Below are 56,624 nucleotides of genomic sequence, written 5' to 3'. Positions count from 1 at the left end.
GCCGCGAACGAGCACGCCCCCGGCCTGCTGGTCGCGGACCTGAAGATCGCGCGCGGCCTGGACTACTACACCGGCACCGTCTACGAGACCCAGCTGATCGGCCACGAGTCCTACGGCTCGATCTGCTCGGGCGGCCGCTACGACTCGCTCGCCAGCGACGGCAGGACGACGTACCCGGGCGTCGGGATCTCGATCGGCGTGTCCCGGTTGATCACCCGGCTGTTCAGTCAGGGCCTGGTGAAGGGCTCCCGCAGTACGCCGACCGCCGTGTTGGTTGCCTTGAACAACGAAGATGAGCGGACCGGGGCGATGCGCACCGCCGCCGCGTTGCGGGCGCGCGGCATCCCGGTCGAGGTGGCGCCGGCGGCGGCGAAGTTCGGCAAGCAGATCAAGGACGCCGACAAGCGCGGCATCCCGTTCGTCTGGTTCAGCACCGAGAACGGCGCCGAAGTGAAGGACATCCGGAGCGGCGAGCAGGTGTCGGCAGACCCGGCGACCTGGGCGCCGCCCGCGCACGACGTACGACCCAGCATCGAAACACCGCAGCTCGAAACCCCTCAGGAGAACTCGTGATCCGTACCCATTCCGCCGGCTCGCTGCGAGCCGAGAACACCGGACAGACCGTCACGTTGGCGGGCTGGGTGGCGCGGCGGCGCGATCACGGCGGCGTGGCGTTCATCGACCTGCGCGACTCCAGCGGCACCGTCCAGGTGGTCATCCGGGACGAGGCCGCGGCCAGCGGACTGCGGTCGGAGTACTGCCTGAAGATCGTCGGCACCGTCGCGGCGCGCCCCGAGGGCAACGCGAACCCGGACCTGCCAACCGGTGAGATCGAGATCATCACCGAGGAAATCGAGGTCCTCAACGAGGCCGCCCCGCTGCCGTTCCCGGTCGAGGAGCACCACGCGACGCCGGTGAACGAGGAGGTCCGGCTGAAGTACCGGTACCTCGACCTGCGTCGCCAGGGTCCGGGGTCGGCGCTTCGCCTGCGCAGCAAGGTGAACAAGGCCGCTCGCGCGGTGCTCGACAAGCACGACTTCATCGAGATCGAGACGCCGACGCTGACCAAGTCGACGCCGGAAGGCGCCCGCGACTTCCTGGTCCCGGCGCGGCTGCAGCCGGGCTCGTGGTACGCGCTGCCGCAGTCGCCGCAGCTGTTCAAGCAGCTGCTGATGGTCGCCGGGATGGAGCGCTACTTCCAGATCGCGCGCTGCTACCGCGACGAGGACTTCCGCGCCGACCGGCAGCCGGAGTTCACCCAGCTCGACATCGAGATGAGCTTCGTCGACCAGGACGACATCATCACGCTGTCCGAGGAGATCCTGGTCGAGCTGTGGAAGCTGGCCGGGCACGAGGTGCAGACGCCGATCCAGCGGATGACGTACGCCGAGGCGATGGCGCGGTTCGGCAGCGACAAGCCGGACCTGCGGATGGGCCTCGAGCTGGTCGAGTGCACGGAGTACTTCAAGAGCACGCCGTTCCGGGTGTTCCAGGCGCAGTACGTCGGCGCGGTCGTGATGCCGGGCGGCGCCGACCAGCCGCGCAAGCAGCTGGACGCGTGGCAGGAGTGGGCCAAGCAGCGCGGTGCGCGGGGTCTGGCGTACGTGCTGGTCGGTCAGGACGGCGAGCTGGGTGGCCCGGTCGCCAAGAACCTGTCCGAGGAGGAACGCGCCGGGCTGGCCGACCACGTCGGCGCGAAGCCGGGCGACTGCATCTTCTTCGCGGCTGGCGCGGTCAAGTCGTCGCGCGCGCTGCTGGGTGCGGCCCGGCTGGAGATCGGCCGCCGCGGTGGCCTGATCGACGAGTCGACCTGGTCGTTCGTGTGGGTCGTCGACGCGCCGCTGTTCGAGCCGGCCGACGACGCGACCGCCGCTGGTGACGTCGCCGTCGGTTCGGGTGCGTGGACCGCGGTGCACCACGCGTTCACCTCGCCCAAGCCGGACTCGTTGGAGAGCTTCGACACCGACCCGGGCAGCGCGCTGGCGTACGCGTACGACATCGTCTGCAACGGCAACGAGATCGGTGGCGGGTCGATCCGTATCCACCGCGAGGACGTGCAGAAGCGGGTCTTCAAGGTGATGGGCCTGACCGACGAGGAGGCGACCGAGAAGTTCGGCTTCCTGCTCGACGCGTTCAAGTTCGGCGCCCCGCCGCACGGCGGCATCGCGTTCGGCTGGGACCGGATCACGGCGCTGCTGGCCGGCACCGAGTCGATCCGCGACGTGATCGCGTTCCCGAAGTCGGGCGGCGGCTTCGACCCGCTGACTGCGGCGCCGGCCCCGATCACCCCGGCCCAGCGCAAGGAGGCCGGCGTCGACGCCAAGCCCGAGGTCAAGGGCGACGCCAAGGCTGAGGTCAAGGCCGACGCCAAGCAGTAGTTCAGTCAGCGCGTGATCGTAGGGCCGTGGCAGATTGCTGTCACGGCCCTACGATCTGTGTGCAAAAGCTTGAGCAATGCGGCGGTTGGGTGGAAAGTGACACTGTCGTGATGGCTTCCGTCAATTTGTCACGGCATCCGCCCATGCTGCCCCGCCCCGGGAGTCCGTCATGCTCAAGCGAAGAATCCGCCGTCTCGTCACCGCAGCCCTGGCTCTTGCCGGGCTGACCGCCGGTGGCCTCGTCACCGCAGTACCGGCGCACGCCGCCGTCTTCCAGACCTACGGGACCGGGGTGAACGTCCGCGCCGACGCCTACCTGTCCTCGGCGGTCGTCCGCACGCTGCCCGGCCCGACCTCGATCGACGTGGACTGCCAGAAGTACGGCGACCTCGTCACCGTCTCCGGCGGCTCCAGTCGTTGGTGGGCGCACGTCCCGGCTCTTGGCGGCTATGTCACCGTCGCGTACGTCTCGATCCCGGAGGACAAGCTGCCCGGCGTCGCCGAGTGCGGCGGCAACCCGAACCCGCCGACCGGCGACATCACCCTGGCCCAGGTGCAGGCGATGTTCGGCAGCCGGATCGCCAACCCGTCCCTGGTCCAGCAAGGACTCCCGTCGCTGAACCAGGCGATGCGTGACGCCGGCATCAACACGGCGTACCGGAAGGCCGCCTTCCTCGCGACGCTGGTGCACGAGTCGCGGCTGGAGTACAACATCCGCGAGATCGGCGACACCCGCCTGTACGGCGGCCGCGGCTACATCCAGCTGACCGGCGACTTCAACTACCGCCCGGCCGGTCAGTACCTCGGGATCGACCTGATCGGCAACCCGGAGCTGGCCCGCTCACTGCAGTGGAGCGCGCCGATCGCTCGCTGGTACTGGACCCAGGCCCGCAACATCAACCCGTTCGCGGACCAGCTGAACATGGCCAAGGTCAATGCCGCGATCGGCTACCCGAGAGGCGACGGCAGTGAGGACCAGCGCCGCTGCACCTCGTTCCAGAACGCGATCCGGGTGCTGACCGGCTCGGTCCCGGGCGGCATCACCTGCGTCCGGTCCGCCAAGCTCAGCGGCGACACCAGCAAGCTGACCCGGACCCAGTTCGAGGCGCTCACCAAGGAAGGCAGCGGTCTCGGCTGACCCCTCCTCAGCCGGGAAGAAAGCCGGCCGGGTCCCCAGGGTCCGGCCGGCTTTCGGCTCATCCGTACTCGATGTCGCTGTAGATCTGCCGGTCGTTGCGATCGAAGGCCCGATAGTCGACCTCACGCTCCCGGTAGTTGTTGACCGCGCCCGGTTGGACGGCCTGCACGTACCCCTCACCGCCATCGACGAGCACGCCGTACCAGGGGGACGCGCCACCGCTCCAGCGGATCCGCAGCTCCAGTCGCGCGACGGCGGGCGTGGTGGAGAAGCTGAACGCCACCAGGAGTGCGGACGAGCGGCCCTCGCCGACCGGAGCGAACATCCACCGCCCGTTGACCGGCTCGGCCGCGTTCAGAGCCAGGCTCTTGGTCCAGGGAACCCCGGCGATGGCCGGATCGAAGGAGCTCAGCAGTTCCGCATCGATGCACTGCGCCCGTACTCCGGCCTTGGTGGTGAAGCTCTGCACCAATCGCCGCTTCGGTTCGACGAACCCGGTGTCCGCCGGGGACAAGGCCTGCTGCCACCGGGCCGAGTGCCAGGTGGCCGTGGCGAGATCGGCCGGTACGGCGCTGTTCGGTTCGCCGATGGTGGACCGCTTCGCGACCAGGCATCGCTTGGCGGCTGCCAGCGAGTCGGTGCGCGAGGCCGGGCCGAGGTCCAGGGAGATCCGCGGGGACTGTCCGGGCGGGACGTCTGGGAGCTTCACGGGAGTCGGTGAAGTCGCAGATGGCCGGGTGGCTGGGCCAGGAGTGTCGTCGCCTGACCGGGTGCTCGCTACGACGCCACCCGCGATGACGGCGACGCCGCAGGCCGCCGCGAGGACTGGCACCCAGGCCGAACGCTGTCGGCGAGTGGCGCGGGCGTTCCTGACCAGCTCTTCGCGGAGGTCTTCGGCGTACTGCGGATCGAGGTCCTCCACCGGTGGTGGGGTGGTGAGGTTCATCGGGCCTCCTCCGGTCCGGATTGGTCCAGCAGCGCGGGCAGGCGGCGGCGGGCTCGGGAGAGCCGCGCCTTGACGGTGCCTTCGGCAACACCCAGTACTGCGGCGGCTTCGGCGAGGGGTAGTTCGGCCCAGTAGACGAGCTCGACCGTTTCGCGTTCGTGCGCGGGGAGTCGGGCGAGCGCGGCCCGGACGGTCTGGATCTGACGCTCGGAGTCAACTCGCGCGGCGACACTCTCCGCGTGGTCGGGCGAGTGCAGGGGAGCGGGCTGCCGGTTGATGAACTGGGTGAGCCGCCGCCTGGCGCGAGTCGTGTTGCGCAGCTCGTTGCGTGCGATCGCCAGCAACCAGGCGCGCGCCGTGTCGCGGGTCAACGGTCCCGGATCACCCTTGCTGAAGTGCCGCCACGCGGTCACGAAGGTCGCCTGGACGGCATCGTCGGCGAGCGAGTACGAGCCGGTATGACGCACCGCGTAGGCGTGGACGGCACCGGCGTACCGGCTGAAGAGGGTACCGATCGCCTCCGGCTCGCAGCGGCGGAGCGCGTCCCACACCTCTTGATCACTCGGCTCCGGCACCGCAGGCGGAGGGCGGTCCGACCTGCTCGACGTCATGGTCATACCTAACAGGGTCCGCAGCCCGCCGGAGGGTTGCCGGCCGCTTGACCAGGCTTATTTGTATCAATACAATTGGCACAAAGCTACCGGGGAGCTGGTTCGAGTGGAGTTCTCGCTGACTGTGCTGGCCTTCATGCTGGCGCTTGGACTCATGGTGTTCGTGCGGCGCAGGTCGACCGCGAGGAACGAGGTGTGGCGGCTGGTCCATTCCGGTGGCCTGCCCCAGGACGAGCGGCTGATGGCGGCGGCCGAGGAGAGGCTGGTCCAGCGACAGGTCGCCACCGCCGCCGGATCGGTCGCGGCCGGCCTGGTCGGCGTGCTGGTCCTGTGGGCGGTGGGATCGGACGTCTCCTCGCCGATCCTCGGCTGGACGCTGGTGCTGTCGGTCGCCGGTGCGGGTCTGGGCATCAGCATCGTGCATTCCCGTGCGGTTCGAGCGGTACGTCCGGCCGGATCGCGGACGGCGACCTTGCGGCAACGGCAGTTGGCGGACTATCTCACCCGCTTCGAGATCGTCGGGCAGTACGCGATGCTCGTCTTCCCGCTACTCGCCCTGGTGCTCGGCGTGCTGATCCTGGTGACCGCTGACGATCATCAGGCCCGCGGGTTGGTGCTGGCGATCCCGGCGCTTGCGATGATTCCGTTCGCGGTACTCGGTGTGCACCTGCAGCGCCAGATCCTGCACCTGAACCAGCCGGCCTCCGGTGAGCCGGACCTGCGCTGGCAGGAAGCTCTGCGGGCCAAGGCGTTGCGGGACATGGGCAACATTCTGGGCGGTGCCGGCTGGCTGTTCGGCTCCGCCTCCGTACTCTCGTTCGACTGGCCCGCCGGCCTCCCGGCCTTCATCGAGCCGCTGGGGTGGGTAATGTTCGTCGCCGGTACCGGCCTGTGGGCCCTGATCCTCTTCACCGGCGAGAGCAAGTGGGGCCTGAGGCGTTCGCAGGAGGCGATCGGATGATCATTTCGGTGGATCCGGCGGCGCCGTCGCCGCCGTACGAGCAGGTGAAGCAGCAGGTTGAGCAGTTGATTCGGCGGGGGGAGCTGGCGCAGGGGACGCGGTTGCCGACGGTGCGGCAACTGGCGGGGGATCTGGGGCTCGCGGTGAACACGGTGGCTCGGGCGTACAAGGAGCTCGAGGCCGATCGGCTGGTGGAGACGCGGGGGCGGAACGGGACTTTTGTGCTGGCCGCGCGGAGTCAGGTTGACGACGAGGAGACGCGGGCGGCGGCGACGGTGTTCGCGCGGGCGGCGCGCAGGGCGAATCTGTCGGTGTCCGAGGCGACCCGGATCCTGCACGAAGCCTGGTAGGCAAACGGAAACGATTCCAAGCAATTTGCCGACAACGTTGTCCGAGCTCTCGACACGCGGCGTAATGGTGACTAATCTCCCCGTCATTTGACAGCGATGTCAGCGACAGGGGAGTGGTCACGATGGTCTCGAGACGGACGTTCCTGGCAGGTAGCGGTGCGGTCACCGCGGGAGGGTTCGGGCTGCTTCCCGGGCTTCCCGCGACCGCGGCGACGGACCCGGCGGGTGCAGCAAGCACGAACCCAGGCGCAAGCCCGACCGGCGGAGGCAGGCTGCTGCCGGCCTTCGCCCGACCCAAACATCTGCACTACGGCGATGTCAGCAAGATCAACGGCGCCGACCAGACGCTGCTGACCACCCTGCAGGGCGTGGTCAACCGCAGCAGGCCCGAGCTCTACTTCAGCTTCGACACCGGCACGATGAGTACGCCGGACGCCAAGTGGCTGGCCGACATGCGGCTGCCGACCACGACGTACCGCAACCCCCTGGACCTGGTGGCGAAGTACCGGCATCGGGTCCGCGGCGCGATCATCCACGACCCCGCCGTACCGGACTCGCTGAACGTCGCGACCACCCTGGCCGGGCTGGAGAACGCCGTGGTCGCCAATGCCGAGCAGGCCAAGGCGCACGGGTTGCGGATCGTCAAGGATCTGCGCGGGATGTTCGACGACGACCGGGTGAAGACCTACCGGTGGCAGCTCGACAACCTGTTCCCGCGGGTCACCCACAAGCTGCTGGCCGGCCTGCCGCCGACCCGGGTGGTGGCGGTCGAGAACGTGCAGTGGAAGGAGATCGCTCGCGAGACCCGGCAGATCCGCGACTCGTCGAACCGGGGCAGCTACGAGCTCGACGTCTCCGCCAAGCTCGGCAAGGAGGCCGTCTACGTCAGGTTCCAGGACTCGTTCACCGACGACGGCTGGGGCGGCTCGGTCGCCGAGATCACCGTCAAGGCGAACGGCGTCCAGATCGCCCACTTCCTGCCCGGTACGCCGGAGGAGGAGCCGTTCCTGTTCGACGGCGTCAACTCGTCGATCGGCGGCGACGCCAACCGCTTCAGCGACGGCGGCGGCTACTTCATCTACAAGTTCGAGCCACCAGCCGGTACGACGTCCCTCGTGGTCACCGCGACCATGTGGAACCAGTACCTCGTCACCGCGACCGACACGTCGCCCACCCGGATCGAGCCGTTCGCCTACTTCCGCGACTACGTGGTGGCCACCAAAGCCCTGGTGAGCTGGCTACCGCCGGGCGGCGAGACCGGCGACCTGCTGGTCGAGCACTTCGCGAAGTACCCGACGCTCGCGCCGTACATGGGCTGGTTCGCCAACGACGTCTCCGGTGAGTGGGACGGCGTCGACCTGGCCTCGCAGGGTGGTTCGCCGGTGATCGCGGCCGACTTCTACATGAACGGGACCGTGCATGCCGGGTTCACGGCGCCGATCTCTAGCCGGGTCCGGCCGGTCCGGCGGATCAACAAGCCGAAGAACAAGGTCTATCTGACGCTCACCTTCGGCGAGGGCGACAACATCCAGTACTGCCAGCGGCACATGCGCGATCTGTGGGACGACCCGAAGCGTGGTGACGCGCCGGCCAACTGGACCATCAGCCCGCTGCTGCTGGAGACCGGTCCGGGGCTGTTCAGCCACTTCCAGCGGACCGCGACGGCCAACGACCTGCTGGTCTGCGGTCCGTCCGGCGCGGGCTACACCTACCCGGGGTCCTGGAAGCCCGCCGAGTTCACCCAGTTCCTGAAGCTGACCGGCTCGCAGCTGCGCCGGACCGGGATGGACGTGGTGTATTCCTACAGCCATCGCGAGGACGAGAAGTGGGTCCTGCTGTCGGAGCAGATCGCCAGTGGGTTCAAGAAGCACACACCGCTCAAGGGGATCATGCAGACCTGGGACGGTGACCTGCTCACGGTCCGCCAGGGCGGTCTGCCGATCGTGGGTCAGTGGGGTGCGCCCGGCAAGGCAGCGGAGTACAAGGCCGCGCTGGATGTCCAGGTGGCGAAGTGGGACGGCAAGAAGCCGCTCTTCATCTCCGGCGGCATCAACGCCTGGAACTGGACCCCGTCGGACATCTCGGAGCTGGCCGGCCTGCTCGGCGACCCGTACGAGCTGGTGCTGGCGAACACCTTCTTCGACCTGCTGAACCGGGTGATCTAGGCGTCCTTGGGCAGTACGACGGAGACGGCGACCAGGCAGGCGGACAACGCCAGCGGCAGGATCATCGCCTGCTGGACGCCGAAGTGCTCGACGAGCTGGCCGATGATCGCCGGCCCGACGAGGAAGGCGGCGTAGCCGAACGTCACGACGATCGCGAGCATCCGGCCGCCGCCGACGTGGCCGGCCACGGCGTAGACCTGGGGAGCGACCAGGCCTACGCCGAGGCCGACCAGCGCCCAGCCGATCAGCAGCAGCGGAAGCGGGTCGGTGAGGACGGTGAACAGGTAGCCGCCGATCGCCGTGACGGCGCCGATCCGGACCACCGCGCGGCGGCCGATGCGGGCCACGGCCCGGTCGCCGAGCAGCCGGATGATCACCATGAAGCCGCTGACCGCGACCAGGCCGAGCGCGCCGGTGGACGGGTCGATCTTGGCGACGTCGGTGACGTGCACCGAGGACCAGTCGATCGCGGTGCCTTCGGCGAGGCCGAAGCAGAAGGCCATCAGGCCGAGCGCCCAGGCCAGCCGCGGAATCGCGGTACGGACGCCGTCGGTGGTGTGCTCGATCTGCCGGCCGACCGGGACGATCTTGACGCAGACGGCGATGGAGATCAGGCCGACCACGCAAAGGGTGCCGAGCGCCGGGCCGACATTGGCCGCGCCGGTCTTCCCGAACAGCCGGGCGACCAGCACGATGGTGCCGGCCGCGGTCAGGTTGCCGACACTCCAGAACGCATGGAAGCGGCTCATGATCGGCCGTGGCCGGGCCTGCTCGACCTCGACGCCGAGCGAGTTCATCGCCACGTCCATCGCGCCGTTGCCGAGGCCGGCCAGCACCATCGCGACGATTGCCCCAGGCAACGATGAGGTGACCGCCAGGGTGCCGACGCCGAGCGCGAGCAGGGTCAGGGTGAACAGCGCGACCGGCCGGGCGCCGATCCGGTCGGCCAGCCGGCCGCCGACCTGCATCGACACCACGGCGGAGAACGCCAGGCAGAACAGCAACAGCGACAACCCGGACGCGCTGATCTCCAGCCGCTCCCGCAGCGCCGGCAGGCTGCCGCCGATCCCGCCGATCAGCATCCCGTTGGTGACGAAGAGCAAGAACACGGCGCCCGCCGCTGTCCGGGTGGACATCGGGTTGGGGGCGGTGGTGGTCATGGGGCGCTGAACCGGTTCACTCCTTCATTCGAACATGCTGGTTCAGCGCCCCGCAACTCACCAGTGGTGCGCCACGTCGATGACGAGCCGGGTGGTGTTGCCCGGACCGGTCAGCACGTGGGTCCGGAACGGCAGCCGAGCCCGGACGCCGAGCGCCAGAGTCGTCTGGCCTTCGAAGCTGCCGCCCCAGGCCACTTGGCGGAACGTGTCGTAGCCGGTGACGGCCGACAGTTCACGCCGGTTCTTCATCGTGTACGTCGGCCGCCCGGCCGCGTCGTACGCCTGCGCGTTGACGACGATCTGCAGCACCGCGCCACCCCGGGTGCGGATCGGCGCGCCCGAGCCGTCGGCGGTGGCGACCTTCACGTACTCGACCCGGTAGCCGGTCGCCCGCTTGCCGCCCAGGTCGACCACCAGCCGGTCGAAGCAGCCGTGCCGGCCGGTCCGGACGTTCTTCACCGCCGGCCCGGTCCACGCCTTGCTTGCCTTAAGCAATGATCCCCAGGCGGTCGCGCAGGCGTTCGATCGCTCGGCGTCGAGCGGAGCGGCCTGAGCCGGTACGGCGACCGCGGCGCCGGTGGCGAGGGCGGCGATCGCCGTGACGGCGAGCGCGCCGCGGACGGGGTGGCGAACGGAACCGAGTTTCGACATGACGTTCATCCCTTCCGTGACTATGACCAGGGGCTCTACTGGTATGACGCCGAAAAGGACGTGACGGTTGACCTGACCGGGGGAGAAGATGACGGCGATGACACCTGATGAGCTGCTGGAGGTCTTCCACCGCCGGATCCGGTTGCCGGACGCCGACACGATCCCGGGCTGGAAGCAGGAACTGGACGGGCTGGTCCATCGCTCGTACTTCGAGGGCGAGGGTGGCGGCGGGTTCGTCGAGACGCCGCGTGGGCTCGGCGACGACCCGGATGCGGTGATCGCGGCGCAGATCGCGTTCTTCCGCGAGCGCGGGCTGGAGTTCGAGTGGAAGACGTATGCCTACGACGAGCCGGCTGACCTGGGGGAGCGGTTGCTGGCGGCCGGGTTCGTCCGGGCGGACTCCGAGACGCTGATCCTCGGCGAGGTGGACGCGATCCTGGCCCGGCCTGGCGCGCTGCCGTCGAAGGTGCGGCTGCGCGACGTCGAGGAGCCGGCCGACTTCCACCGGATCGCGGTCCTGATGGACTCGCTGTGGCACAACGGGCTGGAGCGGATCGAGGACCGGCTCGCGGCGGAGTACAGGATGTTCCCGGATCGGCTGGAGGTCACGCTGATCGAGGAGGCGCTGAAGGGCCCGGACGGACCGGCGCTGACGGCGGCCTGGATCCGGTTCCACCCGGAGACCGGTTTCGCCAGCCTGTGGGGTGGCGGGACGCTGCCCGAGTGGCGGCGGCAGGGGCTGTACAGCGCGATCCTGGTACACCGGGCGAAGAAGGCGAAGGCGCGCGGGTACGAGTTCCTCCGGGTCGACGCGTCGGAGGACTCCCGCCCGATCCTGCAGAAACTCGGCCTGCACGCGGTCACCACCACCACGCCGTACGAATGGAAGCCCTGACCCGGCCACGGGACACGCCCAGCCCGGTGAGCGGAACGACCTGCGGAGGTTGTACGTTTCGGAGATCATGGGCATGAAACTCACTTCGCGCTTTCGCCGGCTGTTGCAGCGCCCCGGCTCGATCGACCTCGGCCCGTACGAGAAGCTGACCTCCGCGGTCGGCGAGGCCGAGGACTCGCTGCAGGACCTGACGGACGAGGAGCTCACCGAAGTCGTCACCGAGATGCGGACGACCGGGGGGCTCGACGAGGGCGACCAGATCGAGTTCCTCGCGCTGGCCCGGGAGGCCGGCAAGCGGGCGATCGGTGAGCGGGCCTTCGACGGGCAGATCGTCGGCGCCCTCGCGCTGCTGCAGGGCCGGATCGTCGAGATGGCCACCGGTGAGGGCAAGACGCTCGCCGGTGCGTTCGCCGCCGCCGGGTATGCGATCGGCGGCCGCCGCGTCCAGGTGATGGCAGTCAACGACTACCTCGCCCAGCGCGACTCCGAGTGGATGGGCCCGGTCTACAAGCTGCTCGGCGTGACCGTCAGCCACATCGGCCAGGCCTCGACGCCGGAAGAGCGCCGCGAGGCGTACCAGGCCGACGTCTGCTACGCCCCGGTCAGCGAGCTCGGCTTCGACGTACTGCGTGACCGGCTGGTCGACGATGTCGCCGACCGGGTCACCGTCACGCCCGACGTGGCGCTGGTCGACGAGGCCGACTCGGTGCTCATCGACGAGGCCCGGGTGCCGCTGGTGCTGGCCGGCGCGACCCGGACCGAGGAGCTGGACGACGACGTCGTCGCCCTGGTCCGCACGCTGCGCGCCGGGATCGACTACGAGGTCGACGGTGACGGCCGGACCGTCGCGCTGACCGACAAGGGCACCGACAAGGTCGAGGAGCATCTCGACGGCATCAACCTGTACGAGGAGGAGAACCTCGACCGGTTGACCCAGATCAACGTGGCGCTGCACGCCGAAGTACTGCTGCGTCGCGACGTCGACTACCTGGTGCGCGACGGCAAGGTCAGCCTGATCAACAACAACCGCGGCCGGATCGCCAAGCTGCAGCGCTGGCCCGACGGTCTGCAGGCAGCGGTCGAGGCCAAGGAAGCCGTCCCGGTCAGCGACTCCGGTGAGGTGCTCGACTCGATCACCGTGCAGGCGCTGGTCAGCAGCTACCCGACCCTGTGCGGCATGACCGGTACGGCGGTTGTCGTCGGCGAGCAGTTGCAGGAGTTCTACAAGGTCGAGGTCGCGGTCGTCCCGCCGAACACGCCGAACGTGCGCGTCGACGAGCCGGACCGGCTGTACCTGACCGTCGCGCAGAAGAACAAGGCGCTGGTCGAGCACATCGGCGAGGTGCACGAGACCGGCCGGCCGATCCTGATCGGGACGCACAGCGTCGAGGAGTCCGAGCAGCTGAGCGACCTGCTCGAGGCGGCCGAGATTCCGCACGTCGTGCTGAACGCCAAGAACGACGCCGAGGAAGCCGCCATCGTCGCCGAGGCAGGGGTGCCGGAGACGGTGACCGTGTCCACGCAGATGGCCGGCCGCGGTACCGACATCCGGCTCGGCGGCCGGGACGAGTCGCACGACAAGGACCGCGCGATCGAGCTCGGCGGGCTCTATGTCATCGGCACCGGCCTGCACGCCTCCAGCCGGCTCGACGACCAGCTGCGTGGCCGGGCCGGTCGCCAGGGCGACCCGGGCGGCTCGCTGTTCTTCGCCAGCCTCGCGGACGAACTCGTCACCCGGTACTCCGTCACCTCCGGCCTGCGTCCGTCGCCGGACGAGGACGGCCGCCTGACCGACCGCAAGGCGATCGGGACGCTCGACCACGCGCAGCGGGTCGCCGACGGCGCCAACGCCGAGCTGCACCGTACGACGTGGTCGTACCACCGGCTCACCGGGCAGCAGCGGGCGATCCTGCTCGACACCCGGGAGAAGGTGCTGACCGAGGACCTGGCCGCCGAGGAGCTGGCGGAGCGGTCCAAGGAGCGGTACGACGAACTGGTCGAGGAGTTCGACGAGGAGACGGTCAAGGTGGCCGCGCGGAAGATCGCGCTGCACCACCTGGACCGCAAGTGGACCGACCACCTGGCCTACCTGGCCGATCTGCGCGAGGGCATCCACCTGCGCTCGCTGGCCGGCGGCATCGTGCACATGAAGCCGATCGACGAGTTCAACAAGTCGGCGATCGCCTCCTTCGACACCTTGGTCGCCGACGCCTGGACCGACGCGGCCGAGACCTTCAAGGAAGCCGAGATCACCGCCGACGGCCTGGACGAGGCAGCCTCCGGCGTACCGCGTCCGACGGCGACCTGGACCTACCTCGTCAACGACAACCCGTTCGGCACCGAAGCGGACCGGATCCTCGGCCGGCTCCGGAACGCGATCAAGCCGGAGTCCGCCGCCGCCGAGTCCGAGGAGATCCCGGCCGAGATCTTCGACCAGGACGAGCTCCCCGAGGAGCTTCGCGACCTGGACGACGAGGACCTCCCCGAGGAGCTCCGTGAGGCCGACGACGACGACAAGAAGACCGACACCAAGGACTGATCAGTTCTGACAGCGGCCGGTGCTCCAGACCCAGTGTCTGGAGCCACCGGCCGCTTGCTGTCCCTGTCGGTGCAGGCGGCTAGGCTCGCTGGGTGAGTGACGGTCTGTTCGATCTGCCAGGCGCACCTGCTTCCAGCCGTGGGGGTGGGAGTTTGGCCGATGCCGATCACAGCTCGGCGCCACTGGCGGTGCGGATGCGGCCGCGGAGTCTGGACGAGCTGGTCGGTCAGCAGCATCTGCTGGCTCCCGGGTCGCCGCTGCGGCGGCTGGTCGAGGGCGACCAGCCGATGTCGTTGCTGCTGTGGGGCCCGCCAGGGACCGGCAAGACCACCATCGCGGCGGTGGTGTCGCATGCGACCAACCGGAAGTTCGTCGAGCTGTCGGCGGTCACGGCCGGGGTGAAGGACGTCCGGCAGGTGATCGACGGGGCTCGACGGGATCTGTCCCGGATCGGGAACACCGTCGAGACCGTGTTGTTCATCGACGAGGTGCACCGCTTCACCAAGGCCCAGCAGGACGCGCTGCTGCCAGGGGTGGAGAACAGGTGGGTCACGCTGGTCGCCGCGACCACCGAGAACCCGTTCTTCTCCGTCATCTCACCGCTGCTGTCCCGTTCGCTGCTGCTCACCCTCGAGTCGCTCACCGACGACGACATCGCCGTCCTGCTCGAGCGGGCGCTCACCGACGAACGCGGGCTGAACAACGAGTACCGGCTCGATGACGATGCGAAGGACCACCTGCTGCGGATGGCCGGCGGCGACGCCCGGCGCGCGCTGACCTATCTCGAGGCGGCCGCCGGGGGAGCGCGGGCCAAGGATCCGGCCGCCGAACTGGCCGTGATCGACCTGAAGACGCTCGAGACCGCGGTCGACCGGGCCGCCGTCCGCTACGACCGGGCCGGTGACCAGCACTACGACGTCGCCTCCGCGCTGATCAAGTCGATCCGTGGCTCGGACGTCGACGCCGCGATGCACTACCTGGCCCGGATGGTCGAGGCCGGTGAGGATCCACGGTTCATCGCCCGCCGGCTGGTGATCTCGGCCAGTGAGGACATCGGGATGGGCGACCCGACCGCACTGGGAGTAGCCGTCGCGGCGGCCGAAGCGGTGCAACTGATCGGTATGCCCGAAGCCCGGATCAATCTGGCCCAGGCGGTGGTCGCGCTCGCGCTGGCCCCGAAATCCAATGCCGTCATCCTGGCCATCGACGCGGCCATCGCCGACGTCAAAGCGGGCAAGGTCGGGCCGGTGCCGTCGCACCTGCGCGACGCGCACTACGCGGGGGCCAAGAAAATCGGCCACGGAGCGTCATATCAGTACTCTCACAACGATCCGCGCGGTGTGGTCGGCCAGCAGTACGCGCCCGACGTGGTCGACAAGGTGGACTACTACCAGCCGACCCGGCGCGGTGGCGAGGCGGCGTACGCCGAGGCGCTCAGCAAGATCCGGGAGATTCTCCGCAAACGCTGAATTCACTCGGTAATTCACCGGGGAAATGTCTTCGGTATTTCCGGGTGAATGACCTGGTGAAACGCAATGGCCGGCACAATTGCCAGGGCCCGATCGGCTGCGAGACCCTTCGGTGTCGAATAGTTCGTGGTCGACACACCTCGGAAACCCTTGCCGGCGGGCTGATCGAAAAGCCGCGGCAGGTAAAGGAGTTCCCGCCGAAGTCCGGGTGAACAGTGAGAATTTGACCTGTGCCGCCGACGGACTGGCCCTTGCGGGTGTGCCCCGGACTGTGATTCTCTGTACCCGTCCGATTACCCAGCGAGTTCGCGAATTGCGAGCGGACGTAGGCCTGTACGTGATCTGAAAGACGGCCTATTGTTTCGTTGTCGGTTCAATCGACATTTGCTGACCGGGGGGTCGGTCAGGGGGTCAGCGGGGGCTGAGAGGCACCGCTGGTTGGCAGGGTCAGGGGTGGTCTCACTATGGGGGTTTTCCGGCAATGACAAAAGCTACTGGTCTGCGCGTCGGCGTAGTTGGCTGCGGTTACTGGGGATCGAAACACATCCGGGTCCTTCACTCGCTGGAGTCGGTCTCGACGATCGCGGTGATCGATCCGAACCCGGACCGGGCGGTGCAGCTGTCCCGCAACTATCCGGCGCTGGAGGCGTACAGGGATCTGGACGAGGCGCTGCCGCACCTCGACGCGGTGATCATCGCGACACCGCCGAGCACGCACAAACCGCTGGCGCTGAAGGCGATCGCGGCCGGCGTGCACGTGATGGTGGAGAAGCCGCTGGCGACCACCGCCGCGGACGCCCGGGACATGATCGAGGCCGCCAAGGCCCAGGACGTCGTGCTGATGGTCGGCCACACCTTCGAGTTCCACTCGGCGGTCTGGCAGCTGCGCGAGATGGTGCAGAAGAAGGAGCTCGGTGACCTCTACTACCTGGACACCGCGCGCCTCAACCTGGGCCTCTACCAGCACGACTGCAACGTGCTGTTCGACCTGGCGCCGCACGACGTCTCGATCCTGAACTACGTGCTCGGCGCGACGCCGGTCAGCGTGCAGTGCTGGTCGTCGCACCACGCCAACTCCAAGCTGGAGGACGTCGGCTACCTGCGGCTGCACTACAAGAACCCGGACGTGACGGCGAACGTGCACGTCAGCTGGCTGGACCCGTGCAAGGTCCGCCGGGTCACCATGGTCGGCAGCCAGAAGATGGTCATCTTCAACGACCTGGCGTCGGAGGAGCGGATCAAGGTCCACGACAAGGGCGTCTCGCAGTCGCCGCAGCTCGGCGAGGACCTGACCCAGCCGCCGATGTCCTACCGGTACGGCGACGTGGTGTCACCACACCTGGTGATGAACGAGCCGCTGATGGTCGAGGACGAGCACTTCGTCGACTGCATCCTGCTCGGGATGACGCCGCTGACCGGCGGCGCGAACGGGCTGGCCGTGGTCGAGGTACTCGAGGCCGCGCAGTTGTCGGCCGCCGAGGGGCGTGAGGTGCTGATCGACGAGATCCGGGCCGCCGGCCGGGCGAAGGTCGTGCTCGACGACGTCACGGTGCGCCAGAACGGTTCGGCCCCGGTGGGTGAACTGCGGTGACCGCGGACGTCTCGACCGACCGGCAGCAGCCGGCTCGGTCCTCCGAACCTGTGCCCTTCCTGGACATCTCCGGAGCCACCGCGGACGTCGTCGACGAGGTCCGCCTCGGCTGGGACGAACTGCTGACCAACGGCCAGTACGTCGGTGGCGCGGCGGTCGCCCGCTTCGAGAAGGAGTGGGCCGAGTACTGCGGTACCGCCCACGCCGTCGGCGTTGCCAACGGCACCGACGCGCTGCACCTCGCGATGCGTGCCCTGGGCATCGGTCCTGGCGACGAGGTGATCGTGCCCGCGAACACCTTCGTGGCAACGGCCGAGGCGGTCATCCTGGCCGGCGCCGCGCCGCGGTTCGCCGACGTCGACGACGGCACGCTGCTGATCACGTCGGAGGCCATCAAGGCCGCGGTCACGCCGGCCACCAAGGCCGTCGCGGTGGTCCATCTGTACGGTCAGCTGCCGGACATGACAGCGATTTCACAGACCTGCGCGGAGCTCGGGCTGCTGCTGATCGAGGACGCCGCGCAGGCCCAGGGAGCGACCTGGGCCGGCCGCCGGGCCGGTTCCTTCGGCGATGTCGGCTGCTTCAGCTTCTATCCGGGCAAGAATCTCGGCGCCTTCGGTGATGCCGGCGCCGTGGTCACCTCGGACCCGAAGCTGACCGAACTGATGCTGTCCATCCGCGACCACGGCCGGATGCAGTCCGCCGACGGTCACCACTCGCACGGAGTACTGGGGATGAACAGCCGGCTGGACGGGGTCCAGGCAGTGGTGTTGTCGGCGAAGCTGCGGCACCTGGACGGCTGGAACGCCAAGCGGCGCGAGCTGATGGCGATCTACCGCGAGCTGATCGACCCGCAGCGGGCCAAGCTGGTCGAGCAGTTGGCCGACGGCGAAGGCGTGCACCACCTGGCTGTTGTCCAGGTCGACCAGCGCGACCGGGTCCGCGAGCTGCTGGCCGAGCGGGGGATCGGGACCGGTATCCACTATCCCGTTCCCTGCCACGTGATAGGTCCCTACGCGCAGTACGCCGACGGACCGCTGCCGGTGGTCGAGGCGGCCGCCGCGAGGCAGTTGTCACTGCCGATGTACCCGCACCTGTCCCAGGACGACGCACGCCGGGTGGCCGAGGAGCTGAACGAAGTACTGAGGGAGCTGGAGCGATGAGCGGCCACCCGGCGGTGAACGCCGATCCGGGTGTCCAGCTCGGCTACCCCGCGGCGCGGGTGGCCGACCAGGAGCTCGCGCTCGGCGACGGCGCCCGGCTGCGCAGCGGCACGATCCTGTACGCCGGTTCGCGGATCGGCGAGCGGTTCGAGACCGGGCACAACGTGGTGGTCCGCGAGCAGTGCGAGATCGCCGACGACGTGTCGGTGTGGAGCAACACGGTGATCGACTACGGCTGCCGGATCGGGGCCGGGGTGAAGATCCACACCAACTGCTACGTCGCGCAGTACACCGAGATCGGGCCGGGCGCGTTCCTCGCGCCCGGCGTGACGATCGCCAACGATCTGTATCCGGGCAGCGCGGAGTCGGCGGAGGTGATGTCCGGCCCGCAGATCGGGGCCGGCGCGCAGCTCGGCGTCAACGTCACCGTGCTGCCGTTCGTCCGGATCGGCGAGAACTGCCTGGTCGGCGCGGGGTCCGTGGTGACCCGCGACCTGCCGGCCGGGACCGTCGCGTTCGGCAACCCGGCCCGGGTCCGCGGTCTGGTCGGCGAGCTGGAGGACATCGGCTCGCGGATCCAGCCCGACGACGGCTCGGCCGCGCGCTTCCGCTTCTCCAGCGACACCGGCAGTGATCACGACGGTGGCACCACCACCGACACCGATCCCGCGCTTGCCGCGGGTGTCAAACTGGAGGTAGCAGGATGAGTCTCCTCCGCGGTAGCCGGGCAACCCCCGTAGTCCGGCCTATTCCCGTCCGCGGAGTGAGCCGCATCATTCCGGTGGGGCTCGCGAAAAGGTCGCTCGACCTGATCCTTGCTCTCACCGGGATGGTGCTGGCTTCCCCAGTACTGCTGGGGATCTATCTGTGGATCAAGCTGACCAGCCCGGGTCCCGGGCTGTTCCGGCAGGTCCGGCTCGGTGCCGGCGAGCACGAGTTCGTGATGTACAAGTTCCGCACCATGCGCTCCGACGCGGACCCGCGGGTGCACCAGGAGTACGTGCAGCGACTGGCGGCGGGGGATGTCGAGAAGGTCGACGGCCTCTACAAGCTGCACCAGGACCCGCGGATCACCAAGGCCGGCAAGTTCCTGCGCAAGACCAGCCTGGACGAGCTGCCGCAGCTGCTGAACGTACTGCGTGGCGACATGTCGCTGGTCGGCCCGCGCCCGATGCTGCCGTTCGAGGCCGACCTGTTCGGCGACTGGGCCAAGCGCCGGTTCGAGGTGAAGCCCGGGCTGACCGGTCTGTGGCAGATCAGGGGCCGGAACAAGCTGACGATGGAGGAGGGTCTCCATCACGACCTGGAGTACGTCGCCACCCGCAGTGTCCGGCTGGATCTGCTGATCATGCTGAAAACGGTCCCGACCGTCCTCTGGGGGTCAGCGCGTTGACGACTGCCGATCAGAGCGAGCAGCTCACGTCGCCGGAGCCGGTTGCCGGTTCCGGCGACGAGCTGCGCGATCTGACCAGTGCCAGCGGTACGGCGCGCGACTCCGTCACGGTCGGCGTCTGGACCGCGCTCAGCCGCGGTACCGGCGTGATCCGGGTGGTCGTGATCGGCGCCGTGCTCGGGCCGACCTTCCTCGGCAACACCTACCAACTCACCAACTCACTGCCGAACCTGATCTACTACGGCTTCCTGGCCGGCTCGCTGTTCGTCTCGCTGCTGGTGCCCGCGCTGGTCCAGCACATCGACAAGCGTCGGCCGCGGGACGTCGCCCGGGTCAGCGGCGGCTTCCTCGGCATCGCGCTCACCGCGCTGCTGATGCTCGCGCCCATCGCCGTGGTGCTGCTGCCCGAGCTGCTCAAGGTGACCAGCATCGGCGGCGTCGGCCTGAGCGGCTCAGCGGCACAGGACAGCGGCCAGATCGGCGTCACCCGGCTGTTGATCCTGCTGACCATCCCGCAGATCTTCCTGTACGCCGTGGTCGGCTCGGCCACAGCGGTGATGTACGCGCATCGCCGCTTCGCCTTGGCCGCCGCGGCGCCGCTGGTCGAGAACCTGGGCATCATCCTCGTGCTCGGCCTGAGCGCGCTGCTGTACGGCACTGGCAAGGAGCTCGGCGCCCAGTCGACCGGGCAGGTTCTGCTGCTGGGATTGGGATCCACCGGCGCGGTCGCGTTGCATGCGGCGATCCAGTGGTGGGGTGCCCGCAGGGCCGGAGTACTGCTGCGACCGCGTGCTGGCTGGCGCGATCCGGAGGTCCTCGTCACGATCCGGAAGGCGTTGCGCTCGGTCAGCCAGGCCGGTCTGCTCGCTGTCCAGTTGCTGGCGCTGCTGCTCGTCTCCAACCGCGTGGCCGGTGGCACTGTCGCCATCCAGATGGCACTGAACTTCTACTACCTGCCGATCGCCCTCGCGGCGACGCCGGTGGCGCTGGCCTTGCTGCCGAGACTCTCGCGGCTGCACCAGAGCGATTCGACCGAGGAGTTCTCGAGCACCTTCGTCGAGGGTCTGGGGCTGGCCCTGTTCCTGGCAGTCCCGGCCGCGGTCGGCTTCGTCGTACTGGCTGACCCGATCGCGCACACCATCGCGGCGGGCCAGATGGCTTCACCTGAAGGCCTGACGATGATCGCGGGCGGTCTGGCGGCGCTCTCGCTCGGCCTGATCGGCGAGACCACCTTCTACGTGACCACCCAGGCTGCCTACGCCCGCGGGGACACCCGGACGCCGCTGGTGTCGATGGGGCTGCAGGCGGGGATCTGCCTGACGCTCTGCGCGCTGGCTACTCTCGCGCCGGCCCGCCTGTTGCTACCGGCCATCGCAGGGGCTTACGCGCTCGCGGCGGTCATCGGCGGCGCGCACCTTTTCTCGCGGATGGGCCTGGGACGTCGCGGACGGCAACTGCTCGGATCGCTCGGCCGCATCGTGCTCGGCGCAGTCGTGATGGCCGTGCCGGTGTACTTCGCGGCGCACTTCCTGGTGGCCACCATCGACGGCCGGCTCGGCCAGCTCGCCGCACTGATCGTCGGTGCGATGGTCGGAGCGATCACCTTCGGCATCACCCAGCTGGTACTGCGCTCGCCGGAGCTCGCCTGGCTCAGCTCCGGACTACGCAACCGGGGCGCCGCAGCCGCACCGGTCGCCGATGGGGAGACCTGATGACGGTCACCTTCCCGAACACCGTGGCCGGCCCCGTACGACGGGCCGGTCGGCCGCGTCTCGACCTGCTCGGTCTGGCGCTGGCCGGCCTGTGTCTGGCCGTCCTGCTCGGCGCGCTGCTGGCCGTGTCCGTCCTCTACGCGCTCGCGCTGGTCGCGGTCATCGGCCTGTCCGTGCTCGTCTGGCAGAAGCCGGTCACCGCGGCGTACCTGATCATCGGGCTGACTCCGCTGGTGGCCGGCATCGACCGCGGCCGGATCGTCCCGGTACTCCGGCCTAACGAAGCGCTGGCCGTCTTCTTCGCCGGCCTGCTGACCCTGCGGTACTTCGTCCAATACCGCCCCGGTACGCCGCTGCGGCCGTACATCACCCGGATCGAGCTGGCGCTGGTCTCGATCGCGGTCAGCAGCTCGATCCTGCCGCTGGCCTGGATGTTCCTGCAGGGCAAGGAGATCATCGCCGACGACATCTCCTACGCGTTGGTGCTGTGGAAGTTCCTCGGCGTCTACGGGCTGGTCCGGTTCACCGTCAAGACCCAGCGGCAGGTGCGTAACTGTCTGGCGGCGTCGATCGGCTCGGCGGTGATCCTCGGCACGATCGCCATCCTGCAGACGCTGGACGTGCCCGGCATCCGGCCGTTCCTGCTCACCTTCTGGGCGCCGTTCGGGTACGAGGAGCAGCTGGCGATCCCACGCGGCAGCTCGACGCTGTCGTTGCCGGCGGCAACGGCCGACGTACTGATCTTCAACCTGGCGCTGGCGATCGCGATGCTGTGGAAGAGCCGCAAGCAGATCGCGCTGCTGGTCGGCGCCTCGCTGGTGTTCGTGATCGGCACCTTCGCCGCCGGCGAGTTCTCGTCCGTGATGGGCCTGGTGGTCGGCGTCATCTGCATCGCGATGGCGCTGCGCCGGCTGGACCTGCTGCGGTACGCGCCGATCGGGCTGGGGATCGCGATCATCGCGGCCTGGCCGGCGGTGACGCACCGGCTGGAGGGGTTCCAGTCCGCGCAGGGGTTGCCGAACAGCTGGATCGTGCGCTGGTACAACCTCTCGATGTACTTCTGGCCGGACCTGTTCAGCGGTTCGAACGTGCTGTTCGGAGTGCGGCCGTCGGCCCGGGTGGTGGTGCTGTCGCAGGGCACCGGCTACGTCTGGATCGAGAGCGGCTATACCTGGTTGCTGTGGGGTGGGGGCATTCCGCTGTTCGCGGCGTTCGTCTGGTTCGTGCGGGTGTCGTTGAAGGATCTGTGGGCCCGGTGCAAGGACCTGACCGACTGGAGCGCGGTAGCGGCCGTCGGCGCCTTCACCGCGGTGATGGTGATCGTCGCGCTGATGAACTTCGATCCGCACCTGACCTATCGGGGGACGGCGGACCTGTTGTTCGCGCTGCTGGCGCTGGCAGCGGTGGGTAAGGGCGCGGCGACGGACAAGGGTCCACCGGACAAGATCGGGTCGCAACAGCGGCCCGGCACTGTCGAGGAAGGGCAAGGGGAGCCCATCATGGGGGCAGACGACAGGGGAGTGGACAGATGAGTACAGCCAGGCACCAGACGGTGAAGACGCGGGGGATCGTCCGCAGCTATCTCTGGTTGATCATCCTGGTCACCGCTCTGACGGCCGGGGCCGCGGCAGCGACCGTGGTCAGCCGGCCGAAGGTGTACGTCGGGGTATCCCAGGTGGTCGTGTACGCCGATCCGGCGCGCGGCGCCGGGGCCGTGCCCGACATGGGCACCGAGCGGGAAGTGGCCAACTCGGGTCTGGTCTCCGCGGCGGCGGCCAAAGCCCTGCGGATCGGCGTCACCGAAGCGACCGACGGCCTGTCGGTGTCGGTGCCCGTCGACGCCAACGTGCTCCAGTTCAAGTACACCTCGGCCAGCCGGGTGCGGGCGCTGAACGGCGCCGCGGCCTTCACCGACGCCTACGTCGACTACCGCAACAAGGGCCGGTCGGCGAAGCTGGCCGAGGTGATCTCGCCGGCCACCGTGCCGACCGAGCCCGAGACGGCGAACCTGCCGTTGATCGTCGGCCTCGGCCTGGTCCTCGGCGCGATGCTCGGGATCGGCTTCGCCTTCGTCTGGGACAAGGTCCGCGGCCGCTTCCGCGGCTCCGGCGACGTCACCCGGCAGACCGGCCTCAACGTGCTGGCCCAGGTGCCGGCCGTCAAGCAGCGGTTTCCGTTGGTCCCGGAGACCGGGCCGCCGACAGCGACGCGGGAGGTGTTCGGCTACCTGGCCGCCCACCTGACCACGCTGATCAGTCGCGGCAAGGGTGGTTCGCTGGTGATCACCAGCCCGTCGCCCGGCGCCGGCAAGACCACTGTGGCGGCCCAGGTGGCGATCGCGATGGCGGCGACCGGCAAGGAGGTCGTGCTGATCGGGGGAGACCTGCGTCATCCCGACCTGCACCTGCTCTTCGGTACGCCGCTGACGCCAGGGCTGACCGACGTGCTGAGCGACCGTTCGAAGCTGGACCGGGCCGTGCAGGCGACCGAGTTCGTCAACCTGCGAGTGCTGGCCGGCGGGACGCCGCGGGTCGGGGCCTGGATCAACGTCGAGGATCTCGAGCTGCTGCTGCAGGGGTTGTCCAAGCACGCGTTCGTGGTGATCGACGCACCGACGGCGATCGGCGCGTCGGAGGCCGCAGTACTGGCTGGCCGGGCTGATTTCACCTTGCTGGTGGTCGATCCGAACCGTGGTTCGCGGGTCGAGGCAGAGGCGGCCGTGGCCGCGCTCACCGGTGTCGGTGCGAACCTGATCGGTTGCGTTGCCAACCAGCCGAGGTCGCGGCGCTTCCACCGCAAGACCGTTCCTGCCGCGATCGAGCCGCACCAGGGCCCGCCGGCGGCACCCACCGCCGGGCAGCCGGATGGTGTCAGTACGTCGGAACACGTCGGGTACTGAGCGGATGTGGTCGGAGAGCCGGCTGCGGAAGAGGTTGGTTCGAGGGATCGTTGCCGCCGTCACGTTGACGGGGGTCTGGGTGGCGCTACCGGGAATGCACGGCCCCGGTAGCGACCCGCCCGCGGCCGAGGGGTACTGGCAGACCCTGTCGACCGGCTCCTGGTCGAAGCTGCCCAGCGATGCCGACTGTGCGGCGAAGGTTCATCGCTCGAAATGGGAACCTCGGCCGGGGAACAAGGTGCCGAACGAGACGATGCCGTCGGAGCAGGCCGTCCATCTGTCGCTGGCAGCTCGGCCCCACGACCCGCGCGCGGAGGCGTACGACCCGCAGTGGGACAAGTGGCTGCTCCCGAGGGTGACCGGGCACCACACCGGCACAACCGACGAGAACATCCAGTGGGCTGCTTGCAAGTGGGGCCTGGCCGACAACCTGGTGCGAGCCGTCGCGAACGCGGAGTCGACCTGGTACCAGAAGGACCTGTACCCGAACGGCGCCTGCGTGGAGAAGCGCGGCTGTGGCGACCTGTTCCCGAAGGCGACTCCGGCGTCGAAGGAGTTCTGCAACGGGCTGAAGAACCACGGCTACGACTACCAGCGCGACTACGGCACCGACCGCTGCCCGAAGACGTTCTCGATCATCGGCGTGATGTCCTACCAGGATCCGGCCTGGGGGCTGGTGCCGTCGAACCAGAACGGTACCTTCCCGTTCAACCGGGACTCGACCGCGTTCGCTCTGGACTACTACGGCGCGTTCATGCGCGGCTGCCTGGAAGGCTGGGCCTGGTGGCTCAGTGGCCGTGGCGCGGCGGCCACTCCCGCCGGTCCCCAGCGGCTGGACGGCTGCACCGGAGCCTGGTTCGCCGGAGCGTGGCGCACCAAGCCCGCGCTGGAGTACGTCGCGACCGTGCACAAGTTCATGGCGGAGCGGCCCTGGCTGGACCGCTCCTGGGCGTCGCCGTCAGCCTTCTGCAGCTGGCTGCGGCACTGCCCCGGCGAGAGCTGAGCTGATCGCCTTCAGATAGACCGGCGTCTGCCGCTCCCAGGCGAGCTCCTCGGTGATCAGGCGCCGGCCTTCGTCACCGAGCTGCTTGCGGGTGGTCGGGTCGTCCAGCAGCTCGGCCACCTTCGCGGCGATCTCCGGGATGTCGCCGACCGTGGTGAAGACGCCGGCGCCGTCGGCGAGCAGCCTGCTCTCCTGCAGGTCGAAGCAGATCACCGGCAGGCCCTGAGCCATGTACTCCATCACCTTCACCGGGGACACCTCCACCTGCAGGCTGGTGTCGATCCCGAGGTCGGCGGTGGCCAGGTAGCTGAACAGATCGGCCTCGGGGATCCAGCCGGGGAACGACACCCAGCGTTCCAGCCCGAGCTCCTTGGTCAGCGCGATGTGCTCGTCCAGGCATTCGCCGTCGCCGAGCAGGACGAAGCCACAGTCCTCGCGGCCGAGCTCGTGCACCAGGTGGTCGGCCACCCGGACGACGAGGTCGACCCGGTCCTGCCGGCCCATCTTCCCGGCCCAGCAGACCAGGTAGCGGTGGTCACCGCGCAGACTCGGCTCGGCCACGGCGTTCGCAGTACGGGCGAGGACGGGGCCGTTGTAGACCAGGGAGACCTTGTCGGGGTCCTGGCCGGCTCCCACCAGGCGGTCCTTGAGGTAGGAGTTCACCGTGACGCTGTGGTGGGCCACCCGCTGGGAGCGGCGCTCCAGCCAGTGCAGGACCTTGAACATGAGCTTCGGCGGCTCGTCGTACCGGTCGCCGAGCAGCTCGGGCATCAGGTCGCGCTGGTCGACCACGATCCGGGTGCCGGCCCAGCGCAGTACCCAGGCGAGCGGGAAGTAGATGTCCGGCGGCTGGCAGAGCTGCAGCACGTCGATGTGACCGCGCAGGCGCAGCTTGGCCAGGAAGAAGGTGGCCCAGGCGAAGGAGATGCCGTACTCGCCGACGTACCCGATCGCGCGGGTCGGCTGGGCCGGCGGCTTGTACTCGTAGAGCGTCAGCCCCGGCACGTCGCGGTACTTCGCGTTGCCGTCGTCGCGCATCGTGATCACCGAGACGCGAGCACCCGCGGTGAGCAGATCGTCGACCTGTTTGCGCAGCCTGGTGTCCACGGAGAGTGGAACGTTCTCCACCACGACGGCGACGTGCAGCTTCTTCGGCATACTTCCCCCAAACCCCTGAATACAGACTCCCCCCGGAGCTAGCGCCGAGTATTCCCTATCCGGTGACGCAGCGCACTTGTTCGATGTCGAGAAGCTGAGACGGCAGGGAGGGTGTCCCTGCGGCCGGGACTGTGCTACTTGCGCGATAAGGTCCCTGGGTACCCGGGGTCTCGGGACGGGGCAGTCGAACGGAAGGTGGATCGTAACCATGAGCGTCGGTGAAGTCGCGGGGCTGATAGCGGCCTGCGCACTCCTGATCCTGGTGGGCCTGCTGGCCTATCCGATCCTGAAGCTCGGCAAGGTGTTCGACGAGACCAGGATCATGGTCAAGGGCGTCTCGGACTCCAGCGTGCCGCTGCTCGGCGAGGTGACCAACACGGTCGCGACGACGAACGCGCAACTCGCGAAGGTGGACACCATCACCGACAACGCGACCACCGTGACAACCAACGCGGCCGCGCTCGCGTCCTTGTTTGCGGCGACCGCTGGTGGTCCGCTGGTCAAGGCGGCCGCGTTCACGTACGGCGTCCGCCGGGCGCTAGGCGAGAACCAGCGCCGCGACGTGTCCCGCCGGGTGAAGGACGAGATGAAGGCCGAGCGCAAGGCGAAGAAGCGGGGTGACCTCGGATGAAGCGGATCCTCTGGCTGATCATCGGCGTCGCGGTCGGTGTCTACGCCGTGACCCGGCTGAAGAAGCGGGCCCAGCTGCTCGCGCCGGACAGCCTGCAGCAGTCGGCCGAGAAGGTGGCCAGCGCGATCCGGCACTTCGGCGACGAGGTCCGGGCCGGGATGAACGAACGGGAGACCGAGCTGCGCGACGCGCTCGGCATTGACAACGCAGCTAACGAACGTGAGGACTACCGGTAACACCCATGGATACCAGTGAAGTTCGCCGGCGGTTCCTGAACTACTTCGAGGAGCGCGACCACACGGTGGTGCCGAGCGCACCCCTGCCGTCGCCCGACCCGAACCTGCTGTTCAACGTGGCCGGCATGGCCCAGTTCGTGCCGTACTTCGTCGGCCAGCAGACCCCGCCGTACCCGCGCGCGACCAGCGTGCAGAAGTGCGTCCGGACCCTCGACATCGAGGAGGTCGGCAAGACCACCCGGCACGGCACGTTCTTCCAGATGAACGGCAACTTCTCCTTCGGTGACTACTTCAAGGAGCAGGCCGTCCAGTACGCCTGGGACCTGGTCACCAAGTCGCAGGCCGACGGCGGCTACGGCTTCGACGAGTCCGTCCTGTACGCCTCCGTGTACTACGAGGACGACGAGGCGATCGACATCTGGAAGCGGGTCGCCGGGCTGCCCGACGACCGGATCGTCCGGCTCGGGATGAAGGACAACTTCTGGTCGATGGGCATCCCGGGTCCGTGCGGCCCGTGCTCGGAGATCCTGATCGACCGCGGCCCGCAGTACGGCGCCGACCGGGACTGGGAGGCGGGCGACCGCTACCTGGAGTTCTGGAACCTGGTCTTCATGCAGAACATCCGCGGCGAGGGTGGCAACGGCAAGGAGGGCTACCCGATCCTCGGCGAACTGCCGAAGAAGAACATCGACACCGGGCTGGGCCTGGAGCGGGTCGCGTACCTGCTGCAGGGCGTCGACAACATGTACGAGATCGACGAGATCTTCCCGGTGATCGAGAAGGCGTCCGAGCTGAGCGGCCGCAAGTACGGCGCCGACCAGATCGACGACGTCCGCTTCCGGGTGATCGCGGACCATGTCCGCAGCGCGCTGATGCTGATCGGCGACGGGGTCACCCCGGGCAACGAGCAGGGCGGCTACGTCCTGCGCCGGCTGCTGCGCCGCTCGATCCGGTCGATGCGCCTGCTCGGCTACGAGGACCCGAGCCTGGTCGAGCTGCTGCCGACCAGCCTGGAGCAGATGAAGAAGTCGTACCCCGAGCTGGAAGCCGATTTCCCGCGGATCAGCCAGGTCGCGTACGCCGAGGAGGAGGCGTTCCGGCGCACCCTGACGGCCGGTACGACGATCTTCGACCTGGCGGTCAAGAACGTGAAGGCCGAGGGCGCCGTGCAGCTGGCCGGCAACCAGGCCTTCCAGCTGCACGACACCTACGGCTTCCCGATCGACCTGACCGTCGAGATGGCCGCCGAGCAGGGTCTGCGGGTCGACACCGAGGGTTTCCGGTCGCTGATGAAGGAACAGCGCGACCGGGCCAAGGCCGACGCGCGGGCGAAGAAGGCCGGCCACGCCGACACCTCGGCGTACCGCGAACTGCGGGAGAAGGGCGTCACCGAGTTCACCGGGTACGACGAGCTGGCGACCGACTCGCAGGTCCGTGGCGTACTGCGGGACGGCGCGGTGGCCGGCGCCGCCGAGCAGGGTGAGACCGTCGAGGTGGTGCTGGAGAAGACCCCGTTCTACGCGGAGTCCGGTGGCCAGATCGCCGACGAGGGTCTGATCGTCGGCGACGGGTTCAAGCTGAAGGTGCTCGACGTCCAGCGGCCGGTCAAGGGTCTGATCGTGCACCGGGTCGAGGTGCTCGAGGGCGCGGTACAGGCTGGGCTTGACGTGCACGCGCAGGTCGACAAGGAGTGGCGGATCTCGGCCTGCCAGGCGCACTCCGGCACGCACGTCGTGCACGCGGCGCTGCGTCAGGTGCTCGGCCCGACCGCGTTGCAGAGCGGTTCGTACAACAAGCCTGGTTACCTGCGGCTCGACTTCGCGTGGTCGTCAGGGCTGGACCAGGCGACCCGGAGCGAGATCGAAGAGGTCGCGAACTTGGCTGTCCGGCAGGACCTGTCGGTCTCCGCGCAGTACATGTCGCTGCCGGAGGCTCGCGAGTGGGGCGCGCTGGCGTTGTTCGGCGAGACCTACGACGACTCGGTGCGGGTGGTCGAGATCGGTGGTCCGTGGTCGCGTGAGCTCTGCGGTGGCACGCACGTGAAGCACTCCTCGCAGGTCGGCGCGCTGACCGTGACGAGCGAGGCCTCGGTCGGTGCCGGGGTGCGCCGGCTGGAGGCGTTCGTCGGGATGGACGCGCTGCACTACCTGGGGCGCGAGCGGGCGCTGGTCCGGCTGCTCTCGGAGAACCTGAAGACGCGTCCGGAGGAGCTGCCGGCGAAGGTTGCCGACCTGTCCGAGCGGCTCCGGGTCGCGGAGAAGGAGCTGGAGAAGGTCCGCGCCGGTCAGGTGCTGGCCGCAGCGGCCGAGCTGGCGAAGGCGCCGAAGGATGTCTTCGGTGTCGCGTACGTCGGTCACCGGGCGCCGGACGGCGTGAGCGGCGGCGACCTGCGCAAGCTGGCGATCGACGTCCGCGGCCGGATGCCGCTCGACAAGCCGGCCGTCGTCGCCGTACTGAGCGTCAACGACGGCAAGCCCGCCGTGGTCGTCGCACTGAACGACATCGCCCGCGAGTGGCGGCTGAAGGCCGGCGACCTGGTCCGCACCGCGGCCGAGCAGCTCGGCGGCCGTGGTGGCGGCAAGGACGATGTGGCCCAGGGCGGCGGCACCGACCCGGCCGGTTCCGACAAGGCGCTCAGCTCGGTCGAGCACGCCATCGGTCACCTGGTCACCGGCGGATGATTCACGCCTGGCCCCCGCTTGGGGCACACTAGTGCGCCGCGGGGTACGGGTGGCTCTCGACATCGGTGACGCGAGGATCGGGGTGGCCAGCAGCGACCCGCACGGAGTTCTCGCGACACCGGTCGAGACGGTGAAGGCGGGCGCTGGGGCGCTCGAGCGGATCGTCGGGCTGGTCGGTGAGCTGGAGGCGTTCGAGGTGGTGATCGGGTTGCCGCGGTCACTGTCCGGTGGCGAGGGACCGGCCGCGGTCAAGATCCGGACCACCGCGGCGCAGCTGGACGAGTTGTTACAGAAGGGGAGTTCGGCGGTGGAGCTGAGGCTGGTGGACGAGCGGTTCACCACGGTCACCGCTGAGCGGATGCTGCGCGAACGGGGTAAGAAGGGCTCGAAGCGGCGCGCCGTGGTCGACCAGGCCGCGGCGGTCGTGATTCTGCAACACGCGCTCGACTTCGAGCGTGAGACCGGCAACCCGCCCGGGAGGCCCCTGTGAACGGAACCTCGGTGAACGAAGAGCGCGACGATTCGACCGACCACGCGCAGGCCGGCCTGGGCGACCACCTCGGGCTGCGCCCGGAGAGCCGGGTCGAGCGCCGGGCGAACCGGCGCAAGACCCGGGCCCGGCGCGGCTTCGGCTGCTTCGCCGGCCTGATCTCGCTGCTGGTCGTCGGCGCGCTGATCGGCGGCCTGGTGATCGGCTTCGGCAAGGGCCGGGACGCGATCGAGAAGGTGTTCGCCGCGCCCGACTACACCGGCGCCGGGACCAACGAGACCGTCACCGTGGAGATCGCCGCCGGGCAGAGCTCGCAGGCGATCGCCGACACGCTGGAGAAGAAGGGCGTGGTGAAGAGCGCCAAGGCGTTCGAGCGGGTCGCCCGCGACGACCCACGCTCCAAGAAGATCCAGGCCAACACCTACACGCTGAAGAAGGAGATGTCGGCGCTGGCGGCCCTGGAGCTGCTGCTCGACACCACCAAGTCCGTGCTGGTCACCCGGTTCACGGTGCCGCCGGGCCGGACCAAGGCCGAGATCGTCAAGCTGCTCCAGAACGCCAAGGCGGTCAAGCTGCCGCCGAACGCGGCGCTGGCCGCGATGAACCGGCCGCAGACGCTCAAGCTGCCGTCGTACGCGAAGAACAACCCCGAGGGTTTCCTGTTCCCCGGCACGTACGACATCCCGAAGGACGCCAACGCCAACGTCGTCCTGCGGATGGCGACCGGCGGTTTCGCCCAGGCCGCGGCCGAGCTGAAGCTGACCGAGACGGCCAAGCGCAAGAAGCTCGACCCGTACCAGGCGGTGATCGTGGCCAGCATCATCGGCGCCGAGACCAACCGCAAGCAGGACTACGGCAAGGTCGCCCGGGTGATCTACAACCGGCTCGCCACCAACACCAAGCTGCAGATGGACTCCACCATCCACTACATCGTCGGCCGGGACGGCAAGGTCTTCACCTCCGACGAGCAGCGCAACACCGAGTCGGCGTACAACACCTACCTCAACCGGGGACTGCCGCCGACGCCGATCAACTCGCCGGGCAAGGACCTGCTGAGCGCGGCGCTGAACCCGACTCCGGGACCCTGGCGGTACTTCACCCTGGTCGACCTCGACACCGGCGAGACGCTGTTCGCGGCGACCGGCGAGGAGCACCAGAAGAACGTCCAGAAGCTGCAGGCCTGGTGCCAGGCGCACACCGGCCGGTGCTGAGTCGATGACCCGTTGTGCCGTGCTCGGCTCGCCGATCGCGCACTCGCTCTCACCGGCCATGCACCGGGCGGCGTACGCCGAACTCGGGCTGGACTGGCGTTACGACGCGTTCGAGGTCGCCGAGGACGAGTTGCGTGCCTTCTTGAGCACGCTGGGCGACGACGTGCGCGGGTTGTCCCTGACGATGCCGCTGAAGCGGGTCGCGTTGGAACTGGTCGACACGGTCGATCCGATCGCCGAGCTGATCGGCGCCGCGAACACGATGCTGTTCGAGGCCGACGGGTCCCGCTCGGCGCACAACACCGACGTACCGGGACTGATCTCGGCCTTCGCCGAGCGGGGCATCACCGCCGCTGACACTGCCGTCGTACTGGGTGGGGGAGCGACCGCTGCCTCGACCCTGGCCGCGTTTCGGGGTCTGCGGGTCAGCGAGGTGACGCTGGTCGTTCGCGACCTGTCGAAGGCCGAGCGGTTGCGCGATCTGGCGGCCGAGCTGGGGCTGAAGGTCTCGGCGACGGACTTCAACCAGGTCGAGCAGATCGGTGGTTTCGACCTGTGCGTCTCGACGTTGCCCGGTGGCGCCGTCGACCAGTGGGCCGAGCATTTCGCGCAGGTGGCGCCGGTGGTTTTCGACGTGGCCTACCACCCTTGGCCGACCCAGCTCGCGCTCGTCGCGCACCGGATCGGTACAGAGCTGTTGAACGGTCTTGATCTGCTTGTGCATCAGGCGACCCTGCAGGTCGAGATGATGACAGGGAGGTCGCCCGCCCCTTTAGCGGCCATGAGAGCAGCCGCGCGTGAGGAGCTGAACGACCGTGAGCCCAGTTGACCGCCGTACCGTCCTGAAGGCAGGCGGTGCGCTGGCCGCGCTCGCCCTGACCGGTTCCACCGAGGTGTTGCCGGCCGGTGCCGGTGCCGCCAGGTCCACCGGAGTTGCCGCCGGGCCCGACTGGGCCGGCTTCCAGAAGAGCCTCAAGGGCACCGTGTACCTGCCGGGCAAGCCCGGCTATCCGTCCGTGCGGCAGCTGTTCAACCCGCGCTGGGACACGATCGCACCGGCCGGCGTGGTCCGCACCGCCAACGCGACCGACGTCCAGACGGCGATCAACTTCGCCCGCAAGAACAAGCTCGTCTCGGTGCCGAAGAGCGGCGGCCACTCGTACGTCGGCGCCTCGACAGTCAGCGGCGGCCTGGTGGTGGACGTCAGCGCGATGCGCTCGATGAGCTACTCGGGCAACGTGCTGACCGTCGGCGCCGGCGCCAAGCTGTACGACGTGCACGCGTTCCTCGACAAGTACGGCAAGTCCCTGCCGACCGGCACCTGCCCGACCGTCGGCATCGCCGGGCTCACCCTCGGCGGCGGGATGGGCGTGCACACCCGCGCGTTCGGCCTGACCTGTGACCGGATCCAGTCGCTCGGCGTGATCACCGCCGACGGCGTCGCCCGCAACGTCAGCGCGACCTCCGACCCGGACCTGTTCTGGGCGCTGCGCGGTGGTGGCGGCGGCAACCTGGGCATCGTCACGTCGTTCCGGCTGATCACGATCCCGGCCGCGAAGCTGGGCTTCTTCCGGTTGACCTGGCCGGAGGCGAAGGCCGCCGATGTGGTCCGGGGCTGGCAGAAGTTCGCCGTGGCGGCGCCGATCACCTCGTCGGCCACCCTGCACATCGATGCCACCAGCAACGGAACGCTGTCGGTCCACGTGCTCGGCATCTCGACCACCGGCAACGGCGCGGCCGCGGCAGCGGAGCTGGAGTCGTATGTCGGCTCGAAGGCGACCACCCGGACCTTCGCGGTACGGACCCACATGGAGGCGGTGAAGTACCTCGGCGGTGGCACCACCAGCGCACGTCAGGGCTTCCTGGCCGGCTCCGACGTGCTCAAGCCGATGACCGCGCCGACCATCACCGCCCTGCTGGGCGCGGTGAAGGCGGCAGCGCGGGCGAAGCTCCCCGCCGCGGCGATCCTCGACCCGCTGGGCGGTCAGTCGGCGAAGATCCCGTCGGGTGGATCCTCGTGGGGTCACCGCAGCGCGGTTGGCATCGTCCAGTGGTACTCCGGACTGGCCGCGCACCCGACGTCGGCGCAGCTGAAGGCCGCACAGACCTTCATCAGCAACGGTCACAAGGCGGTCCGCCCGTCGACGGCCGGCGGCTACGTGAACTACGTCGAGACCGGCCGTTCGGTCAGCACGTACTACGGCGCCAACTACCCGCGGCTGCAGGCGGTGAAGAAGAAGTACGACCCGACCGGCTTCTTCCACAACGCGTACACCATCGCCTGACACCGGTTGGGCACTAGCCTTCGGCCATGAAGTTGTGGCGGCTGGTCTGCGGTGTGCTGGTGTTCGCGTTCCTGGGAGCGGGGATCTCGCCGGCCTGGGCGTGTGCGTGCGGCGGCTACCTGCCGGACGCGGAGTCGCGCGCCCGGGTGTTCGGGGAGAACGCGCTGGTCCGCTACGACGGCGCCCAGGAGGAGATCGTGCTGTCGATGTCCGTCCAGGGTCAGTCGAAGAAGGCCGCCTGGATCATGCCGGTCCCGGCGGCCGCGAAGGTGGAGCTCGGCGACGAGAACCTCTTCTCCCGGTTGCAGTCGCTGACCCGGCCGAAAGTGGTCACCCGCAAGACGTACTGGCCGTTCCGCGACCTGGGCATCATGGGCAGCGGCCGCGACACCGCCGGAGCGCCGATGGCTCCGGGGGCCGGAGTGAACGTTCGCGAGCAGATGCGGATCGGACCCTTCGAGGTGGCTCGCCTGGACGGTTCCAGCGGCACCGCCGTGACCGACTGGCTGACCACCAACGGGTACGCCGCACCCGCCAGCCTGGCCGGCAACCTGACGCCGTACCTGACGGAGAAGTGGGAGATCGTCGCGATCAAACTCGCTCCCAAGGTCGACGGCACCCCGATGTCCGGCTCGACGCCGCCGCTGCGCCTGACCTTCGCCTCACCGCGGATCGTCTACCCGATGCGGTTGAGCAAAGGCGCGACGACGGACCAGTCGGTCACCGTCTACGTCGCGGCGCCGTACCGGGTGGACGCCACCAAGCTGCCCGACCCGGACGTCAAGCCGGAGCTCCTGTACGCCGGTCGCCTCGAAGGCGAATCCACGCCCGAGTTGGCGACGCCGGATCGCTTTCTGACGGCGTACTCGGTGACGTACCGCGATCCGAGCCGGATCACGGACGACTTCACCTTCACCCAGGCGGCCGGCAACGACGAGTTCCAGCGGGTCCGCTATGTCACCGAGAACGACGGCCTGCTGAGCACGATCGGGGTGCTCTTCGGTGGCGTGTTGCTGATCGGCATCGGGGCGGCGCTGGTCGGCCGTCGGCTGGTGAAGCGCCGGTGATCCACAGGCCGGTTCGGCGGGTCAGCGCGGAAGGGTCCGGATCGTCTAGGCTCCTGGATCGTGTCGGCTGACAACGCGTTGCTCGCCGCAGGGGCCGGGGTGGTGCTCTGCGGAGCGGCCGCGTTCGTGCTCGGGCCGTTGCTGATGCGGCGGATTCCCGAGCCGGTGCTGGAAGACGGCGACACCAAGACGCCGTACGCCGTACTGGCTGGGCACGGCGTGGCCACCAAGGCGGCGTACTGGTGTGGGGCGACGGCGGCGGTCGCCGGTGGGCTGCTCGGCTGGGTGCTCGGGACCTCCCCAGGGCTGCCTGCGTGGTGGGTGCTGGCCGTTGCGGGGGCTGTGCTCGGTTACATCGATGCGCGGACGCGCTACCTGCCGTCGGCGATCATCTGGCCGACGTACCTGCTGGTCGGGTTGGCGCTGGTTGCTGCCACCTTGTGGACGGGGGAGTTGGGGCCACTGCGGCGGGCTGCGATGGCCGGGGTGATCGGATTCGGGGTGTTCTATCTGCTCTGGTCCGTGTTCAAACGCGGTGTCGGCTTCGGCGACGTGCGGCTGTCCGGCCTGCTGAGCATGGCCTTGGGGTGGCTGGGCTGGGGCGAGTTCGTGCTCGGCCTGTACGGCGGCTTCTTCCTCGGCGCGGTGATCGGCATCGTGCTGACCGCGGCGAAGGTGTTCCAACGCAAGCAGATGTTCCCGTTCGGGCCGTTCATGCTGGTCGGCGCGCTGGCCGGAGTACTGGCTGGTCCTTGGCTGGAGAGCGTCTACCTAGGCTGATCGGGCAGAAACCCGGCCCCACGCCAGTTTCCGGGCGTGGAGCCGAGCTGTGTCGGCGCTGAGTCAGGCAGACGGAGGAATGCAGTAGAAGTACTGGTTGCAGGTCTCGTTGGCGGCGTCCGGGTTCGCTTCGGGCAGGTCCAGTTCCAGTTCGCCGATGGCCAGGTCCAGCTCGCGGGCAATTTCCATGAGCAACTCCTTGCGTTCCGGTGCGGTCCGGGAATGTCCCGGTCGTCACAGCAGTCTCCCGGATCAATTGTGAAGTTCAAAGGTGCGGGACGGGTGATCAATGAATCAGCGGAATTCATTCACCGGTTTGTTTCGGCGAGGGTGCCGGCCAGAATCCACCGGTCGTCCAGCGATGACCTGACACGACCCCCACCCGTTGGTCGAGAGACAGTTCCCGGCAGTTCCGCAGGGCCTGCTCGAACGCGCCGGGCAACCGGCCGGTCAGTTGCCCGTCCGCGGGGATCTCGACCGTCGCGGGTGCCTCGATGCCCTCGGCCAGCACGTTCAGACGTCCACCCGCGAGCATCAACAGACGAGGATCCAGATCGGCCAGCAGGTCTTCGAGTTCGTACTCCACCTTGTGCTCGTCGCGGGGTACGCCGATGTTCACGCTGGTGGCCGGCGTCGGCCCGCAGTTCTCGCCGACGTGGTAGTAGGTCGACGGCCAGTAGAGCAGGTCGCCGGGCTCGACCTCGACCGCGAACGACGAGGGCAGGAACTGCTCGTAGTCCACCACCGTGCTGACCGGATCGGTCCACGGCCGCTCCGCCCAGAATCGCATTCGTTTGCGTTCGCGCAGCCCGAACATGAAAGTCGCGAACCGGTCCTTGTGGACACCCACCGGACTGTTGTCGTAATTCCCGTGGAACATTGTCGTGATCGCGCCGGTGAGCGGAAGTCCGACCTGCTCCCACAGCCCGGCGAAGAAATCCCGCTCCCGCTGCCACATTTCCTGGTCGAACGCGTGCAGGACGCTGACGATCAGCGCGTAGCCGCGATCACCCAGCACCGGCTTCAGCCGGGCCTCGTACTGATCGAAGGTCCGGTCGGCCGCGGCCGGCAGCAAGAGGTCGCTGCCGCCGTGGATCGTGCGCTCGATCGTGAACTGCGCCGTTGGCGCCCGCTGGCCGCCGTGCTCGGCTTCCCGCGCGCCGACCGCGGCCGCGAACACCTCGTCGGCCACGAAGGGCGGCGGCTGCACGCCACGGATCAGGACCGGACGCCGATCCCAGTACAGCTGGACGAACTCGGCCCAGTCGAGCTTGTCCGTGATGGCCGGCTCGGTCATGGCATCACCACCTCCACTGCCCGCAAAGCATGCAGTCTCCGCACCAGGGGCAGGTACGCGTCGTCGCGAACGGCGAGCTCACCGGCTTGCACCTCCGTCAGCAGTTCGTCGCCACCGCTGACGGTGAAGGCGTGTCCGTTCACGGCCCACAGGGTCTGGCCGTCGTCAGGTTGCCGGTACACCGGAGCGATCGAGCGGACCCGCTGCCCAGGGACCAGGTCCGACTGCCGAGGCGCCGGTACCGGCTCCAGGGCTCCTGCGCTGACGCGCTTGGCCCACTGGACCCGCAGGCTCCGCTCGATCGCCGGATTGTGACTCAGCTCGGCCAGTCCACCCGCTGTCTGCTGGTACGGCCACATCACCTGGCCCGCCTCGGACAGGGGCAGATAGGGCACGGCGCTCGATCCACGCCTGCGCTCGAGGTTCGTGATCAGCAATCGGGCGACTTGCTCGGCTGCCAGCTTGCCGTCGGCCGGCACCAGCAGGCGCAGCCACAGGCAGCCCGAACCGGTGATCTCGGCAGTGCCCGGCGGCCACGACAGGAGGTCGCCGGCCTCACCGGTCAGAGCCTCGCCGTCCACCTGCACGGTCAACTGGCCGTCCAGAGTCCAGACGAGGCTGTGATAGCCCGGCGTGCTCTGCAGCCAGGGCAGCCTGTCGGACACCACGAGATCGCAGGACACCGGCACCACCGGTACGCCGATCAGTCGCCAGAGCGGTTCGATCAACGCGCGAACCTGCGACCACAGGGGATAGCCGAGCATCAACGGTTCCCGCACGGCCAGCAGGAAAGGCTCGGTGCCGACTCGGCCCAGATACTCCCGCAGGGACACGTCCGCAACTCCAGGAAGTAGCTCGCCCGGTAGGCCGACTCGCCCCGGCGTGTGCAGGAACCGGACGTCAGGGAGGGCCCGGAATCTCGACCCGTGCCGGAACGGCTCGGCCGCCGTGACCACGGCGTCGTACGCCGCCTGCCCGCTGATCGGAGGGCTGTCGCCCGGCAGCCGCACGGCCTTGGACTGCCAGGGCTGCGCGGCGAAGGTCGTCCAGTCGGTCATGCATCCTCCGTCGTCGCGTGCGGAAACCGCTGCCGGAGCCGGGCAGCGTAGGTGGCCAGTGGCTCGAGACCGACGGCCGAGCGACGGAGGTCGACGGAGTCGGGATCCTCCAGGGCGCACGGCTCCAGCCGGCCGTCCACGGTCCGGAACTTGGTGCCGTAGACCTGCGGCCGGTCTTCGGCCAGCCGGAGGGTGTCGGTGAGGTACGCGACCTGCTGGCGCGGTACGTCGGCCGTGGTGGTCAGCAACTCCAGGCAACTGCGCTGGAAGTCGGCCTGATCGTCGAGATGCTGAACGAGTCGACAGGCCGCATCAGCTGCTTCGTCGCCGACGAGCAGCGGCCCTGGCCAGCCGTGCTCCTCGATCACCTGTCGCAGCCAGGTCGAAGCGACTGCGGTCAGTTTGGTCAACCGTCCGGCGATGGCCTCGTCCTGGAACGCGCCATCGGCCCATGGACCCCGCCAGCCGGCATCTACCGCGTCCAGCTTCAGCAGCCGCTCGCGGATCGCGGTGAGCTGATCGAGTGCCGACAAGCGGAGTTTGAGCTTCTGCCCTTGCCATCGATAAGTGAATCGCCGGTTCGCTTCCGGCCAGTCGAAACTGACCGCGCCGTGCTCGCGATCGCGGACGGCCAGTCGGGTGTCCTGGTCGCTGAGCTGGATCTGATGGTCAGCGAGTGGCGTGACGGCATCGCGAAGAGCGACCCCCAACCGGGCGAGGGTGAGACCGCCGGCCCAGTCGAGTGGTGGCGGGACGTTGTGCTCGGTGTCGACGGAGGTGCCGGTGGCCGGATCCCAATGCTGCAGCGGACCGTCCAGGGTGGAGCGGTAGAAGTACGGGACGTCGTACCGGAGGAACTGCTCGCGCTCGGCGGGGATGAAGTCGCTGGGCGGTGCGATGCCGGACAGCAGGAACTCGACCAGCGGCTCGGTGTAGCCGGAGGTGGAACGGAGCAGCACGCGGGTGGTGGCCGGCTGCTCGAGGAGGTCCCTCAGCTTCGGCACGTTGCCGACCAGCAGGGTCCAGGCGTCGAACATGCCGCGGAGGAACCGGGTCGGATAAGCGCCGTACCCGATCCGGCCGTCTCGATCGGCAACCACCGTCCGGGACTCCTGCCGTGCACAGGGCGCGGACCGTGGCCGAACAGCGAACTCAGCCGCTTGCCCGGTCGAGCTGGACCCGGTCTCGACCAGGCAAACGCTCGGACCGTCCAGAGCGCAGAAGCGAGCCTCGGTCTCCAATCCGGGATGGTGATGCACAGCATCCGGTGCGCCGACCAGCCCGGTCTCGGGCAGCCTGCGCACCTCCACCAGGGCGAGCTCCAAGTCGATCGGGTACATCAGAGGCTGGGGCTGATCCGTTCGAATGCCGACGACCACGTTGCCTTCGATGAGGTCGGTGATGCCGAACGCGAAACAGGCCGCGGTGAGGGAGCCGGCCCGATGCCAGAAGGCCCCGGCTTCGTCCAGCCGGGCGCCGGACAGGGAGTGGCCCGCTTCTTGCCGGAGTACTCCCCACTGTCTGGGTGGCTCGATCCACTCCTGCCAGGAGTAGGTGCCATCGCCCGGCAGGTGCTCCATCAAAGGCAGCTGCACCGGTCCGGAAGCCGGTGATAGCCCGTTCAGCAAGGCGAAGACCGACGCTTGCCGTGCCAGGAAGAGCCGGTCCACGTCGGCAGGCCGCGGCTTGTAGGCGACGCTGCGGCCGCCGGGGAAGTCCACCCGGAGTACGCGTTGCCGGCCGTTGTGCGTCTCGCCGTCGTGCGCGGTCAGTCCGGTCACCGGGAGCCGTGCGTCGAACCAGAGCTGCTCCGCGTCGGCCGACAGGCGCTCGAGAAATCGTCGTAGGAAGGCGAGGAACCGAACGCCCTCGGTGCGCGGCTCGTACCGGGACGCGCTGTCCGCGCCGCCCAGACAGGCCAGGAAGCCCGCTCCGGTCAGTGGCCCGAACAGCGCGCCGTTCAACGGTTGGAGAATGCCCTCCGCCAAGACACCAGGAAACGCGGACCGCAACTCGGCGCAGCCGGTGGCCAGGGTGGCCAGCAGGTCGAGCAGACCCGAGAAGTGCGAGCGGGTGAGGAGTTCGGCGACCAGGTCGGCGTCGGCCGGACCGCTCAGGTGTCGATCGACCCTGATCAGCCCGTCGGCGTCGACGGTGACGACCGGTGGCAGAACCCCGTCCGCGAGCCCGGCCCGGATCGCCGAGACCAGTGCGGCACCGACCTCCGGAGTCGTGGCGAAGGTGTTCACCTCTAGTCGATGATGCAGTAGGTTCCGTGACAGGTGAGCGGGTCGGCGACCGCGCCGGTTGCCGGTAGGTCGGACTCCAGCTCGCCGATGGTCAGATCGAGTTCGCGGACGTTCTCCACGTTGCCTCCTTGAGATGGCTTCGCCGGAACTTCTGGTCCCGGCGCCTTACTGCTACCGACGACCCACTGTTCGGGAAAGTTGCCGATTGGCAGGAACAGGCCACGATGAGTGACTGGACCAGACCGGAGTCGACGATGAACGGTTGATCTTCGAGGTCCGTCTGCCGACGGATGCCGTGGGCCCGTGCGCCTCCCTAGGGTCGAGGCATGCCACCAGTCAGCCGTAGGGGCCTGTTGTCCGGAGGTATCGCCGCCGGCGCCGCCCTCAGCATCCCGACCACCGCTGCCGCCACCGTTGTGGGTGGAAAGAGCAGCGGCAAGATCCGCCCGACCGATGCCCGCTACCAGGATCTGGTGCAGCGGGGCACGAACCGCCGCTTCGTCGCCCGGCCCGAGTACGCGCGGGTGATCCGGTCCGGCGACGACGCCGTCCAGGCTGTGCAGGAAGCGGTCCGGGCGAACAAGCGGATCGCGGTCCGCGGTGGCGGGCACTGTTTCGAGGACTTCGTCGACAACAGCGAGGTCGAGGTGCTGCTCGACATGTCGCAGTACGACGAGGTCACCTTCGACGAGCGCTACAACGCCTTCTCGATCGGGGCCGGCGCGACGCTCGAGACCGTCTACAAGGCACTCTTCTACGGCTGGGGCGTCACCGTTCCTGGCGGCGGCTGCCTCGGGGTCGGAGTCGGCGGCCACTTCAGTGGCGGCGGATACGGCCCGCTGTCGCGCAAGCACGGCTCCGTCGTCGATCACCTGTACGGCGTGGAGGTGGTGGTCGTGGACGCGCGCGGCCGGGCTCGCGCGGTGGTCGCGACCAGGGACAACCAGTACAAGGATCTCTGGTGGGCCCACACCGGCGGCGGTGGTGGCAACTTCGGGGTGGTGATCCGCTATCTGATGCGCAGCGTCGGCGCCCGCGGCACGGACCCCTCGCGTTTGTTGCCCAAGGCACCTGCTGCGCTGCTGTCCAGCATCCTGGTCTACGACTGGAAGACGGTCACCCAGGCCGGCTTCGTGCGGACGCTGCGGAACTGGTTCGACTTCTTCGAGGCCAACAACACCGCGGACTCGCCGTACGCGACGCTCTACAGTCCCTTCATCCTGACGCCGATCGCGGCGGGGAACTTCCTGCTCTCCACCCAGCTCGACGCGTCGGTGCCGAACGCCGCCGGGCTGCTGAAGGCGTTCAACGCGGCGATGGTCGCGGGGGTGAGCGACCCGGCGCCGCAGGGGATCGACGTCCCCGAAGGACCGTTCCTGCACCTGACGATGCAGCGCTCGATCGCCGAGGACGTCGCGCCGACCCGGGGCAAGTTCAAGGCGGGCTACCTACGCAAGGGGTACTCCGACGCGCAACTGAAGCTGCTGCACGGCAACCTCAGCGATCCCGGGTCGCCGGTCACGCCGGGGTCGTCGGTGCTGCTGATCCCGTACGGCGGCAAGGTCAACACCGTGCCGGCGAACGCGACCGCGACCGTGCAGCGCGACGTGGTGGCCAAGATGGTGCTGACCGCGAGCTGGGAGGACCCGGCGCAGGACGACGCGCAGATCGGCTGGGCGCGCAAGCTGTACTCCGAGCTGTACGCCGAGACTGGCGGCGTACCGGTGCCGAACGCGACCAATGCCGGGTCGTACATCAACTACCCGGACGTGGATCTCGCTGATCCGCAGTACAACAAGTCCGGGGTGCCGTGGAGCGCCCTGTACTACCAGGGCAACTACGCGGGGCTGCAACAGGTCAAGACGACCTGGGATCCGCGTAATGTGTTCCGGCACAAGCTTTCGATCGAACCGGCCTGACGGCCGACCACGAACCGGCCGGGACGCCGGGCCTGATCCTCGGGGACGGGCCGGACGTCCCGGCCTATTCACCAGCCTGGGTAGCGCTCGGTCCAGCCGGTCTGCGGGCCGTAGTCGCCGTGCAGCTGGTTGTTCTGGGTGAACTCGAGGACGAAGTCGTCGGCCAGTTGCAGGATGGCTCCCCGGCCTTCGACGCCGAACACGAGCGCCGCGGGGAGAGCGGTCTCGCCGTGCAGCGCGCCGAGGAGGTTGCCGCAGATCGCCCCGGTGGAGTCGCTGTCGCCGGAGTGCGTGACGGCGAGGGCCAGTGCGTCGAGGAACTCGTCGGGCTCGGGATAGGCCAGGGCGCAGTACACGCCGATGGCGAGCGCCTCCTCGGCGATCCAGCCGCCGCCGAGCAGCTCGACCGTGACCGGTCCGCGGCCGAGGTCGCCGGCTGCGAGTTCGCGCGCTTTGGCGAGCGCAGTACTGGTTTCTTCGTGGCCTCGTTGGGTGGCGAGGAGGGCTTGGGTCTTGTCGAGGGCCGTAGTGAGGTCGGCGCCTTGGTTGAGCTCGTTGATGATCGCGGCCAGTGCGCCGGAGGCGAGCTTGCCGGTGACGTGGCCGTGCGTGTAGCCGGCTGCTTCGGCGGCGGACTGGAACGCCCACTCGGTGCTCATCTTGGGGAGCAGGCCGAAGGGCGCGACTCGCATCACGCCGCCGCATCCCTTGGAGTCGTTGTCGGCTTGCGCGCCGAACTGCGAGATCTTGTCGCCGCCACTGCGGGCGGTGGTCAGGGCCGACAGGCAGGTGTTGCCGGGCGCACGCCGTACGTACAGCCATTGCTCGCCCTGCAGCCAGCCGTCGCGCTGGCCGCTCGGCCCGGGTAGCAACTGGGTGTCCAGCCAGCGGTCGTAGGCATGGTGGACGACTGCGACGGTGAACCCGATGCCTCGGTCGGTCCGGACGCCGGCCCGGATCAGCCCTTCGACGGTGAACAGGGTCATCTGGGTGTCGTCGGTGATCGTGCCGGCCGGCCAGCCGGGGCCGCCGGCAACGAACGTCCGGACCCGATCGGGGTGCGCGGCAACGATCGCCTGACCGTCGGTGAATTCGACGGGACCACCCAGCGCATCGCCGATCGCGCCACCCAGCAGACACCCGCGGACCCGTGCCCGGTAGGCCTCGTGCTCGGCTCGTGTCATCGGTGTCTCCCTGGTGTCGTGTAGTCCCGTGGTAGCAGTTGCCTAGTCCTGGGGTAGCGCTAGCACTACCTGAAGACGGGACCCAGGGCCAGTTCGTTCCCCTCCGCCGGCACATAGCTTCGTACTTAACGAGATCCGGACCATGGGGAGGACCCAATGACCACCAAGCTGCGCCGCAACGTCGCCCGGGCGGCAGCCGCCGGCCTGGCCACCCTCGTCCTGGGTGGCGCCGCGGCTGCGGGTGCCGCTGCCGCCGTACCACAGGACGACAGCACCTGCCACGAGAACCCGGTGGCCCGCGCCCTCGACGTGGCGCTGTCGGTCCGCAGCGCGCTGGACCCGGACCGCGCCACCACCTGCTGACCGTCGACGGATGGCGAGACTGCCTCCGGCCCGGCCGCGGCGGCATGGGAGGATTGCGGCATGCTGCGCTGGCTCACCGCCGGCGAGTCGCACGGACAAGCGCTCGTCGCCGTACTCGAAGGTCTCCCCGCAGGCGTCCAGGTCACCACGGATGATGTGGCCGACGCCTTGGCTCGTCGTCGTCTCGGCTACGGCCGTGGCGCCCGGATGAAGTTCGAGCGGGACGAGGTGACCTTCCTGGGCGGATTCCGGCACGGGCTGTCACTCGGCAGCCCCGCCGCCATCCAGGTCGGCAACACCGAGTGGCCGAAGTGGGAGCAGGTGATGTCCGCCGACCCCGTCGACCCCGAGGTGCTGGCCGACCTCGCCCGGAACGCGCCCCTGACTCGCCCGCGGCCCGGCCATGCCGATCTCGCGGGGATGCAGAAGTACGGCTTCGACGAGGCCCGTCCGGTGCTCGAGCGGGCGAGTGCGCGCGAGACCGCGGCCCGGGTCGCCCTCGGTGAGGTCGCGGCCAGGTTCCTGCAGCAGGCGTACGGCGTGACGATCGTCAGCCATGTCGTCGAGCTCGGCACCGTCAAGGCGCCGTACGGCGTGATCCCGTCGATCGAGGACGTCGCCCGGTTGGACGAGGACCCGGTCCGCTGCCTGGACGCCGACGCGAGCAAGCTGATGGTCGCCGAGATCGACCAGGCGCAGAAGGCCGGTGACACCCTCGGCGGCGTCGTCGAGGTGATCGTCGACGGCCTGCCGCCGGGCCTCGGCAGCTACGTGCACTGGGACCGCCGGCTGGACTCCAAGCTGGCCGGCGCGCTGATGGGCATCCAGGCGATCAAGGGCGTCGAGCTGGGTGACGGCTTCGAGCTGGCCCGGACGCCGGGATCGAAGGCACACGACGAGATCGTCGCTGAGAACGGTGAAGTACGCCGTACCAGCGGTCGCTCGGGTGGCACCGAAGGCGGCATGAGCACCGGCGAGACGCTGCGCGTGCGGGCCGCGATGAAGCCGATCGCGACCGTGCCGCGGGCGCTGCGCACGATCGACACGGTGACCGGCGAAGCCGCCGCGGCGCACCACCAGCGGTCGGACGTCTGTGCGGTGCCGGCCGCGGGGATCGTCGCCGAGGCGATGGTCGCGCTGGTGCTGGCCGACGTGTCGATCGAGAAGTTCGGCGGCGACTCGGTGGCCGAGACGTCGCGCAACCACAAGAGCTACCTGGCGAACCTGCCGAGCACGATCACCCCGCGCGAGTGGAGCGGCGAGTGAGCGACATGCAGGCGGACGCTCGGCCTGATGGTGCTGCGGCCGCTGGCTCGGTCGGACCGGTTGTTGTTCTGGTCGGCCCGCCCGGCTCGGGCAAGTCGACGATCGCCAAGCTGCTCGCCGCCAAGCTCGGCAAGCAACACCGCGACACCGACACCGACGTCGAGAACACCGCAGGCAAGCCGATCTCCGACATCTTCGTCGACGCTGGCGAGCCCGCCTTCCGCGCCCTGGAGCGAGCCGCGATCGTGGCAGCACTGGCCACCAACGACGTCGTACTCTCCCTCGGCGGCGGCGCAATCATGGACCCAGACACCCGGGCGGACCTGGCCGGCCACAACGTCGTCTACCTAGACGTCTCGGTCGGCGAGGCCTCCAAACGAGTCGGCCTGGGAGTAGCCCGACCGCTGCTGCTCGGCAACGTGCGCACCCAACTGAAGAACCTGATGGACGCCCGCCGCCCGCTGTACACCGAGGTCGCCAAACACACGGTGATCACCGACGGCCGGACCCCCCAGGAGATCGCAGCCGAGATCGTGGAGCACCTCGGATGACGAACCAGCCTCCCTGCGCGCCGTCCACCGGCGCGTCGACTCCCGGCGCGCCAGCGCTGGGCGTGCCGTCTACCGCCGATCGGTCGGCCGAGCCGGCCGGCGCGGCGCTCGACGGCGCCCGCCGCATCCGCGTTGCCGCGGCCGCGCCGTACGACGTTGTCATCGGCAACAATCTCCTCGGCGAACTGCCCGCCCTGCTGAGCGACGACGTCCGCCGGGTCGCCGTCATCCATCCGCGAGCCCTGCGGACCAGCGGCGACGCGATCCGCGACGACCTGGTCGCCGGCGGGTACACCGCGCACGCGATCGAGATCCCGGACGCCGAAGAAGCCAAGTCCGCCGAAGTACTGGCGTACTGCTGGTCGGTCCTCGGGCAGGCGGGATTCACCCGATCCGACGCGATCGTGTCGATCGGCGGCGGGACGACGACCGACCTGGCCGGCTTCGTCGCCGCGACCTGGCTGCGCGGCGTCAAGGTCGTCCACATCCCGACAACGCTGCTCGGCATGGTCGACGCGGCCGTCGGCGGCAAGACCGGGATCAACACCGCCGAAGGCAAGAACCTGGTCGGCGCGTTCTGGGAGCCGGCCGGCGTGCTGTGCGACCTGGCAGCCCTGGACTCGCTGCCCCGCAACGACTACGTCAGCGGTCTCGCCGAGGTGGTGAAGTGCGGCTTCATCGCCGACCCGGCGATCCTCGAACTGGTCGAAGCCGACCCAGAGGGCGCGTCGTCACCGGCGTACAAGCACACCGAGGAACTGATCGCCCGCTCGATCCAGGTCAAGGCAGACAGCGTCGGCGCCGACCTGCGCGAGAAGACCACCACCGCAGGCGGCCAGATCGGGCGCGAGGCACTGAACTACGGCCACACCCTCGGCCACGCGATCGAGCGAGTCGAACGCTACAAGTGGCGCCACGGCGCCGCGATCAGCATCGGCATGGTCTTCGTCGCCGAACTCGCCCGCGCCGCCGGCAAACTCGACGACGCGACCGCCGACCGGCACCGCGCAGTACTGGAGTCGCTGGGCCTGCCGGTGCAGTACCGCGCCGACGCCTGGCCGCACCTGCAGGACGCGATGAAGCTCGACAAGAAAACCAGAGCCGACCGCCTCCGCTTCGTCATCCTGGACGCCCTCGCCAAACCCACGATCCTCGAAGCCCCCGACCCCAGCCTCCTGATCGCCGCCTACGCAGAAATCAGCTGACCCCGCTCCCGAGTCCAGCTGACTCAGGTACTTTCGCCGCCTGCCGCCTGCCGCCTGCCGCCTGCCGCCTGCCGCCTGCCGCCTGCCGCCTGCCGCCTGCCGCCTACACGGAGTGGGCCGCGGACCGGCGCCGAGGCTGCTCTGGGGCTCGCGGCCGGACCAGACGACTCGGCGGCGTCTCGACGCCCTTGTCATCAGCGCGCACGGCCGCGCGCGCCCGCGCACTCTGCGTGGCTCCCAGCTCCGGGTGCTCCCACCCGCGCGTGGCCGCGCGCTTTGCGTGGCTCCCAGCTCCGGGCGCTCCCACCCGCGCGTGGCCGCGCACGCTGTGACGCTCCCAGCTCCGGGTGCTCCCGCCCGCGCGCCCGCGCACTCTGCGTCGCTCCCAGCTCCGGGTGCTCCCGCTCGCGCGCCCGGCGCGCCCGGCGCGCCCGCGCACTCTGCGTGGCTCCCAGGTCCGGGCGCTCCCACCCGCGCGTGGCCGCTTCTTCGTTCGCGGTGGGCGCCGAGCTGCGGCAAGCCTTCTACCGTCCGGGTATTCCTGACTGGACACCGGCAGCTCAGCCGCCACCTCGGTCGCGCTGAGACACGATCTGCTGCGCGCCTGCATCTCATCTGATCGCGAGGTGACGCGCAGCGTCACGAGCCCGTGGGCCGGGTGCGGTGTGTCTCAGCGGTTGGGGAAGACGAGGCCGAACGGCAGCCTCGGGTCCTCGCGGCCGACCACCGTGCCGATGTCGACCCGGGTGGTGCCAGGGCTAGGAGTCAACCCGCCACCGCCCTTCTGGTTGGCCGGCGCGTCCAGCAGTTTGCCGTCGTGGTCGAGGACCTGGGTCTCCAGCCGGACCTTCTCGTCGTGACGGAGCGCCGTCGACTCGTCCCAGGACCGCAGGAACACAGCGCCGTCGACAGCGTCACCGACGTACCACGGTCCGACCTTCCCCCGGATCACCCAGCGTTGACGCATGCTGCCGACCCGCTCGTCCACCCGGTACCAGGCCTCGGTCGCCAGCTTGTCCGGCAGTTTGTCGAAGTCGACGAAGTAGTAGCCGCCTCCGGAGTCTGTGGGCACGGCCGGGTGCGTCGCATCGGTCGGGTTGATCACCGACTTCCGCTTGCGCGCCTCGACCGCGTCACCGCCGACCAGGCCGGCAGTGACGCCGCTCGTCACGTCACCGGCGGCAGTCTTGGTGGTCGGGAGTCCGACACACCCAAGAAGCAGGCCCGAGGACTTGTCCAGTGCGAGCACGGTGTTCTCGGTCTGCCCCGGGCGACCCCAGCCCCGCACCTTGAACGCGTGGCTGATCTGACCCACCTCCCCAGGATCGGCCGGATCCTGATTGACGCAGGCCTCTGCCAGCGCCTTTGCCTCTTTGGCGCTGAGCGGACCCACGTTGATCCGGATGTCAGCGGGACCCGCGGCCGGCTTGGGCTTCGGAGTACCGGATTTCGTCTGGACCGGTCCGGACGCCGGACCCGGTGCGGGCTCGCGGTCCCCGCCCGAGGTGGCGAAGACGAGACCGCCCGCGATCACCGCGATCGACGCGGCCGCGGCAGCCGGTACCAGCCAGGGCCTGCGGTGAGTCGGTCGGACCTCGTCGGCGAGGATCCGCTCGAGGATCTCCTGCTTGTGGGGGAGCGGTCGCTCCGCCGGAAGCTGCTTGGTCATGCGAGTCCCTCCGTGTCACCTAGATCAATGAGGCCGACCAGCGTGGTCCGCGCCCGGGCCAGCCGGGATTTGACTGTGCCTTCGGGGATGCCGAGCGCCCGCGCGGCATCGGCCATCGAGCACTCGGACCAGACCACCAGCTCGACCACCTCGCGCTGCTTGGCCGGGATCCGCTCGAGGATCCGGCGGAGGTCGCTCATCGCCCGCTCGTCGTCGACCCGGGCGGCGGCACCGGCCGAGTGGTCGGGGACGTGCCCGGTCTGGTCGATCAGCTCGATCCGGTCCCGCAACGCGGTCTGCCGCCGGAAGGCCCGCAGTACGTTGCCGCACTCGTGCCCGGCCATCACCAGCAGCAGCGGGCGCGCCGACTCCAGCGTCAGTGCGTCGATCCGGCGGTCCCGGGCTCGCCGCCACAGGGCCAGGAAGGTCGCTTGCACGACGTCCTCGGCGGCCGACCAGGACGAGGTACGGCGGAAGGCGAAGTTGTAGACGGCGTCGCTGTGGCGATGGAACAGCTCGGTCAGCGCCGACTCGTCACCGGTACCGAGCCGATCCCAGACCTCGCGATCACTGCCGGCCAGTTGCGCCTGTCTGACTTCCGTTCCCACCTGCGGCACCCCCAGCGTTGCTGTTCGTGTGCTCATACCCGGGAAGAGTCCGGACGTCAGCTGCCGGTTCCGTTCAGCTCCGGCGGCAGAGCGCGGCGGTGAATCACGTCCAGCCGAGAGACCGCTCTCGTCAGCACAACATAGAGCCGGTTCAGTCCACGCTCCTCGGCTTCGACAATCGCAGCAGGCTCAACCACGATCACATGGTCATACTCCAGCCCCTTGGCCAGCGAAGCCGGTACGACGACAACCCGGCCACCGCCCCCGCCCCCGCCACGGCCCCCGCCTCCGTCGCCGTCTTCGCCGTGCATGCCATCGCCGCTGCCGCCGCCGTGCTCGCCCCCGTCGTCGCTGCTGCTGCCTCTGCCTTCACTGCCGCCGTTGACCTCGGTCGTCTCGATGCCGTCCAGCCACAGCGCGCTGCGCAGTTCGTCGATCGCCTCGTCGGCTGCGATCACGCCGATCGATCCTTCTTCCTTCAACGCGGCCCGGACCGCGTCGCTGCAGGCGGTACCAAGGTTGTCGCTCTGCCGAATGGTGAGCCGCCCGTCCGACCGAAACGATCTCGTCGGAGGAACCTCGACACCGAGTCGAGCAAGCAGCCGATTCGCCAACTCGACCACGACGGCAGGAACTCGATAGCCAGTGGTCAGAGCGATCACCGGACTGTCCGGCTTGCCGAGATGCCCCAACTGCTCCGGCCAATCCCGCGCCGCCCACGGAGCCGTGCCCTGCGCGAGGTCGCCGAGCACGGTGATCGAGCCGTGCTCGCTGCGTCGGGCGATAGCGCGGCACTGCATGGGGGAGAGATCCTGCGCTTCGTCGATGATCACGTGCCCGAACGCCTGGCCGCGTTCCAGGAGAGCGCTCGCTTCGTCCAGCAGTACTGCGTCCGCCGCGGTCCAGAGAGCGCTCTTCGCTCGCCACCCGCGACTCGCGAGCGACGAAGCGCGGCCGGCCGGCTGGTGGGATGAGCGGTCGTTCCTCGAGCGCTGCCAACTGATCGCCTCCTGCTCCTCGTCGTCGAGAAGGCCGTCGGCCGCCGCGGCCAGACTCGCGCGATCGCCGAGCAGCCCCGCCACCAACTCATCGGCCTTCACCGTCGGCCAAACCACGTCGACAGCCGGCGTCACCGCACGCCCCATCTTGCGCAGCCAGTTGCCGTTGCAGTTCTGCCCACGAGCCTCGGCCTGCCGCTGCAGCGCGGCAACCAGCCGCGAGATCACCCGCTCCCGCCCCAGGTTGTACGCCGTCACCTCCCGCCGCGCCTCGTCGACCATCTGCTCGAACTCGTACTGGTTCACCCGCCACCGATACGATCCGTCCGGCACGACAACCGCTTCGGCCGGCGGCCGGATCCGCTCATAGAGCGCTCTCCGAAGCACCTCGGCCATCCGCGGGTCGTGCTTCACCCGCGCCGCCGCCGGCTCGTCCGTACTGCGGATCGGATACCGCTCGCCGGCCAGCAACTCCTCGATCGTCGTCTGCTCGACATCCACCTCACCAAGCGTCGGCAGCACCGCCGAGATGTACTGCAGGAACGCCCGATTGGGCCCGAGCACCAGTACGCCGTTGCGCTGCAGACGAGCGCGGTGCACATACAACAAGTAGGCCGCCCGATGCAGCCCGACCGCCGTCTTCCCGGTCCCCGGAGCCCCTTGCACACAAAGCGATTCATCCAGCTCGGCCCGAACCAGCTCATCCTGATCCGGCTGAATGGTCGCCACAATGTCCCGCATCGGCCCCACCCGAGGCCGCTCGATCTCTGCCCGCAGGATCCCGCCGAGAGCGGTCTCCACACCATCTATCTGGTTCAGGTGTTCGTCTTCGTAGGCGGTCAGTGTTTCTGCGGACCAGCCGAAGCGGCGGCGGGTTTCGATGCCGCGGGGGTCAGTGGGGCTGGCTCGGTAGAAGGAGGTCGAGACCGGTGCTCGCCAGTCGATCACCAGTGGCGGTCGCCCGATGGCATCGGAGATGTGTCGCCGGCCCAGGTAGTAGGTCTGCCCACGATGCTCCCCGGCGCTCTCGTCGGTGCCGTAGCCGATCAGGCCGAAGAATGGCGGTCCTGTGCCCTCGTCGCCGAGTTCCTGCGCGAGACTCCGGAGGTAGTACCCGAGGCGCTCGGCGGTGTACCGGTCTCCCCAGGTCACCTCGCCGACGACCACGTTCTCCCGTGCTCCGGCGATCATCGCCTGCAGCGCGACGCGGCAGCGCTCGGCGTACTCGCGTTCCTGGTCTAGTCCCCGCATCGCCCACCCAGCCTCAAAAAGTTAACTCGGTTAAATCTTTGTCCAGGTTAACAGTTTGCTATCGTGGTCGGATGACCGGACTGCGGGACCGCAAGAAGCAGCAGACGCACGATGCGCTCTCGCAGGCGGCGATCGAGCTGTTCCTGAAGCGCGGCTTCGACGAGGTGTCGGTGGCGGACATCGCGGCTGCTGCGGAGGTCTCCAAGCCCACGCTTTTCAAGTACTTCGCCACCAAACAGGACCTCGCCCTGCACCGGATCGCCGACCATGCAGGCGAAGCGGCCCGGGTGGTCACCGCAGCCCAGGTCGGCACCCAAGCTTCGACCGGCTCAGCCGGCTCAACCGGCTCGACCGGCTCGACCGGCTCGACCGGCTCGGACGGATCGACCGGCTCGGACGGATCGTCGGAGGGCCCGGTTACTGCGCTGCGCGATCACTTTGTGGATGGGCTGAAGCGGCGGGATCCGGTGACCGGTCTCAATGATGATCCGACCGTGCTGGCCTTTCATCGGTTGATCTTCGAGACCCCGGCGCTTGCCATGCGGCGGCAGCAGTTTGTTGCAGCTGATCAGGCGGCGCTTGCGCTGGTGCTGACCGAGGTGCTGGGTGGCAAGCTCGCGGCCGAACTCTTGGCGGCTGATCTGATCTCCACCCAGCACGTGCTGGCTCGTCGCAACTGGAGAGTTGTCAGCGCTGGGATCAGCGCTGATACGCAGTACCGGACGGCTCGCGCCGAAGCGATCCAGGCCTACGCTCGCCTGCTCGGCCGTTGAGACGCCTATTTAGAAGCTGAGCGCCGGAAAGGCCACCACCAGTTGAAGTCGCCGAACCACGCGACCAAAGCTGGCGTGAGAACGCTCCGGACGATGGTCGCGTCGAGGACGATGCCCAGGGCAAGCGTGGTGGCGAAGATCTTCACGTCGATCACCGGCACGGTCGACAACGCGACGAAGGCCAGGAAGAGGATCAGTGCGGCCGAGCTAACCAGCCGCCCGGTGTAGCTGAGCCCGGCCACTGTCGCGTCCGCGGTCGAGAGGCCGGCGTCGTGTTCCTCCTTGATCCTGGACAGGATGAACAACTCATAGTCCATCGACAGGCCGAACAGGAAGGAGAAGGCGGCGAGGGGCACCCAGAAGGTGATCGTTCCACTCGCCTCGGCGCCGAACAGTGCTTGAGCGCCGTACCCGTGTTGCCAGATCAGCACCGTCAGCCCGTACGCCGCTCCGATCGACACGACGTTCTGGACCAGCGCCTTGATCGGCAGCCAGATCGATCTCAAAGCCCTGGCCAGCAAGAGAATCGTGACCACGACCACCAGCAGCAGGATCCAGCCGACGTCGCCGTAGATCGCAGTGACCGAGTCCGCGTCCTCCGCGGCGCTACCTCCCACGGTGTTCTCGGGCACGGCCTCACGGATCTTCTCGACCGTGTCGCGCCCGGTCGAGGTGGAGGCATCGTCGGTGAGCAGTACCGCCGCGAGTCGCTGCTCACCTTGCGTCCAGCCGGTGCCAGCCGGGGTGACCACAGCAGCGACGCCATCGATACCCGCGACGGCAGCCAGGGCAGCGGGGTCGCTGGTGAGAAGCTCGACCGGCCGGAACACTCCGGCGCTGATACCGGCATCGGTCGCCGTGCGGTAGGCCTTGGCCGCCGGGTCATTGCCTGCCGAGATCGCAGCCAGCTCCGGCGAGCCGAGCCGCAATCCCAGCGCAGGTGCGAACATCGCCGCGAGTACGGCCGTGGCCAGCAAAGCCGCAACGACGCGGTGCCGGACGACCACGCTGCCGATGCGCCTCCACAGCCGGCTGTCGGCCTGGTGCTGTTTGCGGTGCGGCCACTCCAGTCGCGGCCCGACGGTTGCAAGGATGACCGGCAGCAGAGTCAATGCGACAGCAATGCTGACCAGGGGGATCAGCAGCCCACCGAACCCGACGCTGCGCAGGAACGGCACCGGCACCACCACCAAAGCCAGCAGCGAGATGGCCACCGTCACGCCGCTGAACAGCACCGCGCGACCGGCCGTGGTCATCGCCGTGATGACTGCCTCGGTGTTGCCGGTGCCCGCCGCGCGTTCCTCGCGCCAGCGCATCACGATCAGCAGGGCGTAGTCGATCGCGATGCCGAGTCCGATCAGCCCGACCAGGTACTGGACGATGAAGGAGACATCCGTGGCCGTGGACAGGCCGAGGATCAGCAAGAACGTCGTACTGATCGCCGTCGCGGCCATCAGCAGCGGCAAGATCGCCAGCAGCGAACCGAAGACCAGCGCCAGCACGATGATCGCGCCGCCGGCGCCGAAGGCGATCTCGACGATGATCGGCCGATCCGACCCGCCGCCACCTTCGCGCAGCGCCTCCACGCCGGTCACCTGCAACGGCTGACCGGCAACCTTCGCGTCGGCCATCGTCGAGGTCAGCTGGGGAAGCGCAGCCTCGTACGCCGCAGGCCCGGGTAACACCGGCGGATACACCAACGCCACCGTCGTACGCCGATCCGCGCTGGTCAGCGCCCGGTCGTCCTCGGAGTCGAGCAGCGAGACCACCCGCCACCCCTTCTCCGGCAGGCGTTTCAACGCCGCGCCGAACTGCTCCTTGACCTGCGGGTCGTCAACAGTCGCCGGCGCAGGCACCGACAGCACCACCGCCAGCGGATCGATCACGCCGCCGTTGCCGAACTCGGCCAGGATCCGCTCGTTCGTTTCGTACGCCGGCTGGCCGGGCAACCCGAAGTCGTAACTCAGCCGGTCGATCGTCGTCGGCGCCAGCACGCCCCCGGTCACCGCGACCGCCACCCAGCCCACCACCACGAGCCACCGCAGCCGCAGTACCCAGCTCGTCCACCGTCGCATGACCATCACTCCAAGAATCAGGAACCTGATTCTTGCAAGGTACCCCGGTTGTGAGTCGACCAAGGCAGAACTTATGCACGCCCAAGGATCAGACGGGCCGGCTCCTGGACCGGATCAGCTGGTGCAGCAACTCGTTGAACTGCCCAGCCTCGGCTTCCGTCATCCCCAACGCAGCAGGATCGTTGAACGCCCGAACCGCCTCGCCCGCCCGGTTCAGCGCAGCGAGCCCATCATCGGTCAGTGACACCGGCACCGGTCGACCTTTACCGCCAGGGCCCTCTCGAACCAGCAGCCCTCGGTCGACCAGCGAGGTGATCAGCTCGTTCATGCTCTGCGGGCGGATCAGCACCCGCCGGGCCAGCTCGGCCTGGGTCAGACCAGGTGTCGCCGCGAGCTGAGCCAGTACCCCGAACTGGATCGGGGTCATCTGGTGTTCGCTGAACAAGGCGTGAAATCCCTGCGCGACAGCGTGGTACGCCTGCACAAGAGTCCAGGCCGGCAACTTGGCCAGCTCGTCCTCGGTCCACGCGGAGTCCACCACCGGCCCAACGTACCCGGTCACCCGGCGATCGGCGCGGAGACCAGCGTGGGGTAGTCGCGCAGGTCGATGTCATTGGTTGCCTTGTCCCCGTACTTCGTCATCAGCCGGAAGGCCCGCGACTCCAGGAACCAGTTGCGCAGCTTGATGCCGCGCGCGGTCCTCGGGGCCATGAAGCGGCCCGCGTTGCTGTTGCCCGCCTTCTTGGTATAGCGCTTCATGATCTCCTCGTACCGCGCGAAGGCCACCACGTGGTCGCCGTCGGCAAGAGCCAGCTCGCCGGCCAGGACGTAGGCGCCGACCACAGCCAGCCCGGTCCCGAACCCACCCAAGGTGTTCCCGTACGCCGAATCGCCGACCAGCGCCACGCGGCCTCGGGTGTACTCGCTCAGCTCCACCTTGCTGAGCGAGTCGAGGTAGAAGTCCTCGAACTCGGCCAGCTCGCCGAGCATCCGGGGCAACTCCCATTTCACCCCGGCGTACGCCTCCTGGACGATGCGCCGTTGAGCCGCCGTGTCGTCTCGGGGGTAGTCGAGCTCGGGGGAGGCGAAGACGTAGAACTGCTGCGCCTTCGCGCCACCGCTGACCGCGAAGCGGCCCGGAGCGTTGTGGCCGTGCGCGGTGATGCGCTCCTTGGTCGCGTTCTCGCTCCACGGGCTGGCGCCGGCGACGCAGTAGTAGTGGCCCAGGAACTTCACGAACTCCCGCTCCGGGCCGAAGACGAGTCCGCGGACCCGGGAATGGATGCCGTCGGCGCCGAACACGAGATCGAAGGTGCGTGCCTCGCCGTGCTCGAACTCGACCTGGATCCCGTCGGCGGTCTCGGTCAGCGCGCTGATCGAGTCGCCGAACAGGTATTCGCAGCGTCCGGCGGTGCGCCGGTACATGATCTCGGCCAGATCGCCGCGCAGGATCTCCACGTCGCCGCCGGTGAACTCGCCGGACATGACGGCCAGGCGCCGGCCGTCCTCGTCGACGAGCACCGCGTCGGTGGTCCCGGTCCGCCGTTGCTTGATCTCGTCGAGGATGCCCATCCGGTCCAGCACAGTGAAGTGGGTCAGGCCCTTGAAGTCGACGGCCTGACCGCCGGCGCGGAGTACCGGGGCGCGCTCGACCACGGTGACGTCGAAGCCGTACCGGTCCAGCCAGTAGGCGAGGGCGGGACCGGCGATGCTCGCGCCGGAGATGAGAACGGAGGTGGTGCGCATGAGGTCTCCTCAGGAATTGCGTCTAACGGAAGCTGTGTCTACCGGACACAAATTAGAGTATGGTAGACACAGTTCTTGGTCAAGCCAGTTCCGAGGAGGATCCGCGATGCCGGCGCCCACCACCGTCGAGCTGCTCTGGGGGACCCAGCAGCGGCCCAAACGCGGCCCGAAACCCGCCTTGTCGCTGGACCGGATTGTCACCGAGGCGAACGCGCTGGCCGACGCCGAGGGGCTGGCCAGCCTGTCGATGCAGCGGCTGGCCGAGCGGCTCGGCTTCACCAAGATGTCGCTCTACCGCTACGTCCCGGGGCGGGCCGAGCTCACCGCGCTGATGCTGGATGCCGCGATCGGTACTGCGCCCGCGCCGAGCGACTCGGCGCCCGAGCACTGGCGAGCGGGGTTGCAGGTGTGGGCCGAGACGATCTTCGAGCGCTACAGCGCGCATCCCTGGGCGATCGAGCTGACCACCGGGCAACGCCCCATCGGCCCGAACGAGCTGGGATGGATGGAGTCGGCGCTGGTCACCCTCGCCGGGACGGGCCTGACCGGTTCCGAGCGGCTCGACAGTATCGTCTTGTTCAACGGCCACGTCCGCAGCCTGGTCCAGCAACTCGCCTCCACAGCCGGATCCTCCGCGGAGTACGCGAGTCAGCTCGCCGAGACGATGAGCGCGGCCGGCGATCAGTACCCCGCGACCGTCGCAGCCTTCGCCGAGGAGCTTGCCGGGGGTGGCCGCGACAATGCCCTGCAGTTCGGCATCGATCGCATCCTGGACGGTCTGGCGGTCCTGATCGCCCGGCGGACGGCACTAAACTGCGACGGTGACTGAAGCAGGCGGACGACGTGTAC

At 68.9% G+C, this 56,624-nt stretch carries 50 protein-coding genes (2 of these 50 only partly in view); 34 read left to right on the top strand and 16 right to left on the bottom strand.

What is annotated here, in order from left to right:
• The 3 genes from hisS to AB0P21_RS26665 all read left to right on the top strand — a co-directional run.
• On the top strand, window positions 1–573 hold the 3' end of the coding sequence (gene hisS, locus AB0P21_RS26675; protein ID WP_363699926.1) for a histidine--tRNA ligase. Its footprint begins 783 nt before the window's first position; only the last 573 of its 1,356 coding nucleotides appear in the window; the start codon falls outside the window, past its left edge; it ends in the stop codon at window positions 571–573.
• Window positions 570–2,378, top strand: a complete 1,809-nt coding sequence (gene aspS / locus AB0P21_RS26670; RefSeq protein ID WP_363699925.1) for an aspartate--tRNA ligase — start codon at window positions 570–572, stop codon at window positions 2,376–2,378. The genes hisS and aspS overlap by 4 nt, the downstream gene beginning before the upstream one ends.
• Window positions 2,379–2,547: 169 nt before the next feature.
• On the top strand, window positions 2,548–3,516 hold the full coding sequence (locus AB0P21_RS26665; RefSeq protein ID WP_363699924.1) for a glycoside hydrolase family 19 protein: 969 nt from the start codon (window positions 2,548–2,550) through the stop codon (window positions 3,514–3,516).
• 58 nt (window positions 3,517–3,574) lie between these two features.
• Here the strand turns inward: AB0P21_RS26665 and AB0P21_RS26660 are convergent, their stop codons facing one another.
• Window positions 3,575–4,462: a hypothetical protein gene (locus AB0P21_RS26660; protein ID WP_363699923.1), complete on the bottom strand. Its 888-nt coding sequence runs from the start codon at window positions 4,460–4,462 to the stop codon at window positions 3,575–3,577.
• The gene (locus AB0P21_RS26655) at window positions 4,459–5,079 is read right to left on the bottom strand and encodes a sigma-70 family RNA polymerase sigma factor (RefSeq protein WP_363699922.1); all 621 of its coding nucleotides are present in this window, start codon (window positions 5,077–5,079) and stop codon (window positions 4,459–4,461) included. Before AB0P21_RS26655 ends, AB0P21_RS26660 begins: the two co-directional genes overlap by 4 nt.
• A gap of 100 nt (window positions 5,080–5,179) precedes the next feature.
• On the opposite strand from AB0P21_RS26655, the gene AB0P21_RS26650 reads away from it, so the two are divergent.
• From AB0P21_RS26650 to AB0P21_RS26640, 3 genes are all read left to right on the top strand, one after another.
• Window positions 5,180–6,034, top strand: a complete 855-nt coding sequence (locus AB0P21_RS26650) for a hypothetical protein (RefSeq protein ID WP_363699921.1) — start codon at window positions 5,180–5,182, stop codon at window positions 6,032–6,034.
• Window positions 6,031–6,384, top strand: coding sequence for a GntR family transcriptional regulator (locus tag AB0P21_RS26645; protein WP_363699920.1), 354 nt, complete (start codon window positions 6,031–6,033; stop codon window positions 6,382–6,384). The genes AB0P21_RS26650 and AB0P21_RS26645 overlap by 4 nt, the downstream gene beginning before the upstream one ends.
• A gap of 122 nt (window positions 6,385–6,506) precedes the next feature.
• On the top strand, window positions 6,507–8,549 hold the full coding sequence (locus AB0P21_RS26640; protein ID WP_363699919.1) for a GxGYxYP domain-containing protein: 2,043 nt from the start codon (window positions 6,507–6,509) through the stop codon (window positions 8,547–8,549).
• Here AB0P21_RS26640 and AB0P21_RS26635 read toward each other — a convergent pair.
• The gene (locus tag AB0P21_RS26635) at window positions 8,546–9,709 is read right to left on the bottom strand and encodes an MFS transporter (protein ID WP_363699918.1); all 1,164 of its coding nucleotides are present in this window, start codon (window positions 9,707–9,709) and stop codon (window positions 8,546–8,548) included. The genes AB0P21_RS26640 and AB0P21_RS26635 overlap by 4 nt on opposite strands.
• Window positions 9,710–9,766: 57 nt before the next feature.
• On the bottom strand, window positions 9,767–10,360 hold the full coding sequence (locus tag AB0P21_RS26630) for a hypothetical protein (RefSeq protein ID WP_363699916.1): 594 nt from the start codon (window positions 10,358–10,360) through the stop codon (window positions 9,767–9,769).
• A 97-nt stretch (window positions 10,361–10,457) separates the two neighbouring features.
• Between AB0P21_RS26630 and AB0P21_RS26625 the strand changes: the two genes are divergently transcribed.
• The 11 genes from AB0P21_RS26625 to AB0P21_RS26575 all read left to right on the top strand — a co-directional run bounded on the left by AB0P21_RS26625 (window position 10,458) and on the right by AB0P21_RS26575 (window position 25,024).
• Window positions 10,458–11,255, top strand: a complete 798-nt coding sequence (locus AB0P21_RS26625) for a GNAT family N-acetyltransferase (protein WP_363699915.1) — start codon at window positions 10,458–10,460, stop codon at window positions 11,253–11,255.
• 73 nt (window positions 11,256–11,328) lie between these two features.
• Window positions 11,329–13,794, top strand: a complete 2,466-nt coding sequence (secA2, locus tag AB0P21_RS26620) for an accessory Sec system translocase SecA2 (protein ID WP_363699914.1) — start codon at window positions 11,329–11,331, stop codon at window positions 13,792–13,794.
• 92 nt (window positions 13,795–13,886) lie between these two features.
• Entirely contained in the window at window positions 13,887–15,263 is a 1,377-nt protein-coding gene (locus tag AB0P21_RS26615; protein ID WP_363699913.1) for a replication-associated recombination protein A, read from the top strand.
• Window positions 15,264–15,744: 481 nt separating this feature from the next.
• Window positions 15,745–16,854, top strand: a complete 1,110-nt coding sequence (locus AB0P21_RS26610; protein WP_363699911.1) for a Gfo/Idh/MocA family oxidoreductase — start codon at window positions 15,745–15,747, stop codon at window positions 16,852–16,854.
• Window positions 16,851–18,017: a DegT/DnrJ/EryC1/StrS family aminotransferase gene (locus AB0P21_RS26605; protein WP_363699909.1), complete on the top strand. Its 1,167-nt coding sequence runs from the start codon at window positions 16,851–16,853 to the stop codon at window positions 18,015–18,017. Before AB0P21_RS26610 ends, AB0P21_RS26605 begins: the two co-directional genes overlap by 4 nt.
• Complete coding sequence (locus AB0P21_RS26600; protein WP_363699908.1) at window positions 18,014–18,724, top strand: acyltransferase; 711 nt, start codon at window positions 18,014–18,016, stop codon at window positions 18,722–18,724. The genes AB0P21_RS26605 and AB0P21_RS26600 overlap by 4 nt, the downstream gene beginning before the upstream one ends.
• 56 nt (window positions 18,725–18,780) lie before the next feature.
• Window positions 18,781–19,410 carry a sugar transferase gene (locus tag AB0P21_RS26595; protein ID WP_363699907.1) on the top strand — a complete coding sequence of 210 codons (630 nt, stop codon included), beginning with the start codon at window positions 18,781–18,783 and terminating at the stop codon, window positions 19,408–19,410.
• A complete protein-coding gene (locus AB0P21_RS26590; RefSeq protein WP_363699906.1) occupies window positions 19,407–21,122 on the top strand; it encodes a lipid II flippase MurJ in 1,716 nt (571 codons plus the stop codon). Before AB0P21_RS26595 ends, AB0P21_RS26590 begins: the two co-directional genes overlap by 4 nt.
• A complete protein-coding gene (locus tag AB0P21_RS26585) occupies window positions 21,122–22,654 on the top strand; it encodes a hypothetical protein (protein WP_363699905.1) in 1,533 nt (510 codons plus the stop codon). The genes AB0P21_RS26590 and AB0P21_RS26585 overlap by 1 nt, the downstream gene beginning before the upstream one ends.
• Window positions 22,651–24,021: a hypothetical protein gene (locus AB0P21_RS26580; RefSeq protein WP_363699904.1), complete on the top strand. Its 1,371-nt coding sequence runs from the start codon at window positions 22,651–22,653 to the stop codon at window positions 24,019–24,021. Before AB0P21_RS26585 ends, AB0P21_RS26580 begins: the two co-directional genes overlap by 4 nt.
• Entirely contained in the window at window positions 23,987–25,024 is a 1,038-nt protein-coding gene (locus tag AB0P21_RS26575; protein WP_363699903.1) for a hypothetical protein, read from the top strand. Before AB0P21_RS26580 ends, AB0P21_RS26575 begins: the two co-directional genes overlap by 35 nt.
• Here the strand turns inward: AB0P21_RS26575 and AB0P21_RS26570 are convergent.
• Window positions 24,980–26,182 (bottom strand): glycosyltransferase family 4 protein, encoded by a 1,203-nt coding sequence (locus AB0P21_RS26570; RefSeq protein ID WP_363699901.1) that lies wholly within the window; start codon window positions 26,180–26,182, stop codon window positions 24,980–24,982. The two genes, AB0P21_RS26575 and AB0P21_RS26570, sit on opposite strands and share 45 nt — an antisense overlap.
• Window positions 26,183–26,390: 208 nt before the next feature.
• Here AB0P21_RS26570 and AB0P21_RS26565 point away from each other — a divergent pair, with 208 nt between their 5' ends.
• Genes AB0P21_RS26565 through AB0P21_RS26525 form a run of 9 tightly spaced genes read left to right on the top strand, consistent with a single transcriptional unit; the run spans window position 26,391 to window position 35,563 of the window.
• Window positions 26,391–26,813, top strand: coding sequence for a DUF948 domain-containing protein (locus tag AB0P21_RS26565; RefSeq protein WP_363699900.1), 423 nt, complete (start codon window positions 26,391–26,393; stop codon window positions 26,811–26,813).
• Entirely contained in the window at window positions 26,810–27,049 is a 240-nt protein-coding gene (locus tag AB0P21_RS26560; protein ID WP_363699899.1) for a DUF6167 family protein, read from the top strand. Before AB0P21_RS26565 ends, AB0P21_RS26560 begins: the two co-directional genes overlap by 4 nt.
• Before the next feature lie 5 nt (window positions 27,050–27,054).
• Complete coding sequence (alaS, locus tag AB0P21_RS26555) at window positions 27,055–29,730, top strand: alanine--tRNA ligase (protein WP_363699898.1); 2,676 nt, start codon at window positions 27,055–27,057, stop codon at window positions 29,728–29,730.
• 49 nt (window positions 29,731–29,779) lie between these two features.
• Window positions 29,780–30,220: a Holliday junction resolvase RuvX gene (ruvX, locus tag AB0P21_RS26550; protein ID WP_363699896.1), complete on the top strand. Its 441-nt coding sequence runs from the start codon at window positions 29,780–29,782 to the stop codon at window positions 30,218–30,220.
• Entirely contained in the window at window positions 30,217–31,431 is a 1,215-nt protein-coding gene (mltG, locus tag AB0P21_RS26545; RefSeq protein WP_363699895.1) for an endolytic transglycosylase MltG, read from the top strand. Before ruvX ends, mltG begins: the two co-directional genes overlap by 4 nt.
• Window positions 31,432–31,435: 4 nt before the next feature.
• On the top strand, window positions 31,436–32,260 hold the full coding sequence (locus tag AB0P21_RS26540; RefSeq protein ID WP_363699893.1) for a shikimate dehydrogenase: 825 nt from the start codon (window positions 31,436–31,438) through the stop codon (window positions 32,258–32,260).
• On the top strand, window positions 32,247–33,716 hold the full coding sequence (locus AB0P21_RS26535; RefSeq protein WP_363699892.1) for an FAD-binding oxidoreductase: 1,470 nt from the start codon (window positions 32,247–32,249) through the stop codon (window positions 33,714–33,716). The genes AB0P21_RS26540 and AB0P21_RS26535 overlap by 14 nt, the downstream gene beginning before the upstream one ends.
• 26 nt (window positions 33,717–33,742) lie before the next feature.
• Complete coding sequence (locus AB0P21_RS26530; RefSeq protein WP_363699891.1) at window positions 33,743–34,783, top strand: DUF2330 domain-containing protein; 1,041 nt, start codon at window positions 33,743–33,745, stop codon at window positions 34,781–34,783.
• A 60-nt stretch (window positions 34,784–34,843) separates the two neighbouring features.
• Window positions 34,844–35,563 carry an A24 family peptidase gene (locus AB0P21_RS26525; protein WP_363699890.1) on the top strand — a complete coding sequence of 240 codons (720 nt, stop codon included), beginning with the start codon at window positions 34,844–34,846 and terminating at the stop codon, window positions 35,561–35,563.
• Window positions 35,564–35,626: 63 nt separating this feature from the next.
• Here the strand turns inward: AB0P21_RS26525 and AB0P21_RS26520 are convergent, their stop codons facing one another.
• From AB0P21_RS26520 to AB0P21_RS26505, 4 genes are all read right to left on the bottom strand, one after another.
• On the bottom strand, window positions 35,627–35,752 hold the full coding sequence (locus AB0P21_RS26520; RefSeq protein WP_363699889.1) for a hypothetical protein: 126 nt from the start codon (window positions 35,750–35,752) through the stop codon (window positions 35,627–35,629).
• A 115-nt stretch (window positions 35,753–35,867) separates the two neighbouring features.
• Window positions 35,868–36,860 carry a hypothetical protein gene (locus AB0P21_RS26515; protein ID WP_363699888.1) on the bottom strand — a complete coding sequence of 331 codons (993 nt, stop codon included), beginning with the start codon at window positions 36,858–36,860 and terminating at the stop codon, window positions 35,868–35,870.
• Window positions 36,857–37,918, bottom strand: a complete 1,062-nt coding sequence (locus AB0P21_RS26510; protein ID WP_363699887.1) for a hypothetical protein — start codon at window positions 37,916–37,918, stop codon at window positions 36,857–36,859. The genes AB0P21_RS26515 and AB0P21_RS26510 overlap by 4 nt, the downstream gene beginning before the upstream one ends.
• Entirely contained in the window at window positions 37,915–40,167 is a 2,253-nt protein-coding gene (locus AB0P21_RS26505) for a DUF4135 domain-containing protein (protein WP_363699886.1), read from the bottom strand. The genes AB0P21_RS26510 and AB0P21_RS26505 overlap by 4 nt, the downstream gene beginning before the upstream one ends.
• Before the next feature lie 326 nt (window positions 40,168–40,493).
• On the opposite strand from AB0P21_RS26505, the gene AB0P21_RS26500 reads away from it, so the two are divergent.
• Window positions 40,494–42,086 carry an FAD-binding protein gene (locus AB0P21_RS26500; protein ID WP_363699885.1) on the top strand — a complete coding sequence of 531 codons (1,593 nt, stop codon included), beginning with the start codon at window positions 40,494–40,496 and terminating at the stop codon, window positions 42,084–42,086.
• Between the two features lie 68 nt (window positions 42,087–42,154).
• Here the strand turns inward: AB0P21_RS26500 and AB0P21_RS26495 are convergent, their stop codons facing one another.
• Window positions 42,155–43,270, bottom strand: coding sequence for an ADP-ribosylglycohydrolase family protein (locus tag AB0P21_RS26495; RefSeq protein ID WP_363699884.1), 1,116 nt, complete (start codon window positions 43,268–43,270; stop codon window positions 42,155–42,157).
• A gap of 156 nt (window positions 43,271–43,426) precedes the next feature.
• Here AB0P21_RS26495 and AB0P21_RS26490 point away from each other — a divergent pair, with 156 nt between their 5' ends.
• Genes AB0P21_RS26490 through aroB form a run of 4 tightly spaced genes read left to right on the top strand, consistent with a single transcriptional unit; the run spans window position 43,427 to window position 46,655 of the window.
• Complete coding sequence (locus AB0P21_RS26490; RefSeq protein ID WP_363699883.1) at window positions 43,427–43,633, top strand: hypothetical protein; 207 nt, start codon at window positions 43,427–43,429, stop codon at window positions 43,631–43,633.
• A 60-nt stretch (window positions 43,634–43,693) separates the two neighbouring features.
• Window positions 43,694–44,899, top strand: coding sequence for a chorismate synthase (aroC, locus tag AB0P21_RS26485; RefSeq protein WP_363699882.1), 1,206 nt, complete (start codon window positions 43,694–43,696; stop codon window positions 44,897–44,899).
• A gap of 5 nt (window positions 44,900–44,904) precedes the next feature.
• Entirely contained in the window at window positions 44,905–45,450 is a 546-nt protein-coding gene (locus AB0P21_RS26480) for a shikimate kinase (RefSeq protein ID WP_363700228.1), read from the top strand.
• A complete protein-coding gene (gene aroB / locus AB0P21_RS26475; protein ID WP_363699881.1) occupies window positions 45,447–46,655 on the top strand; it encodes a 3-dehydroquinate synthase in 1,209 nt (402 codons plus the stop codon). The genes AB0P21_RS26480 and aroB overlap by 4 nt, the downstream gene beginning before the upstream one ends.
• Before the next feature lie 670 nt (window positions 46,656–47,325).
• Here aroB and AB0P21_RS26470 read toward each other — a convergent pair.
• From AB0P21_RS26470 to AB0P21_RS26460, 3 genes are read right to left on the bottom strand one after another with little or no spacing between them, the layout of a single operon-like run.
• Window positions 47,326–48,324 carry a hypothetical protein gene (locus AB0P21_RS26470; RefSeq protein WP_363699880.1) on the bottom strand — a complete coding sequence of 333 codons (999 nt, stop codon included), beginning with the start codon at window positions 48,322–48,324 and terminating at the stop codon, window positions 47,326–47,328.
• On the bottom strand, window positions 48,321–48,932 hold the full coding sequence (locus tag AB0P21_RS26465; protein ID WP_363699879.1) for an RNA polymerase sigma factor: 612 nt from the start codon (window positions 48,930–48,932) through the stop codon (window positions 48,321–48,323). Before AB0P21_RS26465 ends, AB0P21_RS26470 begins: the two co-directional genes overlap by 4 nt.
• A 56-nt stretch (window positions 48,933–48,988) precedes the next feature.
• On the bottom strand, window positions 48,989–51,181 hold the full coding sequence (locus AB0P21_RS26460) for an AAA family ATPase (RefSeq protein ID WP_363699878.1): 2,193 nt from the start codon (window positions 51,179–51,181) through the stop codon (window positions 48,989–48,991).
• 71 nt (window positions 51,182–51,252) lie between these two features.
• Here AB0P21_RS26460 and AB0P21_RS26455 point away from each other — a divergent pair, with 71 nt between their 5' ends.
• A complete protein-coding gene (locus AB0P21_RS26455; protein ID WP_363699877.1) occupies window positions 51,253–51,954 on the top strand; it encodes a helix-turn-helix domain-containing protein in 702 nt (233 codons plus the stop codon).
• A gap of 5 nt (window positions 51,955–51,959) precedes the next feature.
• On the opposite strand, the gene AB0P21_RS26450 is transcribed toward AB0P21_RS26455, so the two are convergent.
• From AB0P21_RS26450 to AB0P21_RS26440, 3 genes are all read right to left on the bottom strand, one after another.
• The gene (locus AB0P21_RS26450) at window positions 51,960–54,029 is read right to left on the bottom strand and encodes an MMPL family transporter (protein ID WP_363699876.1); all 2,070 of its coding nucleotides are present in this window, start codon (window positions 54,027–54,029) and stop codon (window positions 51,960–51,962) included.
• 88 nt (window positions 54,030–54,117) lie between these two features.
• Complete coding sequence (locus tag AB0P21_RS26445; RefSeq protein WP_363699875.1) at window positions 54,118–54,570, bottom strand: MarR family winged helix-turn-helix transcriptional regulator; 453 nt, start codon at window positions 54,568–54,570, stop codon at window positions 54,118–54,120.
• A 17-nt stretch (window positions 54,571–54,587) separates the two neighbouring features.
• The gene (locus AB0P21_RS26440) at window positions 54,588–55,775 is read right to left on the bottom strand and encodes an FAD-dependent monooxygenase (RefSeq protein WP_363699874.1); all 1,188 of its coding nucleotides are present in this window, start codon (window positions 55,773–55,775) and stop codon (window positions 54,588–54,590) included.
• A 106-nt stretch (window positions 55,776–55,881) separates the two neighbouring features.
• On the opposite strand from AB0P21_RS26440, the gene AB0P21_RS26435 reads away from it, so the two are divergent.
• A complete protein-coding gene (locus tag AB0P21_RS26435) occupies window positions 55,882–56,604 on the top strand; it encodes a TetR/AcrR family transcriptional regulator (RefSeq protein ID WP_363699873.1) in 723 nt (240 codons plus the stop codon).
• Window positions 56,597–56,624 carry the 5' end (the start) of a type II 3-dehydroquinate dehydratase gene (gene aroQ, locus AB0P21_RS26430; protein WP_363699872.1) on the top strand. The gene runs 419 nt beyond the window's last position, so the window shows 28 of its 447 coding nt (coding positions 1–28); its start codon is at window positions 56,597–56,599; its stop codon lies beyond the right edge, outside the window. The genes AB0P21_RS26435 and aroQ overlap by 8 nt, the downstream gene beginning before the upstream one ends.

Origin of the sequence: Kribbella sp. NPDC056861 (assembly GCF_040687575.1) — a bacterium.
GTDB lineage: Bacteria > Actinomycetota > Actinomycetes > Propionibacteriales > Kribbellaceae > Kribbella.
Note: the sequence above shows the minus strand (reverse complement) of the source record. Positions and strands in the feature narration are given on the sequence as shown.

What these genes read in the sequence shown, in the direction of transcription:
- AB0P21_RS26665 (WP_363699924.1), top strand. Translation starts at nt 2,548, where the DNA reads ATGCTCAAGCGAAGAATCCGCCGTCTCGTCACCGCAGCCCTGGCTCTT.
- AB0P21_RS26660 (WP_363699923.1), bottom strand. Translation starts at nt 4,462, where the DNA reads ATGAACCTCACCACCCCACCACCGGTGGAGGACCTCGATCCGCAGTAC.
- AB0P21_RS26655 (WP_363699922.1), bottom strand. Translation starts at nt 5,079, where the DNA reads ATGACCATGACGTCGAGCAGGTCGGACCGCCCTCCGCCTGCGGTGCCG.
- AB0P21_RS26645 (WP_363699920.1), top strand. Translation starts at nt 6,031, where the DNA reads ATGATCATTTCGGTGGATCCGGCGGCGCCGTCGCCGCCGTACGAGCAG.
- AB0P21_RS26640 (WP_363699919.1), top strand. Translation starts at nt 6,507, where the DNA reads ATGGTCTCGAGACGGACGTTCCTGGCAGGTAGCGGTGCGGTCACCGCG.
- AB0P21_RS26635 (WP_363699918.1), bottom strand. Translation starts at nt 9,709, where the DNA reads ATGACCACCACCGCCCCCAACCCGATGTCCACCCGGACAGCGGCGGGC.
- AB0P21_RS26630 (WP_363699916.1), bottom strand. Translation starts at nt 10,360, where the DNA reads ATGTCGAAACTCGGTTCCGTTCGCCACCCCGTCCGCGGCGCGCTCGCC.
- AB0P21_RS26625 (WP_363699915.1), top strand. Translation starts at nt 10,458, where the DNA reads ATGACACCTGATGAGCTGCTGGAGGTCTTCCACCGCCGGATCCGGTTG.
- secA2 (WP_363699914.1), top strand. Translation starts at nt 11,329, where the DNA reads ATGAAACTCACTTCGCGCTTTCGCCGGCTGTTGCAGCGCCCCGGCTCG.
- AB0P21_RS26610 (WP_363699911.1), top strand. Translation starts at nt 15,745, where the DNA reads ATGACAAAAGCTACTGGTCTGCGCGTCGGCGTAGTTGGCTGCGGTTAC.
- AB0P21_RS26600 (WP_363699908.1), top strand. Translation starts at nt 18,014, where the DNA reads ATGAGCGGCCACCCGGCGGTGAACGCCGATCCGGGTGTCCAGCTCGGC.
- AB0P21_RS26585 (WP_363699905.1), top strand. Translation starts at nt 21,122, where the DNA reads ATGACGGTCACCTTCCCGAACACCGTGGCCGGCCCCGTACGACGGGCC.
- AB0P21_RS26580 (WP_363699904.1), top strand. Translation starts at nt 22,651, where the DNA reads ATGAGTACAGCCAGGCACCAGACGGTGAAGACGCGGGGGATCGTCCGC.
- AB0P21_RS26575 (WP_363699903.1), top strand. Translation starts at nt 23,987, where the DNA reads ATGGTGTCAGTACGTCGGAACACGTCGGGTACTGAGCGGATGTGGTCG.
- AB0P21_RS26570 (WP_363699901.1), bottom strand. Translation starts at nt 26,182, where the DNA reads ATGCCGAAGAAGCTGCACGTCGCCGTCGTGGTGGAGAACGTTCCACTC.
- AB0P21_RS26565 (WP_363699900.1), top strand. Translation starts at nt 26,391, where the DNA reads ATGAGCGTCGGTGAAGTCGCGGGGCTGATAGCGGCCTGCGCACTCCTG.
- AB0P21_RS26560 (WP_363699899.1), top strand. Translation starts at nt 26,810, where the DNA reads ATGAAGCGGATCCTCTGGCTGATCATCGGCGTCGCGGTCGGTGTCTAC.
- alaS (WP_363699898.1), top strand. Translation starts at nt 27,055, where the DNA reads ATGGATACCAGTGAAGTTCGCCGGCGGTTCCTGAACTACTTCGAGGAG.
- AB0P21_RS26540 (WP_363699893.1), top strand. Translation starts at nt 31,436, where the DNA reads ATGACCCGTTGTGCCGTGCTCGGCTCGCCGATCGCGCACTCGCTCTCA.
- AB0P21_RS26530 (WP_363699891.1), top strand. Translation starts at nt 33,743, where the DNA reads ATGAAGTTGTGGCGGCTGGTCTGCGGTGTGCTGGTGTTCGCGTTCCTG.
- AB0P21_RS26520 (WP_363699889.1), bottom strand. Translation starts at nt 35,752, where the DNA reads ATGGAAATTGCCCGCGAGCTGGACCTGGCCATCGGCGAACTGGAACTG.
- AB0P21_RS26515 (WP_363699888.1), bottom strand. Translation starts at nt 36,860, where the DNA reads ATGACCGAGCCGGCCATCACGGACAAGCTCGACTGGGCCGAGTTCGTC.
- AB0P21_RS26510 (WP_363699887.1), bottom strand. Translation starts at nt 37,918, where the DNA reads ATGACCGACTGGACGACCTTCGCCGCGCAGCCCTGGCAGTCCAAGGCC.
- AB0P21_RS26500 (WP_363699885.1), top strand. Translation starts at nt 40,494, where the DNA reads ATGCCACCAGTCAGCCGTAGGGGCCTGTTGTCCGGAGGTATCGCCGCC.
- AB0P21_RS26495 (WP_363699884.1), bottom strand. Translation starts at nt 43,270, where the DNA reads ATGACACGAGCCGAGCACGAGGCCTACCGGGCACGGGTCCGCGGGTGT.
- AB0P21_RS26490 (WP_363699883.1), top strand. Translation starts at nt 43,427, where the DNA reads ATGACCACCAAGCTGCGCCGCAACGTCGCCCGGGCGGCAGCCGCCGGC.
- aroC (WP_363699882.1), top strand. Translation starts at nt 43,694, where the DNA reads ATGCTGCGCTGGCTCACCGCCGGCGAGTCGCACGGACAAGCGCTCGTC.
- AB0P21_RS26480 (WP_363700228.1), top strand. Translation starts at nt 44,905, where the DNA reads ATGCAGGCGGACGCTCGGCCTGATGGTGCTGCGGCCGCTGGCTCGGTC.
- aroB (WP_363699881.1), top strand. Translation starts at nt 45,447, where the DNA reads ATGACGAACCAGCCTCCCTGCGCGCCGTCCACCGGCGCGTCGACTCCC.
- AB0P21_RS26470 (WP_363699880.1), bottom strand. Translation starts at nt 48,324, where the DNA reads ATGACCAAGCAGCTTCCGGCGGAGCGACCGCTCCCCCACAAGCAGGAG.
- AB0P21_RS26460 (WP_363699878.1), bottom strand. Translation starts at nt 51,181, where the DNA reads ATGCGGGGACTAGACCAGGAACGCGAGTACGCCGAGCGCTGCCGCGTC.
- AB0P21_RS26455 (WP_363699877.1), top strand. Translation starts at nt 51,253, where the DNA reads ATGACCGGACTGCGGGACCGCAAGAAGCAGCAGACGCACGATGCGCTC.
- AB0P21_RS26450 (WP_363699876.1), bottom strand. Translation starts at nt 54,029, where the DNA reads ATGCGACGGTGGACGAGCTGGGTACTGCGGCTGCGGTGGCTCGTGGTG.
- AB0P21_RS26440 (WP_363699874.1), bottom strand. Translation starts at nt 55,775, where the DNA reads ATGCGCACCACCTCCGTTCTCATCTCCGGCGCGAGCATCGCCGGTCCC.
- AB0P21_RS26435 (WP_363699873.1), top strand. Translation starts at nt 55,882, where the DNA reads ATGCCGGCGCCCACCACCGTCGAGCTGCTCTGGGGGACCCAGCAGCGG.